Below are 56633 nucleotides of genomic sequence, written 5' to 3' on the forward strand. Positions count from 1 at the left end.
GCATCGGCAAAGGGCGGATCGTTTAGGACGTAACCTTCGACCTTGCTGCCATCGCTGGCAAAGCGGCGATCATGGAAGGCGTATTCCCCGAGGCCCGCCTTCGCCGTGATCAGCAGGAAACGCGCGGGGAAGATGATATCGGTATCGAAATTGTCCTCGCGCATGGCGGCGGCGCGGCCCGATACTGTGGTGAACGGCTGGGCGGGCATCAGGCAAGGCTCCTTACATCGACGAGATGGCCCGTCACGGCAGCGGCTGCAGCCATGGCCGGACTGACGAGGTGCGTTCGACCACCCGGCCCCTGCCGTCCTTCGAAGTTGCGGCATCGAAACGCGCGAGATCTGCGCATTGGATAGGTAACGTCCAATGGCGTTCAGCGCAGATTCCGGCAGCAACGGATCGGCCGTTCCCCACAGCAGCAGGACAGGCTTGCGCACCTTGGCCATCTCGATGGTGGCCTGCTTGCCATCGCCGATGCGGGCCATCAGCCCGATGAGGTTCTTTTCGGGCGCGCGCCGGTAGAAGTCGTAATACTCCTTCTGGGTCTGCGCGGAAATGCGGGCTGGAACGCCTGCGAAGAAGGTCAGGAAGTTCGTCCAGAAATCCTGATCGCGAAAGCCGGTTTGCTGCGCCCGGTCCATCGCGGATTTCAGGCCCTGGCTTAGCTTCAGGTGGCTGGTATCCACCGGATCGGAAGGCGTGTTCGAAAGAATCAGGCGTTCGATCATGTCCGGCCGGCGGGCGGCCATGTACATGCCCATCGTGCCGCCGCTGGAAACGCCGGCAAACGTCACCTTCCGAACCTGCAGATGATCGAGCAGGGCAATGGGAACGTCGGTGGGAACGAGAGTCTTGAGAGACTCGTCGGTGGGGCCATCGGAGAGGCCGTAGCCCGGCAGGTCGAGGCGGATGATGCGATAACGCGCCTTGAGCCGCTTGGCGATCACGTCCCATGTGCGCAGCGAGCTTTCCGAGCCATGGACCAGCAGGAGCGCGGCCCCTTGCGCGCACCTTCGTCCTTGTAGTGGATCTTCAGTCCACCCACCGTTAAGAAGCGGCTGTTCTTGTCGGCATAGATCCGGCGGAGTTGGTCGATGGTCAGGTAGGGCCTGGCAGCTCCAGCGCTGGCAGCTGGTTGCACCGTGGTGCTGAAGCCCGCCGAGGACACCTCGCTTACCGCAATCCGCCTGGCGAACTGATGGTCGAGGCTGGCGTGCCCGCCGGTGTGCTCAACGTCGTTACCGGCCTTGGCGGACAGACCGGCGCCACGCTGGCTGCGCATCCTCATGTCGACAAGATCGCCTTCACCGGATCGACCGCGACGGGCCGTGCGGTGCTCGATGCGGCCAAGACGAACTTCAAGCGCGTCACGCTGGAGCTTGGTGGCAAGTCGCCTTCGATCGTTTTCCCCGATGCCGACATGGCCATCACCGTGCCGGGCGTGGCCAATGCGATCTTCTTCAACGGTGGGCAGGTGTGCATCGCCGGTTCGCGGCTATACGTTCACCGCTCGGTCCACGATCAGGTTGTCGAGGGCGTCGCGGCATATGCCAAGGGGCTGAAGATCGGCCATGGCCTGCTGCAGGACACGCAGATGGGACCGGTTGTCTCGGCCCGCCATGCCGAGCGCGTCGAGGGCTTTCTCCAGCGCGCGAAGGGCGAAGGCGCGACCATGCTGACCGGCGGCGAGCGCACTGGCGATGCCGGCACGTTCATCACCCCGACCGTTGTGGTTGACGTGAAGCCCGACATGGAAATCGTGCGCGAAGAAGTGTTCGGACCGGTTCTTGTCGTCCAGTCGTTCGATGACGAGGAAGAGGTCATCGCCGCCGCCAATGCCAGCGATTATGGCCTTGCTGCCAGCGTCTGGACCGAGAGCCTCTCTACCGCGCACCGCATGTCTGCCGACATCCGCGCCGGCACGGTCTGGATCAATTGCCACGCCATGTATGATGCCTCGCTTGCCATTGGCGGGGTGAAGCAATCGGGCTGGGGCCGCGACAGCGGGCGACAGGCGATGGACAACTACCTCGAATGGAAGACGGTCTGCGCCTGCGTCTGACGCCTCACCCTCTCCCCAGAACACCCGGATCCCAGCCATGAACGCCAGCCTCGCCGCAAATTCCACCATGCCCGACGAGGTGCCGACCGGCGTCGTCCTGCGCTACGGCGTGGGCCAGTTGGGCGCGCAGGTGTTCCGCGATACACCAGCGGTGCTGCTGCCGCTGTTCATGACGACCATGCTGAGCGTGCCGGCGTGGCTTGCGGGACTTGTGGTGCTGCTGCCCAAGCTCTGGCTGATCGTCTGCGATCCGTTGGTCGGGGCCTGGTCGGACCGGATGAAGACGGCAATTGGCCGCACGCCCTTTCTGATCGCCGGAGCGGTCGGCACGACGCTGGGCTTCATCGCGCTCTTCACCTTCACTGAATACCCAAGCCCGTATATCGCCGCTGCAGCGATCTGCGCCCTGTTCTTCCTCGCCTCGACTGCGTTCAGCGTCTACTCTGTGCCGTACCTGGCCATTGCAGCAGAGCTTTCCAGCGATCCGCACCAGCGCAACCGCATCATGGTGCTGCGCATGTTCTTCGCAACGCTTGGCGTGCTCGTCGGCGTGGGCCTTGCCCAGCCGGTCATCGAGCATTTCGGCGGCGGGACTGCCGGTTGGCACGCGATGAGCTGGATCTTCGGCGGGTTGTGCTTCGCTTCGATGCTCACGACGGCAAGCGGACTGCGCCGCGTGCCGCTGATCAATGCCGGCTCAGTGCCCGGATCACTGCTTGACCAGTTGCGCACTGTTGCCGCCAACAAGCCCTATCTCGTTCTCCTTGCCACGACCTTCGTTTCGAACACCGGGCAGGCGGCGAGCTACACCGTCATCGGGTTCGTGTTTCTCTATGTGGTTCAGGCGATCTGGCTGATTCCGATCTTCATCCTGTGCATGTCTGCCACCAGCCTTGCTTCGCAGCCGCTGTGGTTGTGGCTGCCAAGGCGCATTGGCAAACCGCGCGCCTATGTTCTTGCCGCTGCAATCTGGGCAGCGGTGACGATCACCTGGCTTTGGGTCGGCAAGGGTGGGGTCGATGTTGCCACGCTGCCAGGCGGGCAGCCGGTCAATACCCAGCATCTGCTGATCCTGCTGCGTGCCATGGTCATCGGGGCGTTCAACGGCGGGTTCATCCTGCTTGCCCTGTCGATGATGACCGATACGGTCGATTACCAGCGCCGGATGCAGGGGGTGGCCAACGAGGGCGTCTTCGCCGGGCTGTTCTCCGCGATGGAGAAGCTGGCGTTTGCCCTTGGCCCGGTCATCGCCGGGATCGTGATGAGCGCGTTCGGTTTCGTTTCATCCACTGGTGGCGCCGCCGCGCAGAGCGAAAGCGCGCTTACCGGCATCATCCTGCTTTACAGTGCAATCCCCGCCAGCCTGCAGGTGATCGCCCTGTTGATCTTCAGCCGTTATCGCTTGCCCGACGCCTGACGGAAAGGGGGCCAGGCCATGTCTTTCCGGGAGGGTGTGGAACGGCATGGCCCGGTCTGCGCGGCGGCGTGTGGTGAGTAGGTCCACCGCGCGAGGGAAGTTCGATCAGAAGCGGAAGCGGACGCCCGCGCGATAGATCCGGCCGAGCCCGTCATAGAGCGCGGGGTTGGAGAAGATGTTGGTCCGCGCCGGGGCCGTGTCGAACACGTTGTCGACCTTCGCGTAGGCGACGATTTCCTTGGTGATGTTCACGCTGCCGCCGATGTCGAGGTAGAAGGCCCCTGGCAGGAAGTTCTTGTCGATTGTCGGGCGTTGCGAGGTCGAGGTCGGGCAGGTGCCAGCCGAGCATACCACGTACTGGTGGCCGATCACGCCGTCGCTGAACCAGCGCTCCTGCACCAGGAGCGAGAACTTGTCATTCTCGTAGCTCTGGATCAGCAGGAACTTCCAGTCCGGCGTCGCACCGTTGTTGTTGCCTGCTGTATCGACCGGAAGCGTGCCCGGAAGGCCGGTGTCGGTGATGAACTTGATCACGTGCGTGGCAAGGCCGCGGAAGGTGAAGCTGCCTGGCAGGCCCAGCGGCTGCTGCCAGCGGTACGAAGCTTCGATGTCAAACCCGCTGGTGTTGATCGAGGCGAGGTTGAACGCCTGCACGTTGATGAAGTTGGGACCGTTCGTATTGCTCAGGTTGAACGCGCTGCAGGTGGAGAGCAGCACCTTCTGGAAGCAGAGCTGGACGATATCGTTGGCGCCGAGGCTCGAGATCACGTCCTTGATCTTGATCTGGTACCAGTCGAACGAGACGTTGAGGCCGGGCAGCCAGGAAGGATTGGCGAGCGCGATGCCTGCGGTGTTGTTGCGGGCAAACTCCGGCGTCAGCGCGGTGTTGCCGATGGTGTTCTGGATCGCCAGCACGTTCGAATTGGTGAACGGATCGAAGAAATTGGGCAGCGTCGTGGTGACGGGCGCCGCGAACAGTTCCGAAAGGTTCGGCGCGCGCACATCGCGCGACATCACACCACGAACGCGCAGCCCGTCGACGGGCAGGTCCCAGGTGCCGCCGACCTTCCACGCCCAGACCGTGCCCGAGGTGCTGTAATCGGTCACGCGGCCAGCGGCGTTGATGTTTAGCTTGCCGGTGCTGTCCGAATTGAGGATCGGCACGTCGACTTCGAGATAGGCTTCCTTGACTGTGTAGGTGCCGTTGCCGTTCTTGTAATTGCCTGCATACCAGTTGTTGCCGCCCTGGATGAGCAGCGGGTCGGCCGGGTAGTCGCCCCCCGCCGGCGTGTTGGCAAAGCCCGCGCCGTAAGGGTCGGCGGTCACGCGGTAATGCTCGCGCCGCCATTCACCGCCGAAGGCAACGGAAAGCGGGCCGGCCCACAGTTCGACCGGCGAGCCCGAGAAGTTGATGCTGGCCACGTCCTGCGTCTGGCGCGTGCGCTGGTAGGGCCCGGCTTCGGGCATTATGTAGTTCCGGGCAGCTTCCGAAGCCTTGTCGCCGAAGATGTTCAGCGGCACGCAGCCATTGGCCCGGGCGACCGGATTGCGGCATACGATCACGCCGTTTTCGAGTACTGCGTCAATCGCGTTGTTGAAGCGGTTGCTGAGCAGGATGTTGTCGACGTCGATGCGCGTGCGATTGACGCCGTGCTCGTAGTAGGTGTCGTAAGTCCACTCGGTGCCGCCGATCTCGGCTGCGCCCTTGGCGCCGATCACCGCGCGCACCTGCTCGCGATCGGTATGCACCTGGGTGTTGCCAAGCGAGGCATTGCTGGTGCCGAAGCGGAAGCTGGTGATCCCGGCGTTGGCACAGGCAGTGGCAATGCTTCCCGGCAGGAACGGATTGGAGCACTGGATCGTCAGGCCCGGGCGGTTCTGGCCATTGACCGGCTGGTTCTGCGTTTTCACCCGGCCATAGTTGAACGTGGCGTAGACTTCGCTGCCCGGCGTGAACTCGAAACCGACGCGACCATAGCCGTTGTAGCGATCTATCCGAGACTTGAGCGAGCGGCCCGCATCGACGTTGCCGGTCAGGTCACCTCCAAGGCAGAAGCCGGGGAAGCAGCCGCTGATGTTTCCAGCCGCATCCTTGGCAGGAACGCCATTAGAACCGTACTGGAACTGGAACGGATTGCCCGCGGCGTCGAACGCAATGCCCTGCAGCGGACCTGCCGTGATCAGGCCGTACTTGGTGAAGGTGGTCGATTGCGCGAAGTCGCGCACGAGGAACTGCGGCGAACCGTCGTTGAGCACGCCGCGGTTGATCAGCGTGGTCTGCTTGAACCAGTCGCGCCCGTTGGCAAGGCCGATGCCCCATTCGCCGCCGCCGACGCCACCTTCATGCGAGTATTCGACGTTGCCGATCACGCGCAGGCGGTCGTCCGCAAAGGCGGTGCCGAACGCGAGCTGGGCCACGGCCTGCTCATCATCGCCGTAGTTGGTGATGCCGCCCTGGATATTGCCCTTGATGCCCTTGAAACGGGTGTCGGTGACGAAGTTGACCACGCCGCCAACCGCGTCCGAACCATAGGATGCCGAGGCACCGCCATTCACCACGTCGACACGCTGCGTGAGGAGCTGCGGGAACAGGCTGATGTCGGGCACGCCCGTCACGTTGGCGCCGACGACGCGCTGGCCGTCGAGCAGGGTAAGCGTCCGGATCGTGCCGACTCCGCGAAGCGAGAAGGAACTCAGTCCCTGCGCGCCGCTTGAGGTGCTGAAGGTGTTGACCTGCGTGCCGCTCGACCCCTGCAGCGAGGGAAGCTGCGAGATAGTGGTGAAGATGTTGGGCTGGGCGTTTGCGGCGATCTGCTCGCTCCCGATCACCGTCGTCGGCGTCGGCGCGGTGAAGCCGCTGGTGTTGATGCGCGACCCGGTCACGATGATCTCTGCCGCGCTGGGCCTGTCGTCAGCTTGATCCGCATCTTCGGCGGCGACAGAAGGCGCAGCCGCGTCCTGGGCGCTGGCCGCGATCGGTGCAAGCGCGGCAATCGCCACGACCCCAAGCGATGCGCCTTGCAGCAGCAGGCGACGACAATCCAGCAAGTTCAACAACATCCCACTCCTCCACATAGAATTTCGTGTGCTCCGCATCGGATCGTGCGGCGTTTTTCACTGACAAGTATGATCGGGAGGGTTTCCGCCGGTAACTGCCGGTCACCGCGCAGACGCTCCTGGAAGCGTCTGCGCTGCGAGTCGGTGGTTAGGCTTTTCCTCCCCGATCCTTGATGTTCCGGGGCTTTACTAAGCGGAATTCCCCGATTAGTGGTAACGTTAACGCATTTTTCTCTAGGTCGCGAATCCTCTCTTGTCAATAGTCTGACAAATTGGCATTTCCTCCGCAGTAGCAGAAATGCCTGCACATGATCGTTCGGCGCCGTCGGCCGAAAAATCGTGTTTTGGGAGATACTTGGTTGCCAGGCTTGAGGATGACCCGAATCCGGTGGACGATCATTGCGCTTTTCGTCGGCGCGATGGTTCTGAACTATCTGGCGCGCTCGGTCCTTGGCGTCGCTGCGCCGGTCGTGCTGGAAGAGCAGGGCATAACCAGCGAACAATATGGCTGGATCACCGGTGCCTTCCAGCTTGGCATCATGCTTCAGCCGTTGGCCGGATATTTCCTCGACAGCGTCGGCCTGCGCGTCGGCTTCGCGATCTGCGCAGCGGCGTGGTCGCTCATCACCATGGCCCACGTCTTAGCCTCCGGCTGGTTAAGCTTCGCGGCCTTGCGCGGGCTGCTGGGCCTTGCCGAAGGATCGGCGCAGCCGGCAGGGCAGAAACTCGTCGCCACCTGGTTTCCGGCGCGTGAGCGGGGTACGGCCGGCGGCATCTACAACATCGGTGCATCGTTCGGCGCCGTCTTCGCCCCGCCGCTGGTGGCGTGGGCCGTGCTGGCTTACTCCTGGCGTGCGGCTTTCGTGGTGGCCGGCGGCTTCGGGCTGCTGTGGGTCATGCTGTGGCTGTTCTGGTATCAGAGTCCCGACCGGCACCGTCACATCGCAGAGAATGAGCGGGAACTGATCGCCAGCGGGCAGGAAGCACATCTCGCCGCCACCGAGCGACGCCCCTCGATCGCGCAGATCCTGCGCCGCCGCAACCTCTGGGGCATCGCCCTGCCGCGGCTGCTGGCTGATCCTGTCTGGGGCATGCTGTCATTCTGGATGCCGCTTTACCTTGCGCGGGTTCACCGTTTCGACCTGACGCAGATCGCCATCTTTGCCTGGCTGCCATTCCTTGCCGCCGACCTTGGCTGCCTGTTCGGCCCGGCGGTGGCGTCAGCGCTCAACCGGCGCGGCGTCGACCTTGTCGATGCGCGGCGTTTCGCTTTTACGCTGGGCGCAGTGATGATGACCGGCATGGCCTTCGTCGGCATGGTCAGCAGCCCTTACGTTGCCATTGCGCTGCTCTGCCTTGGCGGATTTGCCCACCAGACGCTGTCGGTCACTGTCATCACCATGGCGTCCGACCTGTTCCGCCGCAACGAAGTGGCCACCGCCGCCAGTCTGGCGGGCCTTGCCGCCAATCTCGGCGTCCTGATCTTCTCGCTCCTGCTTGGCGGGCTGGTCGACCGCGTCGGCTATGAACCCTTTTTCATCGTTCTGGGCTTGCTCGACCTTTTCGGCGCGGCCCTCCTCTGGACCCTGGTGCGAAAGCCCGCATGACCCATTTCGCCAATCCTGTTCTCCGTGGCTTCAACCCCGATCCTTCGATCGCCAGGGTAGGCGATGACTTCTACATCGCGACGTCGACCTTCGAATGGTATCCGGGGGTGCAGATCCACCACAGCCGCGATCTTGTTCATTGGAGAACCGCGGCACGCCCGTTGCACCGGCCCAGCCAGCTCGACATGCGCGGCGATCCCGATTCCTGCGGCGTTTGGGCGCCCGACCTCACTCATGCGCATGGCCGGTTCTGGCTGATGTTCACCGATGTGAAGCGCTATGGACAGACCACCGTCAGCGGTGCCACCGGCGCGTCCCTGCGAGACTTTCACAACTATCTCGTCACCGCGAAAGAGATCGATGGCGAGTGGTCCGATCCGGTTCACCTCAACAGCAGCGGGTTTGATCCCTCACTGTTTCACGATGACGACGGGCGGACGTGGCTGGTGAACCTGCTGTGGGACCATCGCCCCGGCCGCAGCCGGTTCGGCGGCATCATGGTGCAGGAGCTCGATCGCCAGACGATGCGCCTTGTTGGCAAGCGCCGTCTTGTCTTTGGGGGAACCGAGCGCGGCTTTACAGAGGCCCCGCACATCTACAAGCGCAATGGCTGGTATTACATCCTCGTGGCTGAGGGCGGTACGGGCTGGGACCATGCTGTGGTCATGGCTCGGTCGCGCGATCTGTTCGGGCCTTACGAAGTTCATCCCGATGGTGCCGTGCTGACCTCGGCCGGGCGCCGGGAGGGTAATCTGACGCGTGCCGGTCATGGCGATCTTGTCAATCTGCCAGATGGCAGCACCTGGATCGCCTATCTCTGCGGTCGACCCTTGACCGGTCACGAACGCTGCGTTCTCGGGCGTGAAACCGCGATCCAGCCGATGGTTTGGGGTGACGATGGCTGGCTGCGGACCGTCGCGGGCGACGGCGCGCCCGACCCGGCACCGCCGCTCCCGCCGTTGCAGGCCGCCCCCGAGATCGCCGATGCAGACTGGGATGGCACCTTTGAGGCAGGGTGCCTGCCGCTGCCTCTGCAATGGCTCCGGACTCCCTGGCCCGAGCGCCTGTTCAGCCTTTCGGCGCGACCGGGCTGGCTGCGGCTCTATGGTCGAGAGACGGTAGGCAGCTTCTTCGAGCAGGCGCTCGTCGCGCGCCGGCAGGAGCATTTTGCATTCGAAGCCAGCACGATCCTCGACTTTGATCCACAGGATTTCCAGCAGTCCGCCGGACTCATCTGCTATTACAACAGCACGAAGTTTCACTACCTCAACGTGACTGTCGAAGGGGAACGTCGCCAGTTGCAGGTGCTTTCCGCAGTGCCAAACGAGGAGACGGCTGCCTATGTCGTCGCCGAAGAGCTGCCCGATGGTCCGATCGAGCTGCGGGTCGAGGTTGTGGGACCTGATCTGCGCTTCAGCTGGCGTTGCGGAGATGACGGGTGGATCGAGTGGCCGCATGTACTGGATGCCAGCGTGCTGTCGGACGAAGTATCGCTGCCCGGCTTGCCCAACTTCACCGGCACGTTCGTCGGCGTTGCTGCGCAGGATTTGTCGGGTGATGGCGCCCATGCCGACTTCCACTTCCTGCGATACCGCGGGAACGACCTTTCCTGACCAAGGCATTTGCCAGGTATCGTTATTGCCAATCTGTGTTAACGTACAACCACGTTCGAACAAGGATATGTCTGATTTAATATGAAGCAGGGCAGGGGCCGGGGCCAGGACCAGAGTGGCGATAGCGAACGCCAGCAGCGCGGCGCCACCGTGATCGATGTGGCCGCACGCGCCGGTGTCTCGGCGATGACCGTGTCGCGCGTCATCAACGGGCAGGGCAGGGTAAAGGCCGAAACGCGCGAGGCGGTGGAGAGAGCGATCGCTGAACTCGCCTATGTTCCAAATGTTGCCGCCCGCAGCCTCGTCAGGTCGACAGAACTGCGCATCGGCGTAGTCTATTCCAACCCCAGTGCCACTTTCATGAGCGATTTCCTGACAGGGGTTTATGAAGAGGCATCGGCGCGGGGGGCGCGGCTTATCCTGGTCAAAGGCGAGGGCGGCCAACCGCCATCCGAGGAATCGCTGCGCGAACTGGTCCGGTCTGGCGTGCTTGGTGTGCTGGTTACCCCTCCGCTGGGGGAATCGCCCCGCGTCTTGCGCATCCTTGGTGAGGCAGGACTGCCTATCGCCGCGGTGGGTGCCTATGGCGCGACCGGCGTGATCCGCGTTCGCATTGACGACCGCAAGGCCGCCTGTGAAATCACCCGCCTGCTGATCGGCCTTGGCCATCGCCGCATCGGCTTCGTCCTTGGCAACCCCGACCAGTCAGCCAGCGCCGAGCGCATGGCCGGATTTCACGACGCGGTGCGCGAGGTCGACGGCGTGGAAACGATGGTGGTCGCAGGCGACTACCGCTACGAATCCGGTCTTGTGGCCGGCGAACAGTTGCTAGGCAGCGACAACCCACCCACCGCCATCTTCGCCAGCAACGACGAGATGGCCGCCGCTGTGGTTTCGGTGGCGCACCGCCGCCAATTGCACGTGCCGGATGAACTCACCGTCGTTGGCTTCGACGATACCACCGCCGCTGTCATGCTGTGGCCGCCGCTCACCACCGTGCATCAGCCCGTCCATCGCCTCGCCAAGGAGGCGCTGGGCCTGCTGGTGCAAAGGATTGCGTCGGGCGCGGACGGGGCCGCCGAGGGGCGCGACGTCATTCTCGATCACGAGATCATCGTTCGCCAATCGAGCGCCCCACCAGCCTAGTGCCGGGTCAGCCCGCGGATCAGTGTGTTTGGCAGAAACGCATTGTCCCATTCCGCGCTGCCGTTGTTGGGTGCAGGAGGCGTCGGCCCCACTCGCAGGGTGATCAGCCGATGCTTCGGGCTGATCGCCACGATCTGGTTGGAGTTGCCATCGAACAGGTACAGGCCCGGATCGAGATAGGGTTCGGAATGAAGCACTTGCGGCCCCAACGTGCCCGGAGCACCGAAGCCGCGACGCAGACGATAGGGATCCCCGATCCAGATGCCGAGGCCGAAGTTGGGATTCTGGGCCGTGCCTTTGCGCATTTCAGCGACATAACCCTTTGGTAGCAGGCGCTTGTTTTGCCACTTGCCATCGTCGAGCAGAAGCACGGCCATGCGCAGGTAGGTATCTGCCGGCAGAAAAGTGCAGCAGCCGGAATGGGCAAGGCCGCCCGGCTTGCCGACCCAGATCCTGCCGCCTTGCGCGCCTAGCGGAGCAAGCACTTCGCGGCTGAGAAAGTCGCCATAGCGCTGCCCGGTCGCCCCTTCGATGACCATCCCGACAAGGTCGCTCGGCGCATTGGCATAGGAATAGCGCGTGCCCGGCTCATAAGGCATCGGATAGCTCTCGATGATCCGCTGGCCGAAGTCGGTGTCGAGCAGAGCAGAATTGTAGGGATGCGCAGGGTCGGGGCTGAACCCTTGGTCGAGCATGCCTGATCGCATGTCGAGCAGATAGCGGATGGTGATCTTCGCTTTCGGCGTACCTTTTGCCGAAGGGATGAAATCGGCAATGGACTGGTCGAGGGAGCGGATCTTGCCCAATGCCATCGCCCGGCCGACCGCAATGGCGGTCAGCGGCTTCGACAGCGACTTGGAGACCAGAGGCGTTCGGGCATCCACCCCCTTGCCGTACCATTCGTTTTCAATCCGGCCATCGCGCCAGACGATGAAGGCGCTGCTGTTCATCGCTTGCGCATAGGCGCGCGCCTTCTCGAGAGCCTCGGGCGCAATGCCGCTCTGTTTCGCGCTTGCCTTCGGCAACGGTTTCCAGCGGCTGGTACCGGCGAGAGGTTCCATGGGGGCATAGGGAAAGTTGCCCGGGTCCTTGATGAAGACGGCAAGGCGCTCGTCAAAGACTGCGCGCGAGTCGGACCAGTTGGGCTGTGCCACCGCATTTGTGCCGATAATGGCAAGAAAGAGACAGGTTTGCGCAATGCGTAGTGCAATACGAGTTGGTTTCATGCCCATTCCCCATTCTGCGGCCTGATCCTTGGCGTTCTGCGCCGTCGGCCGCGTCTGCAGTTCTCCGATTTTCTGCGTGAATGTGCGCGCTCTCCGTCGCTTGCCCGGCTTTATCACCGCAAGGCGGATAGTTTGGTGGCTTTCGCAACCTCCCGCAGCGGCCCGGTCCATACCCCGTATCAGAAGTTAGATTGGAGTCCGCTGGATATGACAGGGGTTGAACGGTGCCAGGTGGCGATTGTCGGAGCTGGTCCCGTAGGGACGGTTCTGGCCACGCTGCTGGCCCAGGCGGGGGTTGATGTGGTCGTGCTCGAATCGGGCGAGGACTGTGCGCAGGATCTGCGTGCGTCCACGTTCCACCCGCCGACGCTCGAAATGCTCGATACCATCGGCATCACGCCGATGTTGCTGGAAAAGGGCCTGAAGGCGCCGGTCTATCACTGGCGCGATCGCAACACGGGCGAAGTGATCGATTTCGATCTCAGCGAGATCGACGACGTCACCCGCTATCCTTTCCGCATCCAGTGCGAACAGTATCATCTGTCTCGCGCGCTGGCTGGCGGCCTGGAAAAATACTCGAACGCCAAGATGCATTTCAGCACGCGCCTGCTGACCTTCAAGCAGGATGAAAGCGGCGTCGATCTGTGGGCTGAAACGCCCTACGGCATCAATCGCCTGCGTGCCGAATTCCTGATCGGGGCTGACGGCGCCAATTCGATCGTGCGCAAGTGGCTCGGGATCGAGTTCGACGGGTTCACTTACCCGGAACGCTTCCTGTGCCTGTCGACCGACCTTGAGCTGGCCGATCACCTGCCGAACCTGGCCTACGTGAATTACGTGTCCGATCCCAAGGAATGGCTGGTTCTGCTGCGCGTGCCATCGCTGTGGCGCGTGCTGGTGCCGACCGATGGCTCGCTCAGCGATGAAGAGTTGCGTTCTGACAAAATCAAGAACGGCATCTTCGATCGCCTCGTCGGCGATGGCGCTTCGGTAAAGACGGAGCACCGCACGCTCTATCGCGTGCACCAGCGGGTGGCCAAGTCGTTCCGCGAAGGCCGGGTCATGCTGGTTGGCGATGCCGCACACCTCAACAATCCGCTTGGCGGCTTCGGCATGAACTCGGGTGTCCACGATGCCTTCAACCTGTTCGAAAAGCTCGAGCCGGTGCTGAAGGGCAAAGCCGCGATGGAGCCAAGCCTTGCGCTCTACGATCGCCAGCGCCGCGAGGTGACGCACAGCTTCACCCAGATGCAGACCAAGGAAAACATGGCCTTCATCAAGGGCGGACAGGACGGGGCGCATGAAGCGCGCCGTGCCAAGATGCTGGAAATCAAGAACAACGACGAAACCCGCCGCAACTACCTGATGCGGCAAGCCATGTTCGACAGCCTCGCCCAGGCGGCTGCGATCGTATGATGCGAAGCGGCGTCGCGGTGGTGGGACTGCGGCGCGGCTTTTTCCGGAGACAAATCCAATGGTTGACGTCCAGGGTTACCGCGCCTGTCTCGGCGTGATTGCCCCTTCCACCAACACCACCGTCCAGCCCGACATGGAGCGCATGCGCCCTGCCGGCGTGACCAATCACTTCTCCCGCATTTTCGTGGAAGACCCGGTCGCCCTCTCGAACGAGGATTTCATCGCCGGCACCACCGCGATTGCCGAAAACACGATGGACGCGGTGCGCTCGGCGATGACACTGCGTCCCGAATACCTCGTGCTCGGCATGTCGGCGATCACTTTCTACGGCGGGGTCGAGGGTGGCAAGAAGTTCAAGGCCGAGGTCGAGGAACTGGCCGGCGTAGGCGCGTCGACCGGATCGGAATCGGTGGCGGCAGCGCTTCATGCCTATGGCAACGTCAAGACCGTCAGCTTCGTTTCGCCCTATTACCCCGTCGCCAACGCTGAGGTACGCCGTTTCCTTGAGGAATCCGGCTTTTCGGTGGTGCGGGACGTGCCCCTGCAGTGCAAGCGCTGGACCGACATCGCCAAGGTAACGCCCCAGCGTTTGCGCGAGGTGATCGACCATCTCAACGGTAGCGACGTGGATGCAATCGTGCAGGTCGGCACCAACCTTTCGATGGTCAGCCTTGCCGCCGAATACGAGCTCAAGCTCGACAAGCCGGTGATCGCGATCAACACCGCAACATATTGGCACGCCTTGCGCACGCTCGGCATTACCGACCGGATCGAAGGCCTCGGAAGACTCCTCTCCGAGTTCTGAGGCTACGGGTGCGCGCGCGGTTCTCCCTCCGCAGACGCGCACCCTCAACGCCTTTGGCGGTTGACCTTCACCGAGGCTGGCCGCCGCCGTGCGTCGAGTTCGATCACGAGTTCCGCCCGAGCCGGCATTTCATCGAGAATGTGCCGTGTGATCCGTTCGTAGTACATCACGAAACGTTCGATCGCCTTTCGGTCCATCAAGCCTGAAACGTCACGGCCTTCGCTGGCCAGAGCGCGGCGCAGGGTCTCCTCCTGCTCCAGACGCCACTCGGCCACGACCTCGAAGCCGGGGGCCTGCAGCAGCACCAGCATGTCGAACTTCGCGAAGAACGCCTGATACTCTCCGGCGAGGCAGGCGTTCACGTGGCTCCGCCAGACCGCATCCGGGTCTTCGTCCCGTTCCAGCGCGTTGATGGGAGCGCTGAGCAGGCCGGCTTCCTGCGGCTGCGCTCCGACGCACCAGCCTTCGAACAGGACGATATCGACGGGGGTGTCTACCATCCGCCAGTCCTCGTGGGGAACCTGGTCGTCCTTCGCCTTGTCAAAAGCCGGCAAGGCGAGGGATCCCGTTCCGCCAAGCGCATCGAGAATGCGGATGCCTGCTGCAACGTCATGCGTGCCCGGAACGCCCCGCACCGCAAAGAGCGGATGGACCATCCCAGCCAGTCGCTGCCGGCCGGCCTTGGGCAGATAGAGATCATCGAGCGACAGCGTTACCGTTTGTAGGCCGTCTTGCTCCATGCGCTCGGCCAGCAGGCGAGTGGTCCACGTTTTGCCGCAACCTTGCGCTCCGCAGATGCCGACCGCGAAGGGACCTTTGCGGTCTTGCGAAAGTCGATCAAGGATCGCTTCTGCCAGAATCTCGACGATGCTTGTCATGCGGTGTCCTCAAGATGGACACCGATTATCAGGCGCGCCCAACAGCGCCGCAACCTAGAACCGCAGGATCGGCTTTACCACGCGTCCCGATTCTGCAGCCGCAAACGCCTCGGATATTTCGTCGAACCTGAACCATTCGACGAGGCGGTCGAACGGGAAGCGACCTGCGCGGTGGTATTCGATGAGTTCAGGGATGAAGGTTTGGGGATCGGCGCTGCCTTCGACCACGCCGCGGATCACGCGGCCCGCGCTCATGACGTGGGTGGTGTCGGCCCGCACTTCTGTGCCGGGGGCATAGGCGCCGACCAGCGCGATTTCGCCCCGCGGCGCGAGGGCAAGGATCCCGGCATTTACCAGCGAGGCAATGCCCGTGGTATCGATGATATAGTCGAACCCGGCCGGACAGCCCGCTTCCGCCGCCAGCGCCGTGAAGTCATCACCGCTCCGCAAGACGTGGGTCGCGCCCAGTTCAATGGCGAGGTCGAGCCGCGCTGGATTGACGTCTATCGCCGCAATCGCTCCTGCGCCGGCGACGCCCGCTGCCATGACCGCAGACAGGCCGACCGCGCCCACTCCGATGACCGCGACGCTCGCTCCCGCGCGCACGCGGCAGGCGTTGAGCACCGCGCCCGCGCCGGTCTGGATGCCGCAGCCCAAGGGGCCGAGCAGCTCGATCGGCAGATCCTCGGACACCTTCACCGCATTGCGCCGGTTGACCACGGCATGCGTTGCGAATGATGATTGGCCGAAGACATGGCTATGCACCGGTGCGCCACCTGCGTCGGTCAGCGCGGTAGAGCCATCGGTGCGCGCACCGAAGAAATTCAGCGGTACCCATGAATGGCAATAGGCGGGCGCCTTCTCGTCGCAGCTGGGGCAATCGCTGCAGAACATGAAGCTCAGCACGACATGATCGCCCACCATGAGATCGGACACGTCGCTGCCCACCGCCCGGACGACGCCCGAACCCTCATGACCCAGCACCACGGGAAGCGGCACTGGCAGGTGCCCGTCGCGCATAACCATATCCGTATGACAGATGCCTACGCCGCGCATTTCGACGAGCACTTCGTCGGCGCGCAGAGCGTCAATGATGACAGTCTCGATCCTTGGCGCTGCGCCCGCAGTGCGCAGGACTGCGGCCTTGGCGGTGGTCATGTCGGATTTCCTGTGAATGGCAAAAGCGATGGAGGCGAAGCCCCGTCCACGGTTCGGATTTGTGGCGGGGCTTCGGACGATCAGAACTTGAAGCCGACGCGGGCGTACCATTCGCGGGGCCGGTTGTAGCTGCCGAAGTAAACCCCGGCCGCGTCGTTGGCTCCTGCCGAAACGAGGTAGCGCTCATCGGTCAGGTTCGTGGCGCCCACGGTCAGGTCCCACTTGCCGCCTGGTTCGCGGTAAGTGAGGCTGGCGTTGACGATGTCGATCGGCTGGCGGCGCAGCGGCAGATAGCGCGCCACGTCGTTCCACACCGCGCTCTTGTGCGTCCAGTCAGCCAGGAACACCATCGAGCCACCGTTGCCAAGGCCGAGTTCATAGCGCGGCGCCAGATTGGTGGACCACTTCGCGGTCTTTGGCAGCTGTCCGCCAACCACGGCACCTTCGCGCAAGCCAGGGATCGGACCCGCTACGTCGGGGCGCAGGACGTTGGCCGAGAGCGCCGTGAAATAGGCATCGAGATAGCCGACCGAAGCGTTTATCGTCAGGCCCTTGACCGGAGCGACGATGGCTTCGAGTTCCACGCCCTTGATCCGCGCTGTGCCGGCATTGTCGATGGTGGGCGAAGTGCCGACCTGCTGGTTCAACTGGACGTTCTTGTAATTGGTCGAGAAGGCCGCGATGTTTACTTGCAGGCGACGGTCGAGCCAGGTGGACTTCACGCCAACTTCGAAGGTCTCGGCAATTTCCTCGTCGAAATCGGGCGCCACGTTACCTTGCGGGTTGGTCAGTCGCGTGGTCCAACCGCCGGTCTTGTATCCTTCGGAATAGCTGCCATAGACCATCACGTCGTCATTGGGGTGCAGCTGCACGCCGATCTTCGGCGCGAAGTTCGAGAAGGTCTTGCGGTTCACGCCTGGCACGTAGACCCGTACCGGGTTGGTGGGATCGGGATAGGACAGCGCGGCAAAGCAGGGCGGGCCGCCCGCAGCCTGCGGCGGCGCCAGCGGGAAATCGCCGAACGGGAAGATCGTGCCCGCAGCGTTCGCGCAGCCGAAGAACTTGTAGTTGCCGCCGTTGAGGTCCTGCTGCCCGCCTTCGAACAGCTTGGTCTCCTTGGTGTAGCGGCCTCCCAGCGTGATCCCGATCCAGTCATTCACGCGGAAATCGACCTGGCCGAAGAAGGCGTAGTTCTTGGTGTCGAAGCTATTCGGACCATCGACTTGAAGCAGGCCTTCGTCGAAGGTCACGTAGTCGTGCAGGTCACCGTCTTCCTTGAAGTAATAGGCGCCGGCCACGAAGTTCAGCTTGCCGTCGAGCAGGTTGGACCCGAGCAATTGCACTTCCTGGCTGAACTGCTGCTGGTTCTGGCTGAAGGTCAGCTCAAGCATCGACAGCGGCGAACCGTCGAGGTCGGATCCCGCCTTCCAGTTGGTCTTGCGGTAGCTGGTGATCGAGCGGACCATCAGGCCGTCGGCAAGGTCATACTCCAGATTCCCAGCAAAGCCCCAGGCACGCAGCTTGTTGAGCGTCGGACCGGTGGCATAGGTCTTGTCAGGATCGCCGGTGATGAAGCGCCCATCCCATGGCAGGCGATTGTTCGTGGGGTCGGCATCGGTGTTGACGCCTGCCAGCGAACCCAGGAGGCGACCGGGGTTGACGCTGGTGCCACGCGCGCCACAGATCGCGCTGGCACCGCGTGCGGCGATCTCCGCCTGAGTCGAGCCGATGCAGAAGTTGTAGAGCCCGGCGAAGAGGAAGCCGCCGGCCGGATCGATCGGGTCGATGCCGGTTCCGGGCAGGGGGTTGGTCGGGGCAAACGGTCCCGGCGGGAAGGACACGCCGAGCAGCGAGTTGTTCTGGCCCGAGGAATCCTGATTGGTGTAATCACCCGAAAGCGTTGCGCGGAAGACACCGCCATCGTCCCACCGCAGCTTGCCGCGCAGGCTCAAGTTGTTGTCCGCGCTCTGGCGCGATGACGTCGAGTAGTCCGCGTTGTTGAACGAGGTGAAAGGATCGGAATTGGCAATAGCGCGCATTTCCGCCGCGCTACCGTTGTATGGGATACGCTTCTGGAAGCCGCTGCGGCTGGTGACCGCGCCCGTCAGCGAGGCGGCAAGGCTGTCCGTCAGTGGCAGGTCCAGCGTGGCGCGGGCGCGCAGCAGGTCGAAGCTGCCGGTGGTAAGGTCACCGGTCAGGCAGAACTCCTTGCCGGGATTGTGCGTGACGATCGAGATCGCACCGCCGATGGTGTTGCGCCCGAACAGCGTGCCCTGCGGTCCCTTCAGCACCTCGATGCGCTCTACATCTGGCAGGTCCTGGTTGGCGCCGACGGTACGGGCCAGGAATACGCCGTCGAGGTAGATGCCGACGCCCGGATCGATGTTGAACGCAAAGTCATCCGAACCGATGCCGCGGATCGTTGCGGAAAGCACGGCTGACGATCCCGAGAACGGCGTGCCGCCATCAAGATTGACGTTGGGCGCGATGCCGCTCAACGCGGAAATGTCGGCAACGGCGCGCTCCTTCAGCGCAGTGCCGCCGAATGCGGAAATCGCGATCGGCACGTCCTGCACGTTCTCGACGCGCTTCTGCGCGGTGACGACGATCTCCTCGATGCCGCCAGCATCATCGGGCTGCGCGGTTTCCTGGGCGAACGTCGGAACCGCGAGAATGGATGCAGCCAGCGCAAAGACGCTAGCCGAAGTGAATCGAGCCTTCATGCAGAACCTCCCATGTTTATGGGATCGGTCTAGCTGTCGGTTTCAAAGCTGCTTGTCTGCGCGCGCAGGAAACCGGACGGATGCGCAAGGACCTGTCAGTTCATCCGGCGATAGTGGCTGGGCGTTGTGCCGAAGTGCTGCTGGAACCGGCGGGCGAAGTGTGCGGAATCGGCAAAGCCGCATTCCATGGCAATCGTGGTCACGCTCGCACCGGGCTCGCTCACCAGCCTCTTTGCCGCGCGATGCAGGCGGCGGCGCATGATCAAGGCGCTTGGCGTTGTTCCGGTACTGGCAGCAGCGGCCTGTAGCGTGCGCAGAGGAACGCCAAGGCTCGTCGCCAAAACCGACGGGGTGAGGTCTGGATCACCAATCCGTTCAAGGATCATGGCTTCGGCGCGCGTCAGGAGGAAGTGACTCGGCGCTTCCATCACCTCGCCGCTGCCCTTGATGCACGAGGCAATGATGTCGCCAAGGATGCCCGCGTGCATCTGCCAATGCGCATCGGGCAGAGTCTCGGGCGCTTCCTGCCACAGCGAGGACATGTAGCGATGGGCAAGCCGGGTTGAGGGTAGTTGGCCGGAAATGCGCCTTGCGACGAAATCGTCGATATTGGGCATGCGCTCGGCCAGCGTGCGGCGATCGAACTCCACCACCATCATCTCGTGCGTCGTGCTGGTGTCGAAGCGATAGAACTCCTCGGCCGCGCACAGCACCATGTCTCCTTCCGTCAGATCGACGGTGCGGCCACGCTGTTCGAGCCGGGCTGCGCCGCGCGTCAGCAAGTGCGCGACAACCGTCTGATCGGTAGGCCGGGTATGCCTTTCGGCATGGCGCGAGATCACGGCAGCGCGCGAATAGGGGCGAACCATGCGCAGCGTTCCCATCTGCCACACGGTCAGTCGCGCGTCGAAGCGGTCGCGCGGGGCGTCGACGACCATGCCGGTGTAGGTCGAGGCGATCAGCTCGTTCCAGTAATCGAGCCGATCAACCGGAGCGAGTTCGCGCGTGCTGAGAACTTCGAGCATGGTTTTACCGCCGGTTTCAGGACTCTCCGGCAGCATTGTTATAGGATATAGCAACGCCTGCCAAGCGTGCGCTTGTCAGCCCAGCTTGCGAAGCGGTTCAGATCCGTCCCAGTCTTTCGCGGCGTCCTTGATCATCTGGAAGATGGCATCGGCGCCGGTCATGTTCTGGAGCAATTCGATCACGTGGCCGGGGCCCTTTCCGGGATCGACGTAGATCACCTCGCCGTCGGCACCGACCTTGCCCTCCACGAGAATCTCGGCGCCTGCTTCGGCGCAGGCGGCTCGGGCTTCTTCGATCGAATCCACAAAGATGCAGATGTGGTGGAGACTGTCGGTCACCGCGTATTCGCCGGTGTAGATAGAAGGCTCGCTGTTTTCCGGACGGATCAGTTCGATCTGCACATCACCCCAATAGGCGATGGCGATGGAGAACACCGCGCCCGTGGGCACGCCCTTGTACTTGGCATCCCCGAGCGCGACGTTCTCCATCAGGTAGAACGGGCCGACGCCCATCGTCTCGGTCCAGTATTTCACCGCCGCGTCGAAATCCTGCGGCAGGTAGGCAAGTTGGCCGACCGGGCCGAGCCTGGTGATTGCGCGGGTCATTGGAACAGGCCCTCCGGTGCTTCGAGCAGGCCCTTGAGCGTCTGCAGGAACTGCGCCCCTGCTGCGCCATCAATGGCACGATGATCAACCGACATGGTCAGCTGTATGCGGGTCTCGAAGGCGATGCCGCCATTGTCCGCCTCCACCGCGACGCGATTGGCTCCGCCGACAGCAAGGATCGCACCCTGCGGCGGGTTGATGATCGCATCGAACTGTTCGATCCCGAACATGCCGAGGTTGGAGACGGAGAATGTGCCGCCATCCATGTCCTCATAGCCAAGCTTGCCTGCTTGCGCCTTGTCGATCAGCGCGCGGGTGGTCGCCGCGATCTGGGCGATGTGCATACGGTCTGCCTGGCGGACAATCGGAGTCACGAGGCCCTTGGGGCTGGCCACGGCAATGGCGACGTCTGCGTGCGGGAACGAATGCACGCTGTCGCCATGGACCTGTACGTTGACGTCAGGGTGCTTCACCAGTGCCAGCGCCACGGCCTTGACGATGTAATCGTTGATCGACGCCTTGGTACCGAGAACGAGGTTCGCCGTCTTGCGCAAGTCCATCAGCGCATCGACCGAGGCCGAGACGCGCAGGTAGAAATGCGGGATGGTCTGCTTGGCCTCGGTGAGGCGCTTCGCCACGACCTTGCGCACCTTGTCGAAGGGCTGGACGCTCGGCTGGTTGACAACGAGTTCGAACGGCGCACCGAAGACTGGCGCAGCGGCCGTGGTCGGCTTGACCAGCGCTAGCACGTCGGCCTTGGATATGCGGCCGCGCGCGCCGGTGCCCCTGATGGAGGATAGGCTGATCCCGTGCTGCGCGGCAATGCGGCGGGCGAGGGGGGAGGCGAACGCCTCGGGGCTGTCCTCGACAAGTTGCGCGCTGCCCTTGTAGGATACCGCGCGTTCGGGGCGCAAAGCCTGCACCACGTCCTGGTAGGTAATGCGTCCGTTGCGGCCCGACCCTTCGATCGGCTCGATATCGACGCCTTCCGCTTCGGCGAGCTTCAGCGCTTCCGGGCTGATCGCACGGTTGGTGACGATCTTCTTGGGCTCGCGCGCCGGGGCCGGGGCAGGTTCAGCAGGCGCCGCTGCCGCCGGGGCCGGTGCAGAACCACCACCCTTGGCCGCAACCGAGGTTTCGGCGGGCTTGAAGCCGGCGATGAACTCGTCGACCTCGGCGTCGCTGGTATCGGCATCGGCGAACACCGCCAGCAGCGCCCCCACCGGGTGCGCTTCGTCGCTCGCCGGGGTCAGCAGGCGCTTGAGCACCGCATCGTATTCAGCCTCGACCTCGTTGGTGATCTTGGCGGTTTCGATCAGGCACAGGACTTGGCCTTTGGAAAAGGCCTCGCCTTCCTTGACCATCCATTCGGCGATCGTGCCCTCGGTCATCTCGATGCCCCACTTGGGCATGCAGAACGGGCGGATATTGGCCATGTCGCGGCTCCTCAGCGGTAGCCCAGAACCTTGCGCACCGCCGCCTCGATCTTGTCGATCGAGGGGAGGTAGGCAGATTCCAGCTCGCGCGCGAACGGGATGGGGGTGTGCGGCGGGTTGACCGACAGCGGGGGCGCCTTGAGGCTGGCGAAGGCCTTTTCAGCTACCAGCGCGCAGATATCGGCCCCGAGGCTGCAGCGCGGCGGCGCTTCGTCGACGACAACGAGGCGACCGGTCACTTCGACGGAATCGAGGATCGTTTCCTCGTCCAGCGGGCTTGTGGTGCGCAGGTCGATTACGTCGCAGCCGATGCCCTCGGCGGCCAGCTTGTCCGCCACCGCTTCGCAGAAGCCGAAAAGCAGACCGGTCGAGACGATCGTCACGTCCTGCCCGGCGCGGGAAAGGCGGGCGTGGCCGAACGGAATCATGAAGTCCGGATCGTCAGGCACTTCGCCGCTGACGCCATAAAGCGCCTTGTGTTCAAGGAAGATCACCGGATCATCGTCGCGGATTGCAGTGCGCAGCAGACCCTTCACGTCGGCAGGAGTGGTCGGCATCACCACCTTGAGGCCGGGCATGCCGGTCAGGATCTGATGCACTGCCTGGCTGTGCTGGGCAGCGGCATTATAGCCCGCGCCATAGGCCATGCGGATCACCGCCGGGCACTTGGTCTTGCCGCCGAACATGTAGCGGAACTTGGCGATCTGGTTCCAGATCTGGTCGAGAGAGACGCCGATGAAGTCGGCAAACATCAGCTCGGCAATCGGGCGCTTTCCCGAAAGCGCAAGGCCCGCAGCCGCACCCATGATTGCGCTTTCCGAAATGGGCGTGTCGATCACGCGGTCCGCGCCGAACTTCCCGAACAATCCGGTCGAGGTCGACCAGATGCCGCCGATGGCCTCGGGGCCACCGGGCGTGCCCATGCCGCCGACAATGTCTTCGCCCAGGCACACGACGTTCTCGTCGCGCTCCATTTCCTCTGCGATCGTCGAGACGACAGCGTCGCGGTACATCATTTTTGCCATTGGTCCGCTCCCTCGTCTCAGTACGAAATGTAGACGTCGGTCAGGACGTCTTCGGCGGTGGGACGATCGGCAGCCTTGGCTTGCCGGACGGATTCCTCGATGGCCTCCAGCACTTCGGCGTCGATCTTGTCGAGGTCTTCGCCTGCCAGCAGCTTGGCCTGGGTCACGCTTTCGCGGAACTTCTTGAGGCAGTCGCGCTCCTCGCGGATGCGGTCGAGTTCGCCCGGGCCGCGGTAGCGCTGCGGGTCGCCCTCGAAGTGGCCGAAGAAGCGCTCGGTATCGAATTCCACCGCCGCTGGACCGTTGCCGGGGACGCGCACGTAATCGAGCACTTCGCGCATGGTTTCATAGACCGAGAAGAAGTCGGTCCCGTCCCCGCGCCACACCTTCATGCCGAAGGCTTCAGCGCGGCTGGCGATGTCGCCATTGGTGCCGACCGCATACTGATAGCCGGTGTGCTCGGAATAGTGGTTGTTCTCGAACACGAAGATGGTCGCGGCCTTGGTAACCACGGCCATGTTCATCGCTTCGAACGTCGTTCCCTGGTTGCAAGCGCCGTCGCCCGAGAATGTGATGGCGACCTTGCCCTTCCCATCGATCTTGGCGGCGATCCCGGCGCCTACCGCGATGGGAGCGCCCGCGCCGACGATGCCGTTGGCGCCGAGCATGCCCTTGTCGACATCGGCAATATGCATCGAGCCGCCCTTGCCCTTGCACAGGCCTTCGCGGCTGCCCCAGATTTCCTTCATCATTCCGTTCACGTCACAGCCCTTGGCAAGGCAGTGGCCGTGGCCGCGATGGGTCGAGACGATCTTGTCGTCATTGTCGAGATGCTCGCACACGCCGACCGCGACGGCTTCCTGCCCGCAATAGAGATGAGTGAACCCGGCAATTTCGCCGGTCTGGATATCGACGTGCAGGCGTTCCTCGAATTCGCGGATCACCTTCATCTGGCGATAGGCGCGCAATAGCGCCTCACGGCTCAGTTGCATCCTCTTCTTCCTTTACAGTCCGAGCACAGTGCGCGCGATGATGCTTGCCTGCACTTCGTTGGTTCCGCCGAAAATTGTCCATGCCCGGCTGTTGAGATAGCGCGCAGACGCGACCTGCGCGCCCTCTGCGTGGATCGGTGCCGGGGCATTGTCGCCATAAAGCGGCCGCGCCAGATCGAGCTGGAGGCCGGCCGGGCCATAAAGATCCACTGCCAGCAGATCGACGTCCTGACGGAGGTTGGAGGCCAGCAGCTTGCACAGCGAGGTTTGCGGTCCGGGCGGGCGACCCTTGGCGATCTCCGAGAGAATCTTCAGCTCGATCATCTCGAGGCTCTGGATGCCCAGTCGCACCTTGGCCACGCGGCGCTTCCAGTCAGTGTCGTCAGCCAGCCTGCCGCCACGGCCATCGGGCTCACCTTCCGCAGCCTGTTCGATCTGGGCAAGGTCGTATTCCAGCTTGGGCGAATGGCACGAACCACCCCGCTCGTTCTCGAGCAGGAACTTGGCGAGCTTCCAGCCATCACCTTCCTCGCCGACGCGGTCCTCGACTGGCACGATGGCGTCTTCAAGGAACACCTGGTTGACTTCGTGGTCACCGGCCAGCGTCAGCAGCGGCCGGACCGAGACGCCGGGCTGGTTCATGTCGACGAGCAGGAACGAGATACCTGCCTGCTTCTTCACGCTGGCATCGGTGCGGACCAGCGCGAACATCTTGTTGGCCCAGTGGGCGTGCGTGGTCCAGATCTTCGATCCATTGAGCTTGTAATGCGTACCGTCATCGGAAAGCACGGCACGGCACTGCAGGCTGGCAAGGTCAGAGCCTGAGCCGGGTTCGGAAAAGCCCTGACACCAGTAATCCTCGCCCGACAGGATCTTGGGCAGGTACTTCGCTTTCTGTTCGGGCGTTCCGAAAGTATAGATCACCGGGGCGACGAGCTTGAGACCCAGCACCGTCAGGTTCGGTGCGCCGGCAAGTGCACACTCCTTTTCGAAGATGTAGCGCTGCGTGGGCGTCCAGCCCGTACCGCCCACGTCCTTGGGCCACTGATAGGCAAGCCAGCCCTGTTCGTTCAGCACCGCGTTCCAGCGCTGGCCGATGTCCGGTTCGACGAACACGGTGGGCGACATCGCGGCGCCATGCTTCACTTCTTCAGGCAGCTTCTCGGCCAGAAAGGCGCGCACTTCGTCACGGAAGGCCAGTTCTTCGGGAGAAAGATCGATATCCATAACTGTCAACGCTCGAGAATGGTAACGGCAGAGACGCCCGGGGCGCCATAGACATGACTGTATGCGGTCTTGGGATTGCCGGGAACCTGCCTGCCGCCGCCATCACCGCGCAGCTGGACGACATTCTCGTAGACCTGGCGCAGGCCCGATGCGCCGATCGGCTCACCACAGGCGAGGCAGCCGCCATCGGTGTTGACCGGAAGGCTGCCGCCAATCTCGGTGCGACCTTGCGCCAGCCATGCTTCCTGATCGCCGTCCTTGCAGAAGCCGTTCTCGGCCATGTGCATGATCTCCGCGCCGCATTCGGTGTCCTGCAGCTGGGCAAGGGCAATGTCTTCGGGCCCGATACCGGCCATGCGGAAGGCATCGGCGCTGGCGATCTGCGTGGCCGTGGCCTTGCCACCGCCGATGTCGATCGACGGCGCAAAAACCTCGAAGCTCTTCGGCGGGCGGGTGCGCATCGTCGCAGCCTTGAGCCGGACCAGCGGCTTGCCCAGCTCGCGCGCCTTCTTCTCGCTGGCCAGGATCAGCGCGACGCCGCCCTCGGCCGGAGAGCAGAACATGTATTTGGTATAAGGGTCCGAAACGAGCGGCGCCTCGAGAATGGTCTCCATGTCCACCGGTTCGCGCCGCCAGGCATGGGGCGCATGCACCGCATTGCGAAAGGCCTTGTTGGCCACGCGCGCCAGGCTGGTCTGGCTGATGCCGTGTTCGTGCATGTAGCGCATGATCTTGGCCGCAAAGAACTGCGTGGTGATCATGTAGCCGGCATCGCCATACCATTCCGGCAGGTTGTATTCCGAAGGCAGGGCATTGAACGCGCCGCGCGGGTGCTTGTCGAAGCCGACGGCAAGACCGATGTCGAACTCGCCGCTCTTGATCGCCATCTGGGCAGAGAACAGCGCCGACCCGCCAGCCGCACAGCCATTGCGCACGTTGATGAACTGCACGCCGGTCAGGCCCAGGCGCTCGACCATCGTATCGGGATTGCCGGCCGCGTCCGAGCTGCCATAGGCAAACTGGATCTGCGGCCAGTCGATCCCCGCATCGGCCAGCGCCTCGCGCACGGCATGTACGCCCTGTTCGAGGCCGGACAGCCCATCGGTGCGACCGAACGGGTGAATGCCGACGCCAACAATGCAGACATCGTCGCTCATGCCGCATCTCCTGCAGGCCGGAAGGCGGGGATCATCACCGGATCGGCGGCATCCGGATCGAGCGGTATCATGGTCAGTTCCAGCGGCATGCCGATGCGGATGTCTTCGAAGGCGATGTCGGTCAGGCGCGATTCCACGATCACTTCGCCCGGCAGCTCGACGTAGGCGACGGCCCATGGGCGAAAGGCCTCGGGGCCCTTGTAGGGTGGCGATTTCGGGCGATAGCGCTGGATGGTGTAGGACCACAGCGTGCCGGTGCGTGACAGCGCGACTCGATCGTACCGGTCACCAGTGGGACAGGGAAACACCACGCGGCCCGTATCACGCTCGCGCCCGCCGATCAGGTGCGGCGGGTTGTCCTCGGTAATGAGCCCTTGGGCGATAACGTGCATTCCACTCCCGTCCGTGCAAGTCCGGAGGCCTGATTCCGGTTTCCTGCACTAGACCCGTCGAAGCAGCATTTGCCGACTCTGCAAAACGCTAGGGTGGGCAAAACGCTAGGGTCAGCAAAACGCTAGGGCAAGCAAACGGACAGGGGCGAGCGCATTGGTCGAAGTTGGTCCAGCAGGCGCGGAATTTCGCTCTTGAGGTTGAAGAAGCCCTTGCCGCAGTGGGGCCAGCACAGGCGGTCCCACGTGCGCTGGTGTTCGGCAAGGACCATGCCGTTTGCGGCAAGTCGTGATCGCAGGGTGTCAAGCGCGGCAGCGACCGGACCGACGGGGGCAAAGCCGGTGACCACCTGCCTGCAGCCGTGAAGTGCGGCGAAGGCCACGGGATTTGCGACCCCGACAGGACATTGCCAGTGAGCAGCAGCACGAAGGGCTGCGTCGTCGAGTGCCATCCGGTCCCACTCGTTGGCCGCAAGATCGTCGGCAACAACCACGGCGCGCACGTCAAGATCTGGCAGGACAGTTTCCAGCGAGCAGTCTTCAGGCGTCAACAGGACCAGCGTGGGCAGGGCAGGGTCCAGGGCAATTGCCGTGCGGAGCGGCGTTCGCGGCAAGGGTGAAGCCGCCTCGGGAGTGCGCGCCACTCGGGCAAGACCATCGGGCCTGAACCTGCCCCCGGTCATAGCCGCGATCCGGTCGGCATCGGCAAGGTAGGTCTTGCCCGGCGTGTGCAAGCCCGCCACCCATCGCCAGCTCAGGGTATTGGAAGCAGGGTCTGCATCGACCAGTTTCTCGAAGAACCACTGCGCACCCAGTTGCCAGGGCAGGCCGAGCGTGAAGATCCAGATCGATGCAACCTGCATCCGCGCCCAGTTGTGCAGGTAGCCAGTCGCCGCAAGCTCACGTGCCCAATGGTCGAAGGCATCGATGCCGGTGCGGCCTGCCATCGCCTCGGCAATCATGGTGCCGGGATGAAACGCGCTGACATCGGCGAGGTATGCGCTCCACACCCCGGGGCGCTGCTCCAGCCAACCCTTCCAGTAGGTCCGCCAGAATACCTCGGCGAGGAACTTTTCGCACTTGTCCAGCCGATGCGCCGCCAGAACGCTTTGCACAACTTCGTCTTCGCCGATCAGACGGCGGCGCAGCGCGGCGGAAAGGCGGGAGACATTGGCGTGGTTGCCCTGCGGGTCGACGAGATTGCGCCGCGCCGCATAGGCGCTGCCGGCGCGGGGAACGAAACGTTCGAGTCGTTCGAGAGCAGCGGCGCGGGTGAGGGGGAACCTGTCCATGCCCATGGCCTAAACCCGCTGGCAGTAATCCTCGACGTGGCAACAGGGCCGTGTTGCGAGAGGATAGGCGCAGGGGCAGGGCGGGCGAACGATGAAGGAGTCTGCCCGCGTGACCCGAACCACCCTGCCTCCTGCCGTCACCGTCTTGGGACTGGCGGGCTGGCTGCCACAGGCGCTGTGCATCTGGGCAGTAATGGACAAGGGGCCGTATCAGTGGACCGCCAAGGCGGCAGGCTGCTTTTACGCTGCGCTGATCCTGTCGTTCCTCGGCGGGCTATGGTGGATGGCGGGGCTGCTTGGCGGCGTGCGGAAGTCCGGGCTCTATGTCGTGTCAGTGCTGCCCAGCCTTGCTGCGTGGGCTGCGCTGCTGCCGTGGAGTGAGGGCTGGCATTGGCCGGGCCCTTCGCTGGTTGCGCTGGGCCTGCTGCTGCTGGCCAGCCCGCTGGTAGACCGCAAGCTTTCCGGCGACGTCACTCTGCCGCCGGGCTGGTTGCGTTTGCGGGCGTGGATGGCGGGCGGCCTTGGCTTCCTGACCCTGGCACTCGCATCACTTGGCTGATCTCGCACGCACGTTTCGCTTGGTGGAACGCTCCGGAACAGCGCCGATAGCGAGGCGCCCACAGGCGCGATAACTCTTTCGGCAAGCGGAGATCACGCCGCACCGGAGGGGATATATGCCCGATAAGACCACAGCCCTTGCCATTGCAGGGGCAACGCTGCTCGCGCTGGCCGCGCCCGCCATTGCCAGCCAGAAACTGGGCGAGACGCAACCGATCCGCGCGCCGGAGACGGTCTACGCCAAGACCTGCGGCTACTGTCATGGCCGCAACGTCGGCCCGATCATCCTTGGCCGGGCAATCCCGGCGGAGAGCGTCAAGTACATCGTCCGCCATGGCCAGAACGGCATGCCCGCCTTCCGCCCGACCGAGGTGAAGCCTGAGGAGCTGGAAGCTCTCGCCGCCTGGATCGAGAAAAGCGATGCTCGCAAGGGGGAGCACGGACAATGAGCGATCTGAACCTCGACCGTCGCGGCCTGCTTGGCGCAGGCATCATCGGTGCAGCCAGCCTTGGCCTTGGCACCGGCGCCAGCGCAAGGAACCCCGCGCCGCTCGCCCCTCACATGTCCAAGGCAGACTTTGCCGGGGCGATGAAGGCCTTCCGCGCTGTCGTTGGTGCGGAATGGGTGTTCGGCGATGAGGAAGCAGTCGCTCCCTACGCCAAGGTTTACGTGCCAGACCCGGCGAACCGCCACGTGCCCATCGGAGCGGTCTGCCCCGAAAGCGTTGAGCAGATTCAGGAGATCGTCCGCATCGCCAACAAGTACCGCCAGCCGCTCTGGCCGGTCTCCACCGGCAAGAACATGGGCTACGGGATGACCGCGCCTGCGACGCCCGGCCAGGTCGTGCTCGATCTCAAGCGGATGAACCGCATCCTTGAAGTCGACGCCGATCTCGGGACTTGCCTGCTCGAACCCGGCGTCACCTACCAGCAGCTCAAGGACTACCTGGTAGAGAACAACATTCCGCTGTGGATCGACGTGCCGACTGTCGGCCCGATTGCCTCGCCGGTAGGCAACACGCTCGATCGCGGGGTGGGCTATACGCCCTATGGCGAACACTTCATGTTCCAGTGCGGAATGGAAGTGGTGCTTGCCGATGGGCAAGTCATGCGCACCGGCATGGGCTCGATCAAGGGCAGCACCGCGTGGCAGGCGTTCAAGTGGGGCTACGGACCCTATCTCGACGGCCTGTTCACCCAGTCGAACTTCGGCGTCGTCACCAAGATGGGCCTGTGGCTCATGCCCAAGCCGCCAGTCTACAAGCCGTTCATGGTGCGTCATGGCGAAATGGCCGACGTGCCGCGCATCATCGAGGCGATGCGCCCGCTTCGCGTCTCCAATCTCGTCGCCAACTGCAACCTGATGATGAGCGCGTCCTACCAGCTCGCCATGTTCAAGCGCCGCAACGAGATCGTGCCCGATGGCGCGGCCCTCGACGAGGTTTCTCTCAAGAAGGCGGCCAAGGCCAATGGCCTGGGCATGTGGAACACCTACTTCGCACTCTACGGCACCGAACAGACCGTGGCGGGCGTCGAGCCGATCATCCGCGCCAGCCTTGAAGCCAGCGGCGGTGAAGTGCTTACCGCGGCCGAAATGGGCGATAACCCGTGGTTCCATCACCACGCCACGCTGATGGAAGGCGGCCTCAACCTTGACGAGATCGGCCTGTTGCGCTGGCGCGGGGCCGGCGGGGGCCTTGCATGGTTCGCGCCTGTCGCCGCCGCGCGCGGCGTTGAGGCCGAGCGCCAGACCGCGCTGGCCAAGGAAATCGTCGAACGCCACGGCTTCGACTACACCGCCGCCTACGCCATCGGCTGGCGCGACTTGCACCACATCATCGCGCTGCTGTTCGACAAGTCCGATGCCGAGCAGGAGAAGAAGGCCGACGCCTGCTACCGCGAACTCGTCACCCGCTTCGGCGCGCAAGGCTGGGCGAGCTACCGCACCGGCGTGAACTCGATGGAGCTTGTCGCCCAGCAGTACGGGGCCGTGAACCGCGAATTCAACGCCAAGATCAAGCACGCGCTCGATCCAAACGGCATTCTCGCCCCCGGCAAATCAGGAATCGTGTAAGATGATGCGCTTCGAAGGAAAGGCCGTCCTCGTGACGGGCGCCGCCACCGGCATCGGCCGGGCCACAGCCATCGCATTCGCGCGCGAAGGCGCCTCGGTAATGATCGGCGACATCGACGACCGCGCCGATGAAACCGTCGCGATGATTCTCGGAGAAGGGGGCCGTGCGGCCTTCCGCAAGACCGACGTGCGCAAGGCCCCGGAGCTGGACGAACTGGTGGCGCAATGCCTCGACCGCTTCGGCCGGATGGATGCGGCGTTCAATAACGCCGGCGTCCTGCCACCGCAGCGTCCGATCCACGAAATTCCGGAGGACGAACTCGACCTTGCCATCGACGTCGACTTCAAGGGTGTGTTCTTCGCCATGCAGGCCGAAATCCGCCACTTCCTGGAGGTCGGCGGCGGGGCAATCGTCAACACCGCCAGCGTCGGCGCGCTGATCGCGGATCCCAATATGAGCGCCTACTGCGCAATGAAGCACGCCGTCTCCGGCCTGACCAAGGCGGCGGCCGTGGAATATGCCCAGCAAGGCATCCGCGTGAACGCCATCGCGCCCGGCTTCGTCGTCACCCCGATGACCCAGCACTGGGCCGACAGCAACGAATTCACCCAGATGTTCTTCGCCCAGAACATTTCAGGCCGCGCCGCGCGCCCCGAGGAAATCGCTCCCACGGTGCTGCACCTGTGCTCGGACGGAGCCAGCTTCATCAACGGCGCCACTTTCACCATCGACGGCGGCCAAACCGCACACTGAGGAGACGGAAATGCGAAAGGTTCTCTCGCTTCTCGCGGCATCGGCGCTTTCAATCAGCGCAGCCCATGCCCAGACACCTGCAAAGGGGCCGCTCGAATACAAGGTGATCCCGACCAGCCCGGTCAGCATGGTGGCCAACGTCACCCTGATCACCGGTGAGAAGGACGCCGTCCTTGTCGACGTACCCTTTGCCCGGTCCGACGCCATGCGCGTTGCCGCTGAAGTGCTCGACAGCGGCAAGAGCCTCAAGGCGATCATCATCACGCATGATCACCCCGATCACTTCTTCGGACTGGACGTGCTGCAGGATGCATTCCCGGACGCTAAGATCATCGCCAATCCGGTTGCCGCCAAGGATATGGCGCGCTCGATCCCGATCAAGTTCAAGCGCTGGAGCGGACAGCTCGGCACGAATGCGCCCAAGCGCCCGGTGCAGCCCGTGGCGATGGCCGGAGACAGCTTCGATCTCGAAGGCCACAAGCTTCAGGTTCTGGGCCCGATGCAGGGCGATCACGTCCATTCGACCGTGGTCTGGGACGCCGAGACCCGCACCCTGATCGCAGGGGACATTCTCTACAATGGCGTCTACGTCTGGCTCGGCGAACACGGACCTGCGCAGTACGATGCCTGGCTGAAGACGCTTGACCAGCTCGAGGCGCTCAATCCGGTCAAGGTCGTCGCCGGACACACCAAGCCCGGCCTGCCTGATGACAGCATGAGCATCGGCTGGACCCGTGCCTACATCAAGGCCTTCGCCGAGGCGCGCAGCCGGTCGAAGACCTCAAAGGAACTCGCCGCGATCATGGCCGCGAAGTATCCCAATGCGACCGAAGTCTACGGCGGGTTCCTGCTCGGCATCTCCAGCCAGGTTGGCGCTGGCGAAATTCCGCCGTGGGATGAGTGAGGGACGATGAACGAGACGGAAGGCTGAGACCTCGAACGGCCTCTTCATGCACATGCCTCGGTGACCGCCCTCAAGTCGCCAGCGAGATATAGCCCAGCTGCGCCGCCTTGAAGACTGTCTGGCTGCGGTTCACCGCATTGAGCTTCATCGAGGCGTTGTGGATGTGGAAACGCACCGTGGCCCGGCTGCGGCCCATGATCATGCTGATTTCCAGGTCGGTCTTGCCGATGGCCGCCCAGCGCAGGCACTCCACCTCACGCTTTGACAGGCGCGAGCCCGAGGGCAGGGCCTGCGCCGATCCCATCGCATGGACATAGCTGGCGATGAAGGTGCGTGCATAGATGCCGAAGGCGTCGCCGTTCTCAAGGAACACGTCATCCAGTTCGGTCTGCGCAGGATCGAGCGGATTGAAGCTGACTGCACCGATCTGCCCGAACGGCAGGTGCACGGGCACGACGATGGCAGCGCGGGTCATCGCGCGAGCCTCGAAGTTGGTGAGGTCGATGGCGGTCAGGTAGTGGTTAGGCTGGCGGGTGTGAAAACCGTTGGCGTTCACCCAGAATGGCTCGCTCTCGAACCGGCACGCAGACGTCAGCGGCGAATCGAGCGCGATGCGCGAATTGCGCCACCACACCTTCTCGTCGTTCCAGCCGAATACGTCGCGTGCCAGGATGTTGCCATCGGCATCGACCGGCGTGCGCTTGTCAGCAATATCGTGCGCAGGGGCGGCACGCATGCCGGCGGCCGTTGCGATCTGGTGCAGGGCTTCTGCCGCGCGGCGCACGTCCTGCGGATTGCTGATCCTGACCGAGTCGATCGACTCCACCGAAAGCTGCACTGACCTCTCCTGTACTTATGGACATGGGTCATACCGGCCAAGTGCTTTGGAAACAACGACGGTATTGGCTCAAACGCCTAGTCATTTGCGCAGCATGGCGAGCCGTGCGAACTTGTTACAGGTCGTCTCCTTGAGGAGAGGGACGTGAATTTCGACCTGAATGAAGACGAGGAAATGCTCAAGGCCCTTGCCGAGCGCTTCGTCGATGACAACTACGACCTCGATCGCCGCCGTGTCTATCTCGGCGGGGCGAATGGCTTCTCGCCGCAGATGTGGTCCCTGCTGGCCGAACTCGGCCTCGTTGCGGCACCCCTGTCATTCGAAAGTGGCGGGATGGCGCTAGATGCCACTGCGATCGCCACGGTGTTTCAGGCGCTGGGCAAGGGCCTCGTCGTCGAACCCCTGATAGAAAACGTGATGGTCGCAGCGCGGCTGTTCGAACGCGTCGCCCCGGCCGATCTTGCTGCACAATGGATGGACGGCCTTGCCATGGGCACCCGCCGCCTTGCGCTGGCCCATGCAGAACAGCGTGCCCGTGCAGGACGGACCTTCATCGAAACGCGCGTCGATGATGCGGGCGCTCTGACCGGAGCGAAATCGTGCGTGCCCGCTGGCGCCGGGGTTGATGGCTATATCGTCACCGCGCGCGAACATGGCGCACCTGCCGATCAGGAAGGCGTGGCGCTCTATCTCGTCGCCGCCGATGCGCCCGGTCTTTCGATCAACCCGTGGCGGATGGTGGACGGATCGCTGGCAGTCTCGCTCGATCTCGCTGCGGTGCCGGCCCAGCGGCTCGGCGGCTCGCTGGCCGATGTTGCCGAAGTCGGCGTGCTTGCCTCGCTCGCCCGATCTGCCGAGGCGCTGGGTATAATGCAGCAGCTGTTCGAAGCCACGCTCGATTACCTGCGCACGCGTCAGCAGTTCGGCACGCCCCTGGGCTCGTTCCAGGCGATCCAGCACCGCATGGCCGCGCAATATGCCGCGATCGAGCAGGGTAGGGCACTGCTCGATCTTGCCATTGTCAGCCAGGGATCGGACAGGTTCGCCACCGCCGTTGACGGCCTGCGCGCCTTCGTCGCCCCGGCTTCGGTCGAACTTGGGCACGAGATGATCCAGTTCCACGGCGGCATGGGCGTGACCGACGAACTGTTCATCGGCCACGGTCACAAGCGCCTGCTTGCCCTGTCGCGCTGGCCCGACGACGGGCTTGCCGCGCTCGACCGGTTTGCTGCTGCCTGAAGGAAGATGGCCCGAACCTGAAGGTTTCAGGGCCGTCTTGCCTCAGAACTCCGACCAGTCTTCGGCAAGCGCGAGGCTGCCGCTGGTTTGCATCGGAGCAGCTGACTTTACAGGAGACTGAAGGGCAGCACCGGGCGAACGTACCACGACCGGTCCGGTAACCCTTGGCCTGGCGCTCGGCTGATCCTTGATCAGGAACGCGCCGACGCCTGCGGACAAGGCATTGGCCTGTTCCGACAGACTGCGCGCCGCCGCTGCCGATTGCTCGACCATGGCGGCGTTCTGCTGCGTCATCTGGTCCATCTCGGCCACGTCGGCATTCACGCCGGCAAGGTTGCGCACTTGCTCTGCGGTATGCGAGGCGACTTCGGTGATGAAGCTGCTGATCTCGTCGATCAGTCCGTTCAATTCTCCGAGCACCGAGCGCGTCCGCTCGACGGTCGTGACGCCCCTGGCAACCGTGCTGGTACTGCTATCGACCAGCCCCTTGATATCCCGCGCAGCTTCGGCGCAGCGCTGGGCAAGGGCGCGCACCTCGGTGGCGACAACGGCAAAACCCTTGCCAGCCTCCCCTGCGCGCGCCGCTTCCACGCCAGCGTTGAGCGCCAGCAAGTTGGTCTGGAAGGCGATGCCGTCGATCAGCCCGACAATCCGGCCGATTTCCTGAGACGACTTCTCGATCTCGTGCATGGAATCCATTGCCGAGGCGGCAACCTCGTGGCCTTCTGCGGCCTTGGCGGCTACGCTGGCCACGGAGCGGTGGGCGGTATCTGCGCGCTCGGCGGTCTGGCCAAGCGCGCTGGTAACCTGGTTCATCGCCGTCGCCGCACGCTGCAGGTTGGCGGCCTGCCGTTCGTTGCGGCGGGCAAGATCGGCTGAAGCTGCGTCAATCTCCTCCGATCCGGTCAGCACCGTTCCGGCGAGGCCGCGAATGCTGGCGAGCGCGTCCGAGATACTGGCAAGCCCCGCATTGAAGTTGCGGCGCATCTCCTCGTACTCGCCGGGGAACGCCTCGGTGACTTCTGCCGTGAGGTCGTTGGCGGCCAGTCGTTCCAGCGAACTGTTCATTCGGTCGATGATCCGGCGCTGCGTTTCCAGATCGGTCGAGGCGCGGATGCTGAGGCGAAACTTCTCCATCGCCTTGGTCATGCGCCCCACGCAATCGGCATGGTTCGTATAGCGGATCGGACTTTCGGTATCGCCGCCGGCTAGCGCTTCCATGCGTACGACCGTGTCCACATAGGGCCTGCAAATCCGCTCCGTCACTGTGCGCATGATCATGAAGGTCAGGACCAGCGAGATGACTGCGGCGCCTGAAACGAGCATGAGGATGTGCTCGGGGAACAGCAGAATGGCGGGAACGTCGAAAAGGTTCAATGCCGAAGCGCCGAGCAGCGCCAGCATCATCAAGCGCATTTTTTCGCGGATCGGCGCCTGCGTTTCGAACCAGTCCAACATGCAGCGGTTCCTTTCTTTCCTCGCCGCTTCCATTGGTACGCACGGCGATGAACTGCGAACAATCTCGCGAACCGTCTTACCTCTCGAGCATGAACGCCGGCCTCCATGCCCGATTGTTGAAACTCCTCATGTCCTTTGGTGCAGGTTTCGGCTTGGCCAAGGGGCAGGACCCTCGCGATGCGCGCAGCATCCTTCCAAGGTACAATTGGCCTCGTCCCGGCTTGGGCGCACACTGGTGCCAGATCTCGATAACAGGATTTCGGAGGACCGAGGATGTTGCAGCAGGCCCTTAGCCAGTTCACTGGCGTTTCACTCATTCGCGACAAGTTCGACAACTTCATCGGCGGCAAGTGGGTTGCCCCGGTGAAGGGTGCGTACTTCGACAATATCTCGCCGGTGACGGGCCAGGTCGTGTGCCAGGTCGCGCGTGGCACGGCCGAGGACATCGAGCTGGCGCTCGATGCCGCCCACGCTGCCAAGGATGCCTGGGGCAAGATGTCGACCACCGAACGGTCGAACATCCTGCTCAAGGTCGCCGACAAGATGGAAGCGAACCTCGATCTGCTGGCGATGGCCGAGACCATCGACAACGGCAAGCCGATCCGCGAGACGACCGCCGCCGACATTCCGCTCGCCATCGACCACTTCCGCTATTTCGCCGCCTGCGTGCGGGCGCAGGAAGGTTCGATTGCCGAGATCGACCACGACACCGTCGCCTATCACTTCCACGAACCGCTGGGCGTGGTCGGCCAGATCATCCCGTGGAACTTCCCGATCCTGATGGCGGCGTGGAAGCTTGCCCCGGCGCTGGCCGCAGGCAACTGCGTGGTGCTCAAGCCTGCCGAACAGACCCCGATGTCGATCCTCGTGCTTGCCGAACTGATTGCCGACATCCTGCCCGCCGGCACGCTCAACATCGTCAACGGCTTCGGCATCGAAGCAGGCAAGCCGCTTGCCACCAACAAGCGCATCAGCAAGATCGCGTTCACCGGCGAGACCACCACCGGTCGCCTGATCATGCAGTATGCGTCGGAAAACCTCATCCCCTGCACGCTGGAACTGGGCGGAAAGAGCCCGAACATCTTCTTTGCTGACGTGATGGACCACGACGACGACTTCCTCGACAAGGCGCTCGAAGGCTTCACCATGTTCGCGCTCAACCAGGGCGAAGTCTGCACCTGCCCGAGCCGCGCGCTGGTGCATGAATCGATCTATGACCGCTTCATGGAAAAGGCGATTGCCCGGGTCGAGGCGATCAAGCTCGGCAGCCCGCTCGATGCATCGACGATGATCGGCGCGCAGGCATCGAACGACCAGATGGAGAAGATCCTCTCCTACATCCAGATCGGCAAGGACGAAGGTGCCAAGGTCCTCACCGGCGGCGAGCGCGCGATGCACGAGGGCGATCTTGCGCAAGGCTACTACGTCAAGCCGACCGTGCTCGAAGGCCACAACAAGATGCGCGTGTTCCAGGAAGAGATCTTCGGCCCGGTCCTCGCCGTGACCAGGTTCTCGACCGACGAGGAAGCATTGGAGATCGCCAACGACACCCTCTACGGCCTCGGTGCTGGCGTCTGGACCCGCGATGGAACCCGCGCCTATCGCTTCGGCCGCGGCATCCAGGCCGGTCGCGTCTGGACCAACTGCTACCACGCCTACCCGGCCCACGCGGCATTCGGCGGCTACAAGCAGTCGGGCATCGGGCGCGAAACCCACAAGATGATGCTCGATCACTACCAGCAGACCAAGAACCTGCTGGTCAGCTACAGCCCCAAGAAGCTCGGCTTCTTCTGAGGCGGAAGATGGAGATACCGGCGTAACTGCTGGAGGGAGACGGCGCGGCGCAGGGAGGAAGGTCCCGCCCGCGCCGTCACCATTTGTGATCTGCCCTTTGCACTTCGGCCGCAAGAGCGCGAAGGTGAAGCGATGAACAAGAGAGGATGAACCGATGGCCCAAGTCGTCGTCAACGTGATGTACAACGCGCCTGCCGATCCGGAAGCGTTCGAAGCCTATTACTTCGGCACGCACATGCCGATCGCCGGGAAAATTCCCTCGGTCGAGAAGGTCGTCCTCCTCAAGGGCCTGCCCGGACCCGATGGGAGCCCTCCGCCGTACTACCGCCTGACCCAGATCTGGTTCGCCGATGCCGCCGCCATGGCCGCAGGCATGGGCTCGGCCGAAGCCCAGGCCGCAACTGGCGACATTCCGAACTTCGCCACGGGCGGCGCATCGGTCATGATCTCCGAAGTCGGATGAGCAACCTGCCGGCCCGCGTTCTCAATACGCCTGAAGCCGGGGACTGGATCGCCCGGCTGACGGCTGCTCACGGACCGCTGATGTTCCATCAGTCGGGCGGATGCTGTGATGGCTCCGCCCCGATGTGCTTCGTGGCTGGCGAGTTCCGGGTCGGAGGGCAGGACGTGCTGCTCGGCCATGTGGCCGAGGGTACGCCGGTATGGATCGGGGCGGCGCAGTTCGAATACTGGCGGCACACCCAGGTCACCATCGACGTCGTTCCGGGGCGCGGCTCGGGGATGAGCCTTGAAGCGCCCGAAGGCGTGCGCTTCATCGTGCGCAGCCGGGTGTTCAGCGATGATGAAAGCGCTGCGCTCGAGGCCGCGGGCGAGCCGCCGCGAGGGGACAGCGTTGCACTTGGCGAGGGCACGGCTTCGCCCTAAGCTGCGCGGCAGGCAGGAGAACCCGCAAGAGGTCAGGCCATGGAGGATGCGGTGATGGAAACGGCGACAGCAGTGGACGAGGCGCGCATGATAGCGTGCACTTCGCGCGCAGCCGATCCCCGCGCCGCAGTGGCCGAGCTTGCCGAGTGCATCGAAGGCCGCAAGCTGGCCGGGGCGCTGCTGTTTTGCTCCAACGCCTATCCCCGCGATGCCCTTCAGGCCGAACTGGCCAGCGCCATGCCCGAAGTGCGGCTCTTTGGCTGCACCAGCGCAGGTGAATTGAACGATCAGGGGTATGATACCCATTCGATCGTGCTGATCGGATTCCCCGAAGGCCCCTTTTCCATGGCCTCGCTGCGCTTTGACGATCTCGATCATTTCGATCCGCAGGCTGCACAGGGCGCCATCCGCCAGCTCGTCGCCCAGTCGCGGCGCGAACATGGCGAGGGGCTGCATCAGGTCGCGCTGTTCTTCGTCGATGGCCTTTCCCACCGCGAAGAACTGCTGACGATGACCGCGCAGCATGCGCTGGGCGATATCCAGTTGATCGGCGGGTCAAGCGGCGACGGCCTGTCGTTCCGCGACACGGCCATTTTCCACGAAGGAGCCTTCCACAAGGACGCCGCTGTCATCGTCCTTCTCACCAGCCGCCGCCCTCTCCATGTCTTCTGCAAGAGCTTCTATCGTCCCGGCCCGGCCAAGATGGTCATAACCGAGGCCGATGCCGAATCTCGGGTCGTCACCGAGATCAATGCCGCCCCCGCCGCCGAGGAATACCGCCGCCTTGCCGGAAGTCCGCCGTCCGAACTCAACGCCCAGTTCTTTGCCGCCTATCCTCCCATCGTGCGCACCGGCGGCCAGTTCCACGTCCGGTCGATCCAGACGGCCAATGACGATGGCTCGCTGACCTTCTACTGCGCGATCGATACCGGCGTCGTCCTGTCCATCGGGGAACCGGTAGATCGCATCGCCGAAATGGATGCCCTGTTCGATGAAATCGGTCGCAAGGTGGGCGAGATCGACCATGTCGTCGGCTTCGATTGCGTGCTGAACCGCCTCGATGCCGAAGACCGCCAGCAGGCCGGCATTGTCTCGCGCATGTACGTCGCCAACCGCGTTTTCGGCTTCAACACCTATGGCGAGCAGTTTCGCGCCGCGCACATGAACCAGACCTTCACCGGTCTCGCCGTCGGGCGATGAGCGGCTCGAATCTCACCGGCATTCTTGCCCCCGCCATGGTCAATGGCGAGGACGAGATCACCGCCTTGCGCGCCCGCGTGCGCCAGCTCGAAAAGATCAACGCCGCGCTGATGGACCGGGTGGAACGCTCAGGTGACATGGAGGGCGGCGCGTTCTCAATGTTCGAAACCGCCATCGCGCTCGAATCCGTGGTCCGGGACCGCACGAGCGCGCTCGAGGCGGCCATGGCCGAACTCGCCGCCGCCAACGAAGACGCCACTGCCGCCCGCGTCCTGCTGCGCGATGCGATCGAATCCCTCAGCGACGGGTTTGCCCTCTTCGACGCCGATGACCGCCTGATCCTGTGCAACCGCGCCTTCCTCAAGATATTCCCTGCCGTCGAACCGATTTCCGGTGACAGCCCGGAGTTCGCCGAAATGGCCAGCCGCGTGGCGCTGACCGGCTCGACTCTCGGCGCCGCAACCGGTCCGGATCGCTGGCTCAGCGACCGGGTAGACTGGCACCGCCGCGCCGAAGGGGCCCATGTGCAGGCGCTGGGCGACGGGCGCTGGATCCAGATCAACGAACTGCGCACCAGCGATGGCGGCATCGTCGGCATCTATACCGACATCACCTCGGTCAAGGCCGAGGACGCCCGCCAGCGCGCCTTGGAACTGGCAGAGCGCAACCTCGCATTGCAGGCCACGCTCGATACCCTGTCCGAAGGCGTCTGCCTGTTCGATGCCCAGCGCCGGATGCAGGCGTGGAACGAAGGCCTCGTCCGCGTGCTCGGCCTTTCCGGCAGTGACCTGCTGCGCCATGTCGAAAGCCATGCCCAGCTGGTGCAGTGGTGCAGCTGGCGATTGGGCCTCGAATGTGCCGACAGCCTTGCCTGGCGGGAAGGCGATACGCGCCAGCTTTCCGCCGAATGCCTGATGGATGGCCGGCACTTCGTGATCCGCTCGGTCCCGCTCGGTAACGGCGGCATGGTCTTCACCTTTGACGACGTGACCGACCACGTCAGCCTGCAACGCTCGTTGACCGAGACCGCCGAACTGCTGGAGCGCCGGGTGCAGGAGCGCACCGCCGAACTGGTCGAAGTCAACCGCCAGCTGGTCGAGGCAAAGAACGAGGCCGAAACCGCCAACCGCTCCAAGACCAGCTTCCTCGCCGCCGCCAGCCATGACTTGCTCCAGCCCCTGAACGCCGCGCGCCTGTTCGTCTCGGCAATGGACGGCCTCAAGTTGCCGGAGCGTCCGCGCGCTCTCGTCAGCCAGGCGTCAACCGCGCTGGATTCGGTCGAGGACCTGCTCGAAGCCCTGTTCGAGATTTCCCGCCTCGATGCCGGTGCCATCCAGCCCGAGATCGGCGATCATTCGCTCGGCGCGATCCTCCATGCCCTGCGCGTGGAATTCGCCCCGCTCGCAGCCGCCGGCAAGCTCGAATTCGACGTGGTCGAAACGCCGGCCTGGGTTCGCTCCGACGCGCGCCTCTTGCGCCGCGTCCTCCAGAACTTCGTATCGAACGCGATCCGCTATACCGAGGCTGGCCGCGTCGCTGTCGAAGTCGACGAGATACAGGGCATGATCCGCGTCACCGTGCGCGATACCGGCCCCGGCATCGCCGCGTCCGACCGCGAGGAAATCTTCGGCGAGTTCCGCCGCGTCGGCAAGACGCAGAAAATCCCCGGCAAGGGCCTTGGCCTTGCCATCGTGCGCCGCGTGTCGACCATGCTCGATCACCCGATCGGCCTCGATTCCGTCCCCGGCCTCGGTTCCGCCTTCTCGATCATGCTCCCCCGCGTCGAACCTGTCGCCGCGCCCGCGCCGGTCGAGCAGCCCCCGGCAGTGCCGACCGGCAACGGTGGACTCGTGCTTGTGATCGACAATGACCCCGCCATTCTTTCCGGCATGGAAGCCCTGCTCGAAAACTGGGGCCTCGAAGTTGTCACTGCCCGTGACCCTGCGGAGCCGTGCGTCGCGGCTGCCCTCGCGCGCAAACCGGCCATGGCTATCGTCGACTACCAGCTGGATGATGGCCTGACCGGCGAGGCAGCCATCGCCGCCTTGCGCGCACGCGCCAACTATTACCTGCCGGCGATGGTCATCACGGCCGACCGCAGCGAGGAAACCAAGGCGCGCCTCGGCGCGCTCTCGCTCCCGATCCTCAACAAGCCGGTCAAGCCCGCACAACTGCGCGCCCTGCTCCGGCAGCGGGATGTGCTCTAGCCAACCCCATTCCCCCCAAAACCCCGCTCGCCCCCTAACCCGCTCACCCTGAGCTTGTCGAAGGGTGCCAGAACCCATCTTTCGACAAGCTCAGGATGAGCGGTTGTGGCGTGATGAACGGTTGGATCAGGGTTCGGCGGTGGGGCAGGGGCCGCGCGCAACGTATGCCTAAAGCGCGCGCCGTGCCTTCATCCACGCCTTCGCGTGGTTCTGCACCTGCAATAGCGAGGCGAACACCGATTTGCGCGGCTCGGGCGTGCCGGTCCGCCCGATCGCATCGATCTGGGCATAGTACCACATTTGAACGCCGAAGCCCGCGATGGTGCGGACGGTATCGAATTTCTCCAGCCAGCGCAGCGCCGGGGGCAGCAGGCGCAGCGTGGCCTCGAAGCGGGGCAGGTCGGCGCGGTCCTCCAGCAGATTGCGGCAGGCATCCGGCGCCCCGCACAGCGGTCGCCCGATGCCGATCAGGTCCGCCGCGCCCGTCTCCAGCGCATGCTGCATCGCCGCGCGGCTGCGGAAGCCGCCGGTCACCATCAGCGGCATCCTTGTCAGGCTCGCCTTCATCGCCTTGGCGAAGTCCACGAAATAGGCCTCGCGTGCCGCCGTCGAGGCCGGGACATCCGGCCGTTCGAAAGGGTCCAGCCCTTCCATGTCCATCATCGCCGGTTGCTCATACGATCCGCCAGAAACCTCCAGCAGGTCGACGCCCGCCTCCTCCAGCCAGCGCGCGACGGTCAGGCTCTCCTCGAAGGCAAACCCGCCTCGCTGGAAGTCTGCCGAATTGAGCTTCACCGAGATGCCGAACTGCGGGCCCACGGCTTCGCGCACCGCTCGCACGGTCTCCATCAGGAACCGCGCCCGGTTCTCCAGAGATCCGCCCCATCGGTCGGTGCGCTGGTTGCTGCGCGGGTTGAGGAATTGCGAAAGCAGGTAGCCATGCGCGGCATGGATCTGCACCCCGCCAAAGCCCGCGTCCTGCGCCGCTTTCGCACAAGTGGCAAACCGCCCGATCAGATCGAGGATCTCCGCTTCCTCAAGCGGCACCGGCTCGCCGAACTGCCCGCCCGGCAGCCCCAGCTTCACCGCCGATGGCGCCTTGGGGTGCGGGTTGACAGTGGCCTGCGTCTGCCGCCCTGCGTGGCTGATCTGCATCCACAACTGGTTGCCTGCGCGCGTCCCGGCCTTTGCCCACTGCGCCAGAGCCGCCTTCGTCGCCGCATCGGGGGCGCGATCGACGATGACATTGCCGGGGCGCTCCAGATGGTCACCATCGATCTGCACGTTGCCGGTTATTAGCAGGCCCGCGCCACCATCTGCCCACACGCCATAGAGCCGGTCAAGCTCCGGCGTCGGTCTGCCCGACGGATCGGCCAGTCCCTCGGTCATCGCGCCCTTGGCGAGGCGGTTCGGAATGACGATGCCGCACGGCAGGGCCAGCGGTGTCTTGATCAGCATGGCAATCTCCCCCGCGCCAGTCTGCCAGACCGGGCGCGTAGTGCAATTGCCGGATCGTGACCGTTTACCCCTTGAAGCCGATCTTCCCGGCCATGATCACCGCCTGCGTCCGCGAAAAGACGTTCATCTTCTGCAGGATCGCGGAAACGTGCGCCTTCACCGTCGTCATCGAGACATCGAGTTCATAGGCGATCTGCTTGTTGAGCCGCCCGGCGACGAGGTGCCCCAGGACCACCCGCTGCTGCGGGGTCAGGCTGTCGATCCGGCTGCGGATCGCGTCTTCCTCGGCAGCGGCAGAGTCATCACCTTCGAGTTCAGGCATGTAGATCTCGCCCGAAAGCACCTGGTTCAGCGCGTCGAGGATTGCCGCGCGCTTGAGACTCTTGGGCACGAAGCCCGCCGCCCCTGCGGCCAGCGCATCGCGCACCACCTTGCGGTCGGTCACGCCCGAGACCATCACTACCGGCGTCGCCGGAAAGCGGTCACGCAGGGCTTCGAGGCCCGACAGGTGAGAAACATCCGGAATGTTGAGGTCCAGCAGGACCAGGTCGACATCCCCTTCCTGCTCGAGGGTATTGAGCGCAGCTTCCAGGCTGTCTGCTTCAAGGATCGTGCAGGAGGGAAAGGCGTCGTCGAAGATCGAGCGCAGCCCATCACGCACCAGCGAATGGTCGTCCACGATCAGCACGCGATCAGGTCCGTTTACGGCCATGGCAGCGCTCCCCCTTTCGGCTGCGAACGTGGTCATTGCGATGGTATTGCTCATCTGTCTCTACCCGGGGAGGGGGTGGAGCGCCAGACCTGCGGTAAGGTCCGGCGCCCCGGGGAAAATCACTTCGGCAGCTTGAACACCCAGAGCGAACCGCCCTGGCTGATCTCCTTGAAGGTCTTGGCCACCTCGCCGCCCCACAGCGGCACCGCGCCGCCCCAGCCGGACATGACCGCGACATACTGTTCGCCGTCCTGCTCCCAGGTCACCGGCGAGCCGACCACGCCCGACCCGGTCTGGAACTTCCAGAGTTCCGCACCCGTCTTGGCGTCGAAGGCCTTGAGGTAGCCCTCGGGCGTGCCGGTGAACACCAGATTGCCGCGCGTGGCCAGAACACCACCCCACAGCGGAGCCTTGTTCTTGTACTCCCACACGATCTTGCCGGTGGCCGGGTCCATCGCGCGAAGCGCACCGATGTGATCTTCTGCAATCGGCTTGATGGTGAAGCCTGCACCCAGGTAGGCCGCGCCCTTCTTGTAGGCGATGGGCTCGTTCCAGATGTCCATGCCCCAGTCGTTGCTGGGCACATAGAACAGGCCGGTGTCCTGCGAATAGGCCATCGGCATCCAGTTCTTGCCGCCGAGGAACGACGGGCTGGCGAACACGGTCTTGCCTTTTTCCGCGGCATTGGGCGCGCCGGGGCGGTTTTCGGCCACGTAGTTCGGACGGCCGGTCTTCAGGTCGATGCCATTGGCCCAGGTCGTCTGCATCACGAACTTGTGCGCGCCCAGCAGCTTGCCGTTGGTGCGGTCAAGCACGTAGAAGTAGCCGTTGCGGTCGGCCTTGGCGCCGAGCTTCATCGGCTTGCCCTTCATCGTGGCATCGAACGGGATGAACTCGTTCACGCCGTCGAAATCCCAGCCGTCATGAGGCGTGGTCTGGTAGTGCCACTTGATCTCGCCGGTATCGGCATCGATCGCCAGTGTCGAGGACGTGTAGAGGTTGTCGCCGGGGCGCAGGTGGCTGTTCCACGGGCCGGGGTTGCCGGTGCCGAAGTAGAGCAGGTTGGTGCCGGGGTCATAAGTGCCGCCCAGCCAGGTCGCGCCGCCGCCGGTCTTCCACAAGTCGCCGGTCCAAGAAGCGTTGAGCTTGCCGGTCATCGTGGAAGGCTTGCCACCCAGCGTGCCGATGTGGCCTTCGATGGTCGGGCGTGACCACACCAGCTCGCCCGTATCCACGTTGCGGGCCTGCACTTCGCCGATCACGCCGAACTCGCCACCCGAATTGCCGGTGATGACCATGTCCTTGACGATCAGCGGCGCCGCCGTTGCCGAATAGCCGGCCTGGTAGTCGGCCAGCTTCTTGTTCCAGATCACCTTGCCGGTATGGCGATCGAGGGCAACGAGATGCGCGTCCAGCGTCGCGAAAATCACCTTGTCGCCATGGATCGCCGCGCCGCGGTTGACCACGTCGCAGCAGGGCATGATGCCATCGGGCAGGCGGGCGTTGTATTCCCACTTCTTCTCGCCGGTGCGCGCATCGAACGCGAAGAGGCGCGAATACGAACCCGTTACATAGATCGTGCCGTCATAGACCAGCGGCTGCGATTCCTGACCGCGCTGCTTTTCACCGCCGAGCGATGCTGCGAAAACGGGCACGAGATTCTTGACGTTGCTGGTGTTGAGTTTGTCGAGCGAGCTGAACCGCTGCTGCTGCGGGCCCATGCCATAGCTGATCACGTCGCCGGGCGTGGCCGCATCGTTGATGATGTCCGCGCTGGTCGGCCCGCCGGCAATGGCTGGAACTGCCGAAAGACTGGTGGCTGCCGCAAGGCCTGCCAACACGATTGAAAAACGCCGCTTCATCCTGTCCCTCCTGTTATGGGGTCTTGTTCTGCGATGGAGTGCGGTCATGCGGGAATCCCCCCGGTTCGCCACTGATCCCCTATCGTCGATGTGAGCCTATCGGTTGCAGTATGCTGCACAATTGAACCTTGGGATAAGGCCTTGTGCTTCATGCCCAGGCGCGCCAAATGCTGCGCAACACAACCGCAGCAAAAACGGTTCGGGGAACACCGGTCGCAGTCGGTGTTCCCGTCCCCCCGTTGGCCCGCCAATCGAGGATGGCGGGTGCGAGCTGACCGTTCAGGATTGCGCGGAAAGCGCCGGCTTCCAGTTCACGCCATGGCGTTGGAACAGCGCGGCCATGCGCCCATCGCCAATCATCTGCTCGAGCACTTGCTCAAGCCTGAAGCCCAGGTTGCGCGAATTTTCCTTTACCGCGATTCCAATGTCCCAGCCCGGCGACATCATCATTGGCAGCGGTCCCTTGCGCACCTTGATCCCGGCGTCGGGGTTGTCGGCGACGACAGCCTCGATCTGCGCGGTGGTCGCCACGGTGAAGTCGGCACTGCCATCCACCAGCGCGGCGGGCGCATCATAGCCATTGGGAACGTGGACCAGGTCCTTGGCAAGGACGCCGCCAGCGTGGCCGAGCAGGTAGAAGTCAGGGATCGAGGCGAGTTCGGCGGTGATCTTCCGGCCCTTGAACGACGCCGGCACCGCTTCGCAGTTGCCGCCATCGCGCGAACAGGCCGCGCCAAAGGTTTCGCGGTAATAAGGCGCAAGGAACACGACATTGTCTTCCTGCTGTATCAGCTGCCGCTCGAAGGGTACGTGCAGCATCACGTCGCATGGCTGAAACCCGAGCAGCCCCCCGCGCCAGACCACGTTGCGCAAGTCGTCGGAGATGTCCTCGCCCGCGAAGAACAGCTGGACATCGGCGCGAACGCCCAGCGCTTCGGCGAGCGCGCGCGCAATGTCGGCATCGATGCCTGCCACCTTGCCGTCCTTGTTCCACGACCAGGGCCGGTTATCCGCATAGAGTCCGACCCGAAGGACTCCGAGGTCTTTGACCTTCTCAAGCGGTGCGGCAAAGGCGCTGGAGGACGCGGCCAGCGCGGATAGCGCTAGCCCCTGCAGGAACGAACGCCTGCTGGCGCGCATTGCGGTCACTCTTCCGTATGCTTGGATTCGATCCAGGTGCGGATCGCCCATCCGGCCTTCTGGCCGAGCACTTCGCCGAACGGTGGCATATAGACCTTGCCATCGCGTGACGAGCCGTGCTGGAAGCGCTGGACGAACCATTCGTCGCCGCTGTCGCCGGTTTCGAGATAACGCAGGTCAGGCGCAATTCCGCCCGAGATCGCGTCGAGCCCGTGGCAGCGTGCGCAGTTCTGGCCATAGGCAGACTGGCCGATCTCCAGCGCCTTCTCGTTGCCGCGGTAGGGGTTGACCGTCACCCAGGTGTCATTGCCACCGACAAGGTCGGGCAGTGCCGAAGTGTCAACCGCTTGCGGCGTGACGTTACCATGCGCGGAAAGGCTCGATGCGATGGCGCCGGTGGCCAGCGCAGCAGCCGCCAGCAGGGCGGCACGGCCCTTGGAGATCTTGATCATCAGTCATCCTCTGCGACACGGGTGCGGATGATCGTCCGCCCCGATAATGCTCTTTGCTTATCGCGCTGCCGGGCCATCGCAAATTGAACCATGGTACAAGACCAAGGTGTCATATGCGCGCGCACGAGCGTCGGATATGGTGCGCAGCATGGAGAGACAACTGAAGGCATTCGCAGCAACCCTGCTGCTCGGCACCACCCTTGCGCCTGCGGCACACGCAACGCGCGCCTACGTCAGCAACGAACGGTCCTCGACCGTGACGGTGATCGATGTCGAGAAGGGCACGGTCGAGGCGGAATGGCCGGTCGGCAATCGCCCGCGCGGCATCGCGATGACGCGAGACGGCAAGGCCCTGCTCGTCGCCGCCAGCGCGGACAATGCGGTGGAAATGCGCGATCCCGCCACTGGCGCGCTGCTTGCTGCCCTGCCTTCAGGTGCAGATCCGGAGCAGTTCTTCCCCGCCTATTCTGGCAACCTGCTTTTTACTGCGAACGAGGACAACGCCGCCGTCACGGCGATCGATCTCGATGCGCGCAAGGTTGCGTGGCAGGTCACCGTCGGTGACGAGCCCGAAGGCGTCGCACAAAGCCCCGATGGCAAGTGGTTGCTCGTCACCAGCGAGGAGGACAACACCGTCGCCTGGATCGACCTTGCCACGCGCACCGTGGCCGAGGAGATGGAAACCGACGCCCGCCCCCGCAACATCGAATTCGAGGGCGAAGGCCAGAAGGTGTGGATCGCCGCCGAAATGGCCGGGACGGTGCAGATCGCGGACGTCGCCACCAAGTCCATCGAACAGACCATTGCCTTCGCTCCGCCCGGCGTTCCGGCCTACAAGGTCATGCCCTGCGGCATCCGTTTCACCCCCGATGGCAAGACCGCGATTGTCGCTCTTGGACGCGCCGACAGCATCGCCGTCGTCGACGTTCCCACCCGCACGGTGCGCGGCTACGTCAAGGTCGGCGACCGCCCGTGGCACCTTGCCATAACCCCGGACGGAACCCGCGCCATCGTCGCCAACGGAGCCAGCGATTCCGTCTCGTTCGTGGATATTGCGGCGATGCAGGTTACCGCCACGATCAAGGCAGGCGGCGGCCCCTGGGGCGTCGCACTGGGGCGCTGACTGACCTTCGTCATTATCCCAAAGTCCAACGCCCAAAGTCCAATATCGCAGTTTGTTTCCGCGCAGCATTCTCTCCGCTCAGTCGCAGAATAATCGACACGACCTTTCACGGAGGGGATGGAAATGAACATGAAGAAGGCGCTTTGCGCCTCGGTTGCGCTCGCCACGATGGCGATTGCGACCACGCCCGCCTACGCCGGCACGGCCGAACTTCTCAAGCGCCTGCACGAAAAGGGCATCCTCTCCGACGAGGAATATGCCGAGCTGCTGGCCGAGGAAAACAAGCCGTCTCCCGCCCCCGCAGCTGCCGCCGCACCTGCCGGCGATACCATGACCCGCGCCACTGAATCCGTCGATTCCAGCCGCATGGTCCGCATGGCCGCGTCGGGCATCGGCCTAGAAGTCGGCCCCGCCACGATCACGTTCTCTGGCTCGGTCAACGGGTTCTACGTGCACGACAATCCCGCCACGCCCACGGCGCGCACTGCCGTCACCGGGGGCATTGCCAGCGTCGGCGCCAACAACTCCAGCGCGATCCGCAATGGCCTGCTCCCCGGCTTCCTCAAGGTCTCGGTGGCGACCCAGCAGTCGGGTTGGGACGTCGGCGCCACTTTCGGCATGTACCCCGGCATCAACTCGACCGCCTGGGGCGCTCTCGGCGCCAACAACGGCGGCCAGCCGACCGCCCTTGCCACCGCCGGCATCGATTTCCGCCAGACCTACATGACCTTTGGGCGCCCCAACGTCGGCACCTTCAAGATCGGCCGCGATATCGGCCTGTTCGGGTCGGAGGGCATCCTAAACGACATCACACTGCTGTCCTCGGGCACGCCCGGAAACAACGTTGCGCCGGGCAACACCACACTGGGACGCATCGGCGTCGGCTATATCTACACCGATTTCCAGCCCCAGATCACCTACACCTCGCCCAACCTCAAGGGTCTGCAGGCTTCGGTCGGCGTGTTCCAGCCGCTGTCCTCGCTCACCGGCCCTGCCGAGAGCAATTCGGCCCCTGGCTTCCAGGGCAAGGTGACGTATGACGGCAAGTTCGGCGATGTTGCCGCGCGCCTGTGGGTGTCGGGCATCACGCAGAAGCATGATATCGTTGGCGGCGGCAGCTACACCGGCAGCGGCGTGGACTTCGGCGGCAAGGTCACCGTCGGCCCGGTCACGGCGACCGGCTACTACTACACCGCCAGCGGCCTCGGCACGACGGTGCTCGGCCTGTTCGACACCGGCCTTCCGCAGACCGGCAGCGGCGTTGCCAAGCGCGATTCCAGCGGCTTCTACGCCCAGGCGCTGGCCACCTTCGGCAAGGTCTCGGTCGGCGGAAGCTATGGCGAGAGCCACCTCGATTACGCAAGCAACACCGATCGTCTCGCCAATCCGAACCTGCTCGATGTGAACTCCAGCTACGTCGGCCAGGTCCGCTATGGCCTGACCTCGTGGGTCACGCTGATCGGCGAATACGTGCATTCGAAGGCCGTCGCCCACTCGGGCAACAAGGCCGAAAGCGATGCCTTGGCCGTCGGCGGAATCCTGTTCTTCTGAGCCGGATTTCATAAACTTAACATTCGATACCAAAGTCCACCCTTGTCGGCGGCGCCGATTGCTCCCAAAGCGCCGCCGACAGTTCTGTCTTCAAATCGTCATCCGGAAAGTCGCAGCAGATGGACGACACCAAGTTTCTTCGGGCCCGTTCAGTCAGGGTTGGCAGCCTCTTGGCCGCAGCCGCTCTCGCGTCCACCGCGCTTCCGGCCTTTGCCGATGAAGGTCCCGATGGCCAGATCGTCGTCACCGGCGCCGGCCTTGAAAAGACCCCGGGCACGCCCGCCTATTCCATTGTCGAGATCGGCCGCGATGCCATAACCACATCCGCCTCGGGCCGCATCGAGGACGTGCTGACACAGGTCGCCGGGTTCCAGCAGTTCCGCCGGTCAGACAGCCGCTCGTCCAACCCTTCGGCCCAGGGAGTCACGTTGCGGGCGCTGGGTGGCAATGCCACGAGCCGCGCGCTCGTGTTGCTCGACGGCGTCCCCATGGCCGATCCCTTCTTCGGCTACGTCCCGCTCCCGGCGCTCACGCCCGATACGCTGGGCTCGATCCGCGTCACCCGCGGCGGGGGCTCGGGCCCGTTCGGGGCGGGCGCGCTGTCCGGCACGATCGAGCTCGAGAGCGCAGGACCCGATCAGCTTGGCCTCGTCAACGGCCAGCTCCTCGCCAGCCAGCGCGGCGAGACCGAAGCTGCCCTCAGCATCGCCCCGCGCCTCGGCTCGGGCTTTGCTGTCGTCTCGGGCCGTTGGGATCGCGGCAAGGGCTTCTTCACCACGCCGGAATCGCAGCGCGTTCCCGCCACCGTTCGTGCCCGCTACGAGTCCTGGTCCACCCAGGTCCGCGCCGTCGCGCCGCTCACCGATACGGTAGAGCTTCAGGCCCGCGCGCTGGTCTATCGCGATGATCGCCTGCTGCGCTTCAAGGGCGCCACCACCTCCAGCGAAGGCCAGGACGCCAGCCTGCGCCTGGTCGGCCGGGGCGATTGGCAGTTCGATGCCCTCGCCTATGTCCAGGTCCGCAATTTCGACAACATCGTCGTCTCCGCCACCAGCTTCAAACCCACGCTCGACCAGTACGATACGCCCGCGCAAGGGCTTGGCGGCAAGTTCGAGCTGCGCCCGCCGATGGGCGAAAACGATGTGCTGCGCCTTGGCGTCGACTGGCGCCGGGCATCGGGCACGATGAAGGAGAACGCAATCAGCGCCGCCACCGGTGCCATCACCGCACGTCGCCGGGCAGGGGGCAACAACACCGACCTCGGCTTCTATGCCGAGAACGACCTGACGCTGGGCAGCCTTGTCCTCACCGGCGGTCTGCGCGCCGATCGCACCGTGATCGCCGACGGCTATTTCGAAGTGCGCAACACGGCAGGCACTGTCACCAGCCGCACCGATTACGCCACGCAGACCGATTGGACCGTCACCTGGCGCGGCGGCGCGGTGCTGCGCGTCAGTGACATGATTGCTCTGCGCGCCGCGGCCTATACCGGCCTGCGCCAGCCCACGCTCAACGAACTCTACCGGCCCTTTACCGTCTTCCCGGTAACCACGCAGGCCAACGCCGCCCTGCGCAATGAAAAGCAGAAAGGCTTCGAGGCCGGGATCGACCTGACCCCCGCCGAGGGCATCCGCCTGTCTGTTACCGGTTTCGACAACCGGATCGAGAACGCCATCGCCAACGTCACCATCGGCACCAACCTGCGCCAGCGCCGCAACGTCGACGAGATTCGCGCCCGCGGCATCGAAGCCTCCGCTCACGCCGAAGTGGGCATCGTCCGCTTCGACGGCTCGCTGGCATGGACTGACGCCGAAGTGCGCAACGGCCCCTTGTCGAACCTCACCGGCAAGCGCCCGGCACAGACCCCGCGCCTTGCCGCGTCCGCCACGCTTGGGCTTAGCCCTGCCGTAGGCTGGGACATTGCAGCCACCCTGCGCCATGTCGGCCAGCAGTACGAGGACGACCTGCAGATCGACAGCCTCAAGGCCGCAACCACGCTCGACATGTTCGCGCAAGTGCCGCTGCCCCGCGGGATCAGCCTGGTCTTGCGCGCGGAAAACCTGTTCGATACCGAAATCGTCACGCGCAATGCGGGCGGCTCGATTGACCTTGGCAATCCGCGCACACTCTGGGCAGGGGTGAGGGTCAAGATCTGATGATGCGCAAGCTGATCCCGCTGCTGTTTGCCGCCGTTTCCGCACCCGCTCTCGCCCAGACCGATCCGCAGATCGTCGTCAATGCCCCCGGTGGCATGATCGACCTCGATGAGGCCCGTGCGCTGGATCTTGCAGCCATTGATGCCTCGGGTCGCGCCGATCTTGGCCGCGCACTCGAACGCGCCATTCCCGGCCTGACGCTGGGCGAAGCCGCCGGCAATCCGTGGCAGGCAACGCTGAACTGGCGCGGGTTTTCCGCCGGCGCGCTGCAGGGCATGGAGCAGGGCATCGCCGTCTATCTCGATGGCGTGCGCTTCAACCAGCCGTTCGGCGATGTCGTCCTGCTCGATCTCATGCCCGATACGGTGCTTGTCGCGGCGCAGGTCAACGATGCCAATCCGGTGCTGGGGCGCAATGCGCTGGCCGGATCGGTTCTTGTCCAGACCGGCGACGGCGTGACCCTGTCCGGCCTGCGCGGCCAGGGCGATGTCGACAGCGAAGGCATGGCGGGCGGCGCGGTCAGCTATGGCACCGGCACCGCACAAGGCAACCTGCTTGTCGCCTTCGAAGCGCGGCATGACAAAGGCTGGCGCGTGGCCAGTCCGTCGACGCTCTATCGCGGCTTTGCCAAGGGCATCCATCAGGGCGAGGGCTGGGGCATCGAGCTCTCCGCCCTCGGCGCTGCGACCGACCTGACCGGCAACGGCGTCTCGCCCGTCGAGCTGCTCGATGCGAAGTACGATGCGGTGTTCACCCGGCCCGACAGCACGCGCACCCGCTTTGCCCGCGTCGTCGCCGCGCCGTGGCTGTCCATCGGCGAGACCTCCCGCATCGAACTGCGCGCCCACTGGCAATACCTCGATCGTCGCAATGCCAACGGCGATCTTGCCGATTTCGGTGCCTGCGATGCCAACCCGGCGCAACTTTGCGTCGAGGATGATGACGACGGCTACAGCGATCCTCTATTCGCCAATGGCGTTCCCGTTGCCGCCGACGCGGCTGGCGACGATCCCGCGGTGTTCAATCGCGGGAAGGAGCGCACGCAGGCCTATGGCGTCACCCTGCAATGGCAGGACACGGTCGAAACCGACCTCGGCACGCGCCGCATCGCACTGGGCGGCACATGGGAGCACGCCCGCACCCGCTTCGGCGCCCAGACCGACCTTGGCGAGCTGGAAGAAGACCGCTCGGTCGAGGATCTCGGCCTGCCGCTGGTCTCGGCGGAAGGGGCGATCCAGCCGGTGTCGCTGGTATCGAAACTGGACGATTTCGCCCTCTTTGCCAGTCTCGAACTGCCGCTTACCACGGCCCTCTCGGTCGAGGCCGGAGCGCGTTATTCGCACAATCGCGTGGTGATGGAGGACCAGTTGGGCACCGCGCTGAACGGGCGCCACACCTTCGATCGCTTCAATCCTTCGATCGAATTCGACTATGCACTGGCCCCGGGCCTTCACGCCACCGCCGGTTTTTCGCTCACCAGCCGCAATCCCACCCCTGCGGAATTGAGCTGCGCCGATCCGGAAGCGCCTTGCACCCTCGCGAACTTCTTCATCGCCGATCCGCCGCTCAGGCAGGTAACGGCAACCAACTGGCATGGTGGGCTGAGTGCAACCGGCCGAAGGCTGGCGTGGCGCGTCAACCTGTGGCGCTCGGAGACCAGCAACGATATCCGCATGATTGCCTCCAGCGTGCGCGGGCGGGCCTATTTCGCCAATCTCGGCCACACCCGCAGGCAGGGCGTCGAAGCCTCGGCGGAGTGGCGGCACGATGGCTGGTATTCCTCGGCCAGCTTTGCCTTCACCGATGCGCGCTTTCGCGATGCCTTCACCCTTTCAAGCCCGTCGAACCCGGCGGCCGATGACGAGGGCACGATCATGGTCGCGCGCGGTGACCAGTTGCCTGCCGTGCCGCGCCACGCCCTCAACCTGCGCCTTGCGCGCGAGGAGCGGAACTGGTCTGCCGGTGTCACGTTGCGCGCCCGCTCCGGCCAGTATCTTGCTGGCGACGAGGGCAACGACAATGCGCGCACGCCTGCCTATGCCGTGTTCGATCTCGATGGCGCGGTCCGCCTTGCGCCGGGCATCCGCCTTGTCGCGCAGGTCCGCAATGTGCTGAACAAGCGCTATGCCACTTTCGGCACCTTTTCCGAAGTCGATGAAATCGATCTTGCCGAAGCGCCCGGTGCCGAAGACCCCCGCGCCTACGCCCCCGGCGCCCCACGCCGGCTGACGGTATCGCTCAGGGCGGAGTTCTGATCACAACCTCGGCAGCAGTTCCGCTTCCAACCCGGGATAGAAGTGCGAGACGCTGCGCTGCAATTCATACCGCGCGGCCTTGAGCGTTGAAAAGCGCGGCGGAATCGGCAGTTCGCCAGCCTCGCTCATGTCTAGTCCCCGGGCCACCGCATCGCGCAGCGTCGCCTCGACCCAGTCGAGCCAATCGCGGGTCTGCGCAATCGCGGCTCCATTGCGGTCAATCGGCCCGTGCCCCGGCACCAGCAGCTTGTGCGGCAGGGCTTCAAGCACATCCAGCGAAGCGCGCCAGTCTGGCAGCTTGGCATGCGGCGTCGAAGGTGCGCGGTCGTGGAACACGAGGTCTCCGGCGATCAGCGTGCCCGTCGCCTCGTCAAGCAGAGCAAGATCGCCGCCGGAGTGGCCCTTGAGCGCCATCAGACGGAGCTTGCGCCCGCCAAATTCCACTGCGCCTTCAGACACATCGCCCTGCGGGAGGACGATTGCCGTGCCCTTCATCCAGTCGGCCAGCAGGCGGTACATCGCGTCCGAAAAGCCCTCGCCATCGCGCTCCAGTTCGGCCCGCGTCGCGGGCAGGGCGTGGACGATTGCAGGGTCGAACGCCGCTGCGCCCATCGCATGGTCGGGGTGCAGGTGGCTGATATAGACGCGGCCCACCGGCTTGCCGGTCAGCCTTTGCGCCAGCGCTCCCAGCGCAAGGCCGTGTTCACGTGAGACGCCGGGGTCGAACAGCACTGCGCCCGCCTCTGTCGCGATGATCGCGCTGTTGGCAATGGCGCCGCCATTGGCAAAGGCAATGGCCTCGTCGGCGCCGCGCACCATCCACAAACCGTCCGCGATCGGCTCGACCACAGGATTGTATTTGCTCGCAAATTTCTCGGCGAAGGCGGCGGCGGGGCTGAACAGTCCGACCAGCAACAGCGCCCTGCGGTCCAGCCTCACGCACCCACCTTGCCGGGAAACTCCAGGCCAGCGCTGTCGCGTGCCTCGAAGGCAATTGGTCCTGTTGCCTTGACGACCACCGTAAACGCGGGGTCTTCGGCGACGGAGCCGAAAATCTGCATTTCGCCCAAGGACTTGCCACTGGCGTCGCGGACTGTCAGTCGCTCGATGTTATAGGCGGGAATGTTCTCCACCAGCCCGGTGTCCATCGGATGCCGGAAGGTCAGACGCAGGCGGGTTTCTCCAGCCTTTTCAAGCCACTGCGCGCCCCGAACCTCCCCCAGATGATCCGCCCAGTCTCCCTTCACGCGGCTGACCGGCGGCGCGGAGCAGCCGCCGCCTGCGGCATCGATCCAGGATCCGCCGACGTGCCAGATTCCGTCCTGCGTCTGCACCGCCGCGCGCACCGGAGTGCGCTGATCGAGCTTGATGCGCGTGGCGAGGAACGGTTGGGCCCGCGTGGGGGCGTAGTCGACGGCGACGGGGATGGGGTTGAGATCGGCAAAGAGGACGATGCGGCGCACGTTGGGCAAAGCGCGCGCGTCCACCGTCACAGGGAAAACACGTTGATTTTCAGCAATTTCGGGAATGTGGACGGCAACGCGGTCATCGAACACGATAGAGTCCTTGCCGAACAGGCGCGCGGCGTGATGCTCCCACATTGGCGAGTGCAGGGGATCGGCAGGCGCTGCCAGCGCGGGTGCCGAGCCCGGCATCAAGAGGGCAGCAATCGTCATCCTGGCCATCATGCGCATTCTCCCAAAGCACACTATGCGCGCATTGCCAGAGCGATCATATTGGACCTTGGAATAAGGCG

45 protein-coding genes and 3 pseudogenes (1 of these 48 only partly in view) are annotated in these 56633 nt (G+C 64.2%); 22 read left to right on the forward strand and 26 right to left on the reverse strand.

The genetic code is table 11. The features are described from left to right. The 3 genes and pseudogenes from leuD to AC1Q5P_RS04660 all read right to left on the reverse strand — a co-directional run. Nucleotides 1-209 carry the beginning of a 3-isopropylmalate dehydratase small subunit gene (leuD, locus tag AC1Q5P_RS04650; RefSeq protein ID WP_492518308.1) on the reverse strand. The gene continues 421 nt to the left of window position 1, outside the view, so 209 of the gene's 630 nt are visible here — the first part of the coding sequence; its start codon is at nt 207-209; the stop codon falls past the left edge of the window. Beyond that, nucleotides 209-322, reverse strand: a pseudogene (locus AC1Q5P_RS04655) (aconitase family protein); the annotation flags it as partial. The pseudogene AC1Q5P_RS04655 and the gene leuD, both read right to left, overlap by 1 nt. A 70-nt stretch (nt 323-392) precedes the next feature. After that, nucleotides 393-947 (reverse strand): annotated as a pseudogene (locus tag AC1Q5P_RS04660) (alpha/beta fold hydrolase); the annotation flags it as partial. 198 nt (nt 948-1145) lie between these two features. Between AC1Q5P_RS04660 and AC1Q5P_RS04665 the strand changes: the two are divergent. Further along, a pseudogene (locus AC1Q5P_RS04665) lies at nt 1146-2062 on the forward strand (aldehyde dehydrogenase family protein). Nucleotides 2063-2099: 37 nt separating this feature from the next. Next, nucleotides 2100-3479 (forward strand): MFS transporter, encoded by a 1380-nt coding sequence (locus AC1Q5P_RS04670; protein ID WP_492518268.1) that lies wholly within the window; start codon nt 2100-2102, stop codon nt 3477-3479. 105 nt (nt 3480-3584) lie between these two features. On the opposite strand, the gene AC1Q5P_RS04675 is transcribed toward AC1Q5P_RS04670, so the two are convergent. Further along, nucleotides 3585-6539 carry a TonB-dependent receptor plug domain-containing protein gene (locus AC1Q5P_RS04675; RefSeq protein ID WP_492518269.1) on the reverse strand — a complete coding sequence of 985 codons (2955 nt, stop codon included), beginning with the start codon at nt 6537-6539 and terminating at the stop codon, nt 3585-3587. Between the two features lie 371 nt (nt 6540-6910). Here AC1Q5P_RS04675 and AC1Q5P_RS04680 point away from each other — a divergent pair, with 371 nt between their 5' ends. The 3 genes from AC1Q5P_RS04680 to AC1Q5P_RS04690 all read left to right on the forward strand — a co-directional run bounded on the left by AC1Q5P_RS04680 (nt 6911) and on the right by AC1Q5P_RS04690 (nt 10902). After that, nucleotides 6911-8143: an MFS transporter gene (locus AC1Q5P_RS04680; RefSeq protein ID WP_492518270.1), complete on the forward strand. Its 1233-nt coding sequence runs from the start codon at nt 6911-6913 to the stop codon at nt 8141-8143. Next, nucleotides 8140-9756, forward strand: a complete 1617-nt coding sequence (locus AC1Q5P_RS04685; protein ID WP_492518271.1) for a glycoside hydrolase family 43 protein — start codon at nt 8140-8142, stop codon at nt 9754-9756. Before AC1Q5P_RS04680 ends, AC1Q5P_RS04685 begins: the two co-directional genes overlap by 4 nt. Nucleotides 9757-9837: 81 nt before the next feature. Then, complete coding sequence (locus AC1Q5P_RS04690) at nt 9838-10902, forward strand: LacI family DNA-binding transcriptional regulator (protein ID WP_492518272.1); 1065 nt, start codon at nt 9838-9840, stop codon at nt 10900-10902. On the opposite strand, the gene AC1Q5P_RS04695 is transcribed toward AC1Q5P_RS04690, so the two are convergent. After that, nucleotides 10899-12056, reverse strand: a complete 1158-nt coding sequence (locus AC1Q5P_RS04695; protein ID WP_492518273.1) for a serine hydrolase domain-containing protein — start codon at nt 12054-12056, stop codon at nt 10899-10901. The two genes, AC1Q5P_RS04690 and AC1Q5P_RS04695, sit on opposite strands and share 4 nt — an antisense overlap. Before the next feature lie 279 nt (nt 12057-12335). Here AC1Q5P_RS04695 and AC1Q5P_RS04700 point away from each other — a divergent pair, with 279 nt between their 5' ends. Next, nucleotides 12336-13544 carry an FAD-dependent oxidoreductase gene (locus AC1Q5P_RS04700; RefSeq protein WP_492478466.1) on the forward strand — a complete coding sequence of 403 codons (1209 nt, stop codon included), beginning with the start codon at nt 12336-12338 and terminating at the stop codon, nt 13542-13544. 58 nt (nt 13545-13602) lie between these two features. Continuing rightward, nucleotides 13603-14349: a maleate cis-trans isomerase family protein gene (locus AC1Q5P_RS04705; protein ID WP_062343824.1), complete on the forward strand. Its 747-nt coding sequence runs from the start codon at nt 13603-13605 to the stop codon at nt 14347-14349. A 44-nt stretch (nt 14350-14393) separates the two neighbouring features. Here the strand turns inward: AC1Q5P_RS04705 and AC1Q5P_RS04710 are convergent, their stop codons facing one another. From AC1Q5P_RS04710 to AC1Q5P_RS04765, 12 genes are all read right to left on the reverse strand, one after another. Next, a complete protein-coding gene (locus tag AC1Q5P_RS04710; protein ID WP_492518274.1) occupies nt 14394-15227 on the reverse strand; it encodes a kinase in 834 nt (277 codons plus the stop codon). Between the two features lie 54 nt (nt 15228-15281). Next, nucleotides 15282-16385 (reverse strand): NAD(P)-dependent alcohol dehydrogenase, encoded by a 1104-nt coding sequence (locus tag AC1Q5P_RS04715; RefSeq protein ID WP_492518275.1) that lies wholly within the window; start codon nt 16383-16385, stop codon nt 15282-15284. Nucleotides 16386-16465: 80 nt separating this feature from the next. Beyond that, nucleotides 16466-19108: a TonB-dependent receptor gene (locus AC1Q5P_RS04720; RefSeq protein ID WP_492518276.1), complete on the reverse strand. Its 2643-nt coding sequence runs from the start codon at nt 19106-19108 to the stop codon at nt 16466-16468. Nucleotides 19109-19203: 95 nt separating this feature from the next. Beyond that, a complete protein-coding gene (locus AC1Q5P_RS04725; RefSeq protein ID WP_492518277.1) occupies nt 19204-20133 on the reverse strand; it encodes an AraC-like ligand-binding domain-containing protein in 930 nt (309 codons plus the stop codon). A gap of 75 nt (nt 20134-20208) precedes the next feature. Then, nucleotides 20209-20739: a VOC family protein gene (locus AC1Q5P_RS04730; protein WP_193828575.1), complete on the reverse strand. Its 531-nt coding sequence runs from the start codon at nt 20737-20739 to the stop codon at nt 20209-20211. After that, nucleotides 20736-22175 (reverse strand): dihydrolipoamide acetyltransferase family protein, encoded by a 1440-nt coding sequence (locus AC1Q5P_RS04735; protein ID WP_492518278.1) that lies wholly within the window; start codon nt 22173-22175, stop codon nt 20736-20738. The genes AC1Q5P_RS04730 and AC1Q5P_RS04735 overlap by 4 nt, the downstream gene beginning before the upstream one ends. A gap of 11 nt (nt 22176-22186) precedes the next feature. Beyond that, nucleotides 22187-23200: an alpha-ketoacid dehydrogenase subunit beta gene (locus tag AC1Q5P_RS04740; protein ID WP_492518279.1), complete on the reverse strand. Its 1014-nt coding sequence runs from the start codon at nt 23198-23200 to the stop codon at nt 22187-22189. Nucleotides 23201-23217: 17 nt separating this feature from the next. Continuing rightward, complete coding sequence (locus AC1Q5P_RS04745; RefSeq protein ID WP_039335658.1) at nt 23218-24192, reverse strand: thiamine pyrophosphate-dependent dehydrogenase E1 component subunit alpha; 975 nt, start codon at nt 24190-24192, stop codon at nt 23218-23220. Between the two features lie 12 nt (nt 24193-24204). Then, nucleotides 24205-25419, reverse strand: coding sequence for an acyl-CoA dehydrogenase family protein (locus AC1Q5P_RS04750; protein ID WP_193828573.1), 1215 nt, complete (start codon nt 25417-25419; stop codon nt 24205-24207). 5 nt (nt 25420-25424) lie between these two features. Further along, nucleotides 25425-26576: a thiolase family protein gene (locus AC1Q5P_RS04755; protein ID WP_492518280.1), complete on the reverse strand. Its 1152-nt coding sequence runs from the start codon at nt 26574-26576 to the stop codon at nt 25425-25427. Continuing rightward, on the reverse strand, nt 26573-26968 hold the full coding sequence (locus AC1Q5P_RS04760; protein WP_492518281.1) for a Zn-ribbon domain-containing OB-fold protein: 396 nt from the start codon (nt 26966-26968) through the stop codon (nt 26573-26575). The genes AC1Q5P_RS04755 and AC1Q5P_RS04760 overlap by 4 nt, the downstream gene beginning before the upstream one ends. Before the next feature lie 122 nt (nt 26969-27090). Beyond that, nucleotides 27091-28257, reverse strand: coding sequence for an FAD-binding domain-containing protein (locus AC1Q5P_RS04765; protein ID WP_492518282.1), 1167 nt, complete (start codon nt 28255-28257; stop codon nt 27091-27093). A 109-nt stretch (nt 28258-28366) separates the two neighbouring features. Here AC1Q5P_RS04765 and AC1Q5P_RS04770 point away from each other — a divergent pair, with 109 nt between their 5' ends. From AC1Q5P_RS04770 to AC1Q5P_RS04790, 5 genes are all read left to right on the forward strand, one after another. Beyond that, the gene (locus tag AC1Q5P_RS04770; RefSeq protein WP_492518283.1) at nt 28367-28816 is read left to right on the forward strand and encodes a DUF3429 domain-containing protein; all 450 of its coding nucleotides are present in this window, start codon (nt 28367-28369) and stop codon (nt 28814-28816) included. Between the two features lie 115 nt (nt 28817-28931). Then, nucleotides 28932-29264 carry a c-type cytochrome gene (locus tag AC1Q5P_RS04775; protein WP_052242517.1) on the forward strand — a complete coding sequence of 111 codons (333 nt, stop codon included), beginning with the start codon at nt 28932-28934 and terminating at the stop codon, nt 29262-29264. Beyond that, nucleotides 29261-30889, forward strand: a complete 1629-nt coding sequence (locus AC1Q5P_RS04780) for an FAD-binding oxidoreductase (protein ID WP_492478454.1) — start codon at nt 29261-29263, stop codon at nt 30887-30889. Before AC1Q5P_RS04775 ends, AC1Q5P_RS04780 begins: the two co-directional genes overlap by 4 nt. Before the next feature lies 1 nt (nt 30890). Continuing rightward, nucleotides 30891-31643, forward strand: a complete 753-nt coding sequence (locus tag AC1Q5P_RS04785) for an SDR family NAD(P)-dependent oxidoreductase (protein WP_492518284.1) — start codon at nt 30891-30893, stop codon at nt 31641-31643. 10 nt (nt 31644-31653) lie between these two features. Then, nucleotides 31654-32547, forward strand: coding sequence for an MBL fold metallo-hydrolase (locus AC1Q5P_RS04790; protein WP_062343837.1), 894 nt, complete (start codon nt 31654-31656; stop codon nt 32545-32547). 70 nt (nt 32548-32617) lie between these two features. Here AC1Q5P_RS04790 and AC1Q5P_RS04795 read toward each other — a convergent pair whose 3' ends face one another. Next, nucleotides 32618-33385, reverse strand: coding sequence for a helix-turn-helix transcriptional regulator (locus AC1Q5P_RS04795; RefSeq protein WP_039335645.1), 768 nt, complete (start codon nt 33383-33385; stop codon nt 32618-32620). A gap of 144 nt (nt 33386-33529) precedes the next feature. On the opposite strand from AC1Q5P_RS04795, the gene AC1Q5P_RS04800 reads away from it, so the two are divergent. After that, a complete protein-coding gene (locus tag AC1Q5P_RS04800; protein ID WP_193828567.1) occupies nt 33530-34624 on the forward strand; it encodes an acyl-CoA dehydrogenase family protein in 1095 nt (364 codons plus the stop codon). Nucleotides 34625-34666: 42 nt separating this feature from the next. Here the strand turns inward: AC1Q5P_RS04800 and AC1Q5P_RS04805 are convergent, their stop codons facing one another. Next, a complete protein-coding gene (locus tag AC1Q5P_RS04805) occupies nt 34667-36082 on the reverse strand; it encodes a methyl-accepting chemotaxis protein (protein ID WP_193828566.1) in 1416 nt (471 codons plus the stop codon). A 273-nt stretch (nt 36083-36355) separates the two neighbouring features. Between AC1Q5P_RS04805 and adh the strand changes: the two genes are divergently transcribed. The 5 genes from adh to AC1Q5P_RS04830 all read left to right on the forward strand — a co-directional run bounded on the left by adh (nt 36356) and on the right by AC1Q5P_RS04830 (nt 42168). Next, a complete protein-coding gene (gene adh, locus AC1Q5P_RS04810; RefSeq protein ID WP_039335642.1) occupies nt 36356-37876 on the forward strand; it encodes an aldehyde dehydrogenase in 1521 nt (506 codons plus the stop codon). A 154-nt stretch (nt 37877-38030) separates the two neighbouring features. Continuing rightward, on the forward strand, nt 38031-38339 hold the full coding sequence (locus AC1Q5P_RS04815) for an EthD family reductase (protein ID WP_062343840.1): 309 nt from the start codon (nt 38031-38033) through the stop codon (nt 38337-38339). Beyond that, on the forward strand, nt 38336-38761 hold the full coding sequence (locus AC1Q5P_RS04820; RefSeq protein WP_062343841.1) for a DUF779 domain-containing protein: 426 nt from the start codon (nt 38336-38338) through the stop codon (nt 38759-38761). Before AC1Q5P_RS04815 ends, AC1Q5P_RS04820 begins: the two co-directional genes overlap by 4 nt. Nucleotides 38762-38815: 54 nt before the next feature. After that, nucleotides 38816-39961, forward strand: a complete 1146-nt coding sequence (locus tag AC1Q5P_RS04825; RefSeq protein ID WP_492518285.1) for an FIST N-terminal domain-containing protein — start codon at nt 38816-38818, stop codon at nt 39959-39961. Further along, nucleotides 39958-42168: a hybrid sensor histidine kinase/response regulator gene (locus AC1Q5P_RS04830; protein WP_492518286.1), complete on the forward strand. Its 2211-nt coding sequence runs from the start codon at nt 39958-39960 to the stop codon at nt 42166-42168. Before AC1Q5P_RS04825 ends, AC1Q5P_RS04830 begins: the two co-directional genes overlap by 4 nt. A gap of 168 nt (nt 42169-42336) precedes the next feature. Here AC1Q5P_RS04830 and AC1Q5P_RS04835 read toward each other — a convergent pair whose 3' ends face one another. The 5 genes from AC1Q5P_RS04835 to pedF all read right to left on the reverse strand — a co-directional run bounded on the left by AC1Q5P_RS04835 (nt 42337) and on the right by pedF (nt 47792). Then, entirely contained in the window at nt 42337-43626 is a 1290-nt protein-coding gene (locus tag AC1Q5P_RS04835; RefSeq protein WP_492518287.1) for an NADH:flavin oxidoreductase/NADH oxidase family protein, read from the reverse strand. A gap of 64 nt (nt 43627-43690) precedes the next feature. Next, complete coding sequence (locus tag AC1Q5P_RS04840; protein WP_193828866.1) at nt 43691-44374, reverse strand: response regulator transcription factor; 684 nt, start codon at nt 44372-44374, stop codon at nt 43691-43693. Between the two features lie 83 nt (nt 44375-44457). Next, complete coding sequence (locus tag AC1Q5P_RS04845; RefSeq protein ID WP_039335632.1) at nt 44458-46200, reverse strand: methanol/ethanol family PQQ-dependent dehydrogenase; 1743 nt, start codon at nt 46198-46200, stop codon at nt 44458-44460. A 279-nt stretch (nt 46201-46479) separates the two neighbouring features. Further along, the gene (locus AC1Q5P_RS04850; RefSeq protein ID WP_039335794.1) at nt 46480-47340 is read right to left on the reverse strand and encodes a substrate-binding periplasmic protein; all 861 of its coding nucleotides are present in this window, start codon (nt 47338-47340) and stop codon (nt 46480-46482) included. A 5-nt stretch (nt 47341-47345) separates the two neighbouring features. After that, on the reverse strand, nt 47346-47792 hold the full coding sequence (gene pedF / locus AC1Q5P_RS04855) for a cytochrome c-550 PedF (RefSeq protein WP_039335630.1): 447 nt from the start codon (nt 47790-47792) through the stop codon (nt 47346-47348). A gap of 148 nt (nt 47793-47940) precedes the next feature. Here pedF and AC1Q5P_RS04860 point away from each other — a divergent pair, with 148 nt between their 5' ends. The 4 genes from AC1Q5P_RS04860 (at nt 47941) to AC1Q5P_RS04875 (ending at nt 54877) form a co-directional block, all read left to right on the forward strand. After that, nucleotides 47941-48915, forward strand: coding sequence for a PQQ-dependent catabolism-associated beta-propeller protein (locus tag AC1Q5P_RS04860; protein ID WP_492518288.1), 975 nt, complete (start codon nt 47941-47943; stop codon nt 48913-48915). Between the two features lie 129 nt (nt 48916-49044). Beyond that, nucleotides 49045-50466 (forward strand): porin family protein, encoded by a 1422-nt coding sequence (locus tag AC1Q5P_RS04865; protein WP_039335791.1) that lies wholly within the window; start codon nt 49045-49047, stop codon nt 50464-50466. A gap of 119 nt (nt 50467-50585) precedes the next feature. Beyond that, complete coding sequence (locus AC1Q5P_RS04870) at nt 50586-52622, forward strand: TonB-dependent receptor (RefSeq protein WP_492518289.1); 2037 nt, start codon at nt 50586-50588, stop codon at nt 52620-52622. A gap of 2 nt (nt 52623-52624) precedes the next feature. Further along, nucleotides 52625-54877, forward strand: coding sequence for a TonB-dependent receptor (locus AC1Q5P_RS04875; RefSeq protein ID WP_492518290.1), 2253 nt, complete (start codon nt 52625-52627; stop codon nt 54875-54877). On the opposite strand, the gene AC1Q5P_RS04880 is transcribed toward AC1Q5P_RS04875, so the two are convergent. Next, nucleotides 54878-55816, reverse strand: a complete 939-nt coding sequence (locus AC1Q5P_RS04880) for a quinoprotein relay system zinc metallohydrolase 1 (protein WP_492518291.1) — start codon at nt 55814-55816, stop codon at nt 54878-54880. After that, nucleotides 55813-56565 carry a quinoprotein dehydrogenase-associated SoxYZ-like carrier gene (locus AC1Q5P_RS04885; protein ID WP_492518292.1) on the reverse strand — a complete coding sequence of 251 codons (753 nt, stop codon included), beginning with the start codon at nt 56563-56565 and terminating at the stop codon, nt 55813-55815. The genes AC1Q5P_RS04880 and AC1Q5P_RS04885 overlap by 4 nt, the downstream gene beginning before the upstream one ends. Nucleotides 56566-56633 lie beyond the last annotated feature (68 nt).

The organism is Novosphingobium sp. GW835-FHT14H07, assembly GCF_058793515.1.

What these genes read in the sequence shown, in the direction of transcription:
- AC1Q5P_RS04715 (WP_492518275.1), bottom strand. Translation starts at nt 16,385, where the DNA reads ATGACCACCGCCAAGGCCGCAGTCCTGCGCACTGCGGGCGCAGCGCCA.
- AC1Q5P_RS04765 (WP_492518282.1), bottom strand. Translation starts at nt 28,257, where the DNA reads ATGGACAGGTTCCCCCTCACCCGCGCCGCTGCTCTCGAACGACTCGAA.
- AC1Q5P_RS04870 (WP_492518289.1), top strand. Translation starts at nt 50,586, where the DNA reads ATGGACGACACCAAGTTTCTTCGGGCCCGTTCAGTCAGGGTTGGCAGC.
- AC1Q5P_RS04725 (WP_492518277.1), bottom strand. Translation starts at nt 20,133, where the DNA reads ATGCTCGAAGTTCTCAGCACGCGCGAACTCGCTCCGGTTGATCGGCTC.
- AC1Q5P_RS04885 (WP_492518292.1), bottom strand. Translation starts at nt 56,565, where the DNA reads ATGATGGCCAGGATGACGATTGCTGCCCTCTTGATGCCGGGCTCGGCA.
- AC1Q5P_RS04730 (WP_193828575.1), bottom strand. Translation starts at nt 20,739, where the DNA reads ATGACCCGCGCAATCACCAGGCTCGGCCCGGTCGGCCAACTTGCCTAC.
- AC1Q5P_RS04720 (WP_492518276.1), bottom strand. Translation starts at nt 19,108, where the DNA reads ATGAAGGCTCGATTCACTTCGGCTAGCGTCTTTGCGCTGGCTGCATCC.
- pedF (WP_039335630.1), bottom strand. Translation starts at nt 47,792, where the DNA reads ATGATCAAGATCTCCAAGGGCCGTGCCGCCCTGCTGGCGGCTGCTGCG.
- AC1Q5P_RS04710 (WP_492518274.1), bottom strand. Translation starts at nt 15,227, where the DNA reads ATGACAAGCATCGTCGAGATTCTGGCAGAAGCGATCCTTGATCGACTT.
- adh (WP_039335642.1), top strand. Translation starts at nt 36,356, where the DNA reads ATGTTGCAGCAGGCCCTTAGCCAGTTCACTGGCGTTTCACTCATTCGC.
- AC1Q5P_RS04690 (WP_492518272.1), top strand. Translation starts at nt 9,838, where the DNA reads ATGAAGCAGGGCAGGGGCCGGGGCCAGGACCAGAGTGGCGATAGCGAA.
- AC1Q5P_RS04685 (WP_492518271.1), top strand. Translation starts at nt 8,140, where the DNA reads ATGACCCATTTCGCCAATCCTGTTCTCCGTGGCTTCAACCCCGATCCT.
- AC1Q5P_RS04825 (WP_492518285.1), top strand. Translation starts at nt 38,816, where the DNA reads ATGGAAACGGCGACAGCAGTGGACGAGGCGCGCATGATAGCGTGCACT.
- AC1Q5P_RS04875 (WP_492518290.1), top strand. Translation starts at nt 52,625, where the DNA reads ATGCGCAAGCTGATCCCGCTGCTGTTTGCCGCCGTTTCCGCACCCGCT.
- AC1Q5P_RS04740 (WP_492518279.1), bottom strand. Translation starts at nt 23,200, where the DNA reads ATGGCAAAAATGATGTACCGCGACGCTGTCGTCTCGACGATCGCAGAG.
- AC1Q5P_RS04700 (WP_492478466.1), top strand. Translation starts at nt 12,336, where the DNA reads ATGACAGGGGTTGAACGGTGCCAGGTGGCGATTGTCGGAGCTGGTCCC.
- AC1Q5P_RS04785 (WP_492518284.1), top strand. Translation starts at nt 30,891, where the DNA reads ATGATGCGCTTCGAAGGAAAGGCCGTCCTCGTGACGGGCGCCGCCACC.
- AC1Q5P_RS04850 (WP_039335794.1), bottom strand. Translation starts at nt 47,340, where the DNA reads ATGCGCGCCAGCAGGCGTTCGTTCCTGCAGGGGCTAGCGCTATCCGCG.
- AC1Q5P_RS04745 (WP_039335658.1), bottom strand. Translation starts at nt 24,192, where the DNA reads ATGCAACTGAGCCGTGAGGCGCTATTGCGCGCCTATCGCCAGATGAAG.
- AC1Q5P_RS04815 (WP_062343840.1), top strand. Translation starts at nt 38,031, where the DNA reads ATGGCCCAAGTCGTCGTCAACGTGATGTACAACGCGCCTGCCGATCCG.
- AC1Q5P_RS04820 (WP_062343841.1), top strand. Translation starts at nt 38,336, where the DNA reads ATGAGCAACCTGCCGGCCCGCGTTCTCAATACGCCTGAAGCCGGGGAC.
- AC1Q5P_RS04755 (WP_492518280.1), bottom strand. Translation starts at nt 26,576, where the DNA reads ATGAGCGACGATGTCTGCATTGTTGGCGTCGGCATTCACCCGTTCGGT.
- AC1Q5P_RS04680 (WP_492518270.1), top strand. Translation starts at nt 6,911, where the DNA reads ATGACCCGAATCCGGTGGACGATCATTGCGCTTTTCGTCGGCGCGATG.
- AC1Q5P_RS04845 (WP_039335632.1), bottom strand. Translation starts at nt 46,200, where the DNA reads ATGAAGCGGCGTTTTTCAATCGTGTTGGCAGGCCTTGCGGCAGCCACC.
- AC1Q5P_RS04860 (WP_492518288.1), top strand. Translation starts at nt 47,941, where the DNA reads ATGGAGAGACAACTGAAGGCATTCGCAGCAACCCTGCTGCTCGGCACC.
- AC1Q5P_RS04840 (WP_193828866.1), bottom strand. Translation starts at nt 44,374, where the DNA reads ATGACCACGTTCGCAGCCGAAAGGGGGAGCGCTGCCATGGCCGTAAAC.
- AC1Q5P_RS04735 (WP_492518278.1), bottom strand. Translation starts at nt 22,175, where the DNA reads ATGGCCAATATCCGCCCGTTCTGCATGCCCAAGTGGGGCATCGAGATG.
- AC1Q5P_RS04865 (WP_039335791.1), top strand. Translation starts at nt 49,045, where the DNA reads ATGAAGAAGGCGCTTTGCGCCTCGGTTGCGCTCGCCACGATGGCGATT.
- AC1Q5P_RS04670 (WP_492518268.1), top strand. Translation starts at nt 2,100, where the DNA reads ATGAACGCCAGCCTCGCCGCAAATTCCACCATGCCCGACGAGGTGCCG.
- AC1Q5P_RS04805 (WP_193828566.1), bottom strand. Translation starts at nt 36,082, where the DNA reads ATGTTGGACTGGTTCGAAACGCAGGCGCCGATCCGCGAAAAAATGCGC.
- AC1Q5P_RS04790 (WP_062343837.1), top strand. Translation starts at nt 31,654, where the DNA reads ATGCGAAAGGTTCTCTCGCTTCTCGCGGCATCGGCGCTTTCAATCAGC.
- AC1Q5P_RS04835 (WP_492518287.1), bottom strand. Translation starts at nt 43,626, where the DNA reads ATGCTGATCAAGACACCGCTGGCCCTGCCGTGCGGCATCGTCATTCCG.
- AC1Q5P_RS04830 (WP_492518286.1), top strand. Translation starts at nt 39,958, where the DNA reads ATGAGCGGCTCGAATCTCACCGGCATTCTTGCCCCCGCCATGGTCAAT.
- AC1Q5P_RS04760 (WP_492518281.1), bottom strand. Translation starts at nt 26,968, where the DNA reads ATGCACGTTATCGCCCAAGGGCTCATTACCGAGGACAACCCGCCGCAC.
- AC1Q5P_RS04780 (WP_492478454.1), top strand. Translation starts at nt 29,261, where the DNA reads ATGAGCGATCTGAACCTCGACCGTCGCGGCCTGCTTGGCGCAGGCATC.
- AC1Q5P_RS04750 (WP_193828573.1), bottom strand. Translation starts at nt 25,419, where the DNA reads ATGGATATCGATCTTTCTCCCGAAGAACTGGCCTTCCGTGACGAAGTG.
- AC1Q5P_RS04775 (WP_052242517.1), top strand. Translation starts at nt 28,932, where the DNA reads ATGCCCGATAAGACCACAGCCCTTGCCATTGCAGGGGCAACGCTGCTC.
- AC1Q5P_RS04705 (WP_062343824.1), top strand. Translation starts at nt 13,603, where the DNA reads ATGGTTGACGTCCAGGGTTACCGCGCCTGTCTCGGCGTGATTGCCCCT.
- AC1Q5P_RS04675 (WP_492518269.1), bottom strand. Translation starts at nt 6,539, where the DNA reads ATGTTGTTGAACTTGCTGGATTGTCGTCGCCTGCTGCTGCAAGGCGCA.